This is a genomic window from Gandjariella thermophila (assembly GCF_005405885.1).
Lineage (GTDB): Bacteria > Actinomycetota > Actinomycetes > Mycobacteriales > Pseudonocardiaceae > Gandjariella > Gandjariella thermophila.
Map to the genome: position 1 here is coordinate 1 of NZ_BJFL01000034.1, position 52,194 is coordinate 52,194.

A 52,194-nucleotide genomic window follows, 5' to 3' on the forward strand; every position below is an offset into this window, starting at 1 on the left:
CAACCGCGTCGACAAGGTGGTCAAGGACAGGGCGAATCGGCGATGATGACGCGGCAGGCATGGTCCCTCGTGACGATCAAGGCGTAGGAAACCTTCATGATCATCACGAGGGCCGTGCCGCCCGAGCATCTCCACGGCGTGTCGCCACCAACATCACTGGTCACGAAGGTCTACAGACGACTTTGCCGGAGCCCTGTCCCCAGCGTGGGCAGCCTGATCAATGAGTGGAGCAGCGCGGCTTCGAGTTCGAGAAGAATGGCGGCTGGAGCGCGACGGCGGGCGCCGCGCGGATCGCGCTGCTGCCCTCGCCGTGAGACCAAAGGGAGAGCGCGATGACCACGCCCGGTGCCGAACCTGCCGGGGACCGGACACCCGACCCGCGGGCCGCGCGGGTGGCGAACCTCAGCCGGCAGCTCGGGGACCAACTTCTGGCTGGGCAGACACCGCAACAACAGGCGATCGCCCGCCGTATCTTCGACGACATGCGTGCCGGAGCCGAGGTCGACCAGGTCAAGGACCTCATCGCCGAGTTGAGCCGAACCGCGACCGAGGACCAGCGCCGCCGCGACGGGCAACCGGCAACCCAACCACCGCGCATGCCCGCACGGAGTCCCCAGGCAGCCGCGGAGAACGAGGAGGAATGGGTGTGGAAATGGGACGGAAACGGTAGGTAGTCTTCATGATCCAGTCACTGACCTCGTTCACCGTCACCGCCCACTACGGTCGCGATGACACCACCTTCGACGTCCGGAGCGGCGACGGGTCCGGACCGGTAGCACGGGCGCACAAGGCCAGCGCTTTCGACAGCCGTGCCCCTTACCAGGTGCTCGTCGGCCCCCAACTCGACCAGCCCGCCGGGTTCGTCAACGCCTTCGGTGCCTGGACCACGGAGCGGACAAAGATCGGTACGGTGACCTCTGAACGTCGGCTGCTGGGGCGCAAACGGTGGCAGGTCAACCAGCACGACCTGCCTTCCCTCACCGGTGAGCCGATCGGCGCCAGCGCCGTGCGTTACAGGTTCCCGTTCTCGCTGGTGCTCACCAACACCGCCGCCGACAACGTCCTGCCCTTCAAGCTCACCTTCATCGCCCCCGGCTCGGACGGGTTCGTCGTCGCCCGCTCGGCCGGCGTGCGCGCACGCTTCACCGTCACCGTGCGCGACCCACGCCTCGACCGCCGGGTCCTCCTTGCCTGCGTGATCGCCCTCAGCCTCTACGAGTCCGCCGACCTCCGCCAACAAGTCGCCGACTTCACCGCAAACCCCTTCAAGGAGTAGCCAGTCGTCGCCACGCTAACTACAGATGACTCCGGCCGGACCTGATGCCAGCGCTGTGGCTGGACCAGGACGTGCTGAGGTCGTTGCCGGTCGCGCCGAGCAGCGTCCCGTCCCGTTCACCGTTGTCCGGACCGAGGAACCGTGAGCCGTCGCTCGACGTCGGAGCGTGTGACGAACCAGTAGGTCCAACCGACCCTTGCGGAGTCGGCGAGATTGCTATCCTGAGCCCGCGGCAACACGGACAGCGACCGTATGGCGTCGAGCAGCACGGAGGGGGCCGGTCGTGACAGCAGCAGGTGGTGGCTACCGCTTCGACCCGGACAAGGTCCAGACAGCGATCAACGAACTGAGGGCCATCCAGCACGGCTTGGAACACGAAGACATCCCCAAGGCGCAGTATTTACTGCAGACCAAGCCGCCGGGGACCGATCCGGCCACGCTCGCCTTCCAGTCGAAGATGCAGGAGTCTCACCAGCACCACTTGGGTGAACTTCGCAGCCTTTCGCAAAAGGTGAAGGTGCAGATCGAAAACCTCGAAGCCGCCATGCGGCAATATCACGAGACGGAGACGAGTAACCGGCAGGCGTTCAGGCAGAGGGGCGCATAGGTGCGTGTGAAGACGATGACCGCAGCCGCTTTGGTGGGAGCCGCGCTCGTGGCGGCGGGCTGCTCTTCAACGACGACGCCAGGCAGTGCGCAGCCCACTACGTCGAGTGCGGCGCTTCCTGCTGGGACGCCAAATGTGGCGCATCCGTTGGATACCACCAGATTCCAGAAGGACCCCTGCAGCCTGCTTACTCCCACTCAGTTGCGGCAATTCAATATGGGCGGTGCCACCGGCGAGGTCACACCCAATGCCCCAACGGGGCCTGCCTGCAGCTGGGGTAACACTGACGGACCGTCGAAGATGTCGATCAGTGCCGCGATCCTCACCTCAGGTCATGGTCTGGTGGATGTCTACAGCCAGAAGGACACGTACCGGTTGTTTCGGCCGCTTCCTGACATCGAAGGTTACCCTGCGGCCATCGCCTCGAGTGCTGATCCAGGCAGCGGTTACTGTTCCATCGTAGTCGGGGTGACCAACGAATTGGCCGTGAGCACTATTGTTCAGATCGATAACAGTTCGCCGGACTTCTCGAACCCATGTCCTCGGAACCAGCAGGTTGCTACGGACGTGGTGCAGACGTTGAAGGGGGGATCGTAGGTGGGGTTCGAAGACGCGTACCGTTCGGTCGTCGGCACGATCGACCGCGGGCTGAACCGGGCGGGGCACTGGGCCGGATCCGCGATCGGTCACGGATACTCGTTCGTCACGGGGGACAGGGCGGGCGGGCAGGCGGTCGAGCGTGCGATCGATCGCGCGTCCGACGTCGTGTTCTTCGACGGGAAAGTCGCTGGACTCGACCCTTGGCAGATCTATGACTGGTACCACGGTAAGAACGCGCGGGGTACGGGCGATTACGGCCATGCCGAGGCCGACCTGCGTGCCCTTGCCGACAAGTACCGGCAGTACGAGGATCACGCGCGCAGGGCGCAGGCCGCGTTGCAGGAGGGTTGGACCGGTCCGGCCGCCGAATCGGCCAAGCAGAGCGTCGCGCCGCTCGCGGCCACCTTCGCCGGTTTGCAGCAGCACGCGGTGACGCGACAGTCCGCGTACGGAGCGCAGATGCCTCCGTGGGAGCACACGAAGAACAGCGTGGTGGAGGTGCCGAAGCAGCCGCCGCAGGCGAATCCGCTGCTGCTGAACCCGGCGGTGCCGGCGGGCGTGGTCAGCACGATCGACACCGACCGGCAGATCGTCACCTACCAGCAGAACGCGCAGCAGAACCAGCAGGCGTTCACCGCGTACCAGCCGCCGACGCAGCAGAACGCCGCGTCGATTCCGCAGCAGGCGAACCCGGTCGATCCGGGGCAGAGCAACACCGGCGTGACACCGCCGCCCACCGGTGGTGGGGTGCCGACCCCGAGGCCGGTGTCCTGGCAGCCGGGTGCCGGCGGGACGGGCCGGACGTCGAGCGGGCGCAACACCTACTCGGGTGGCGCGGGCGGCGGAGCACCGCTGCCCGGCACGGCGGGCTACGGCGGTCCCGGGGACAGCACCAGCGCGGCCGGTTACCTGCCGCCGACGCAGGCCCCGGCCGCCACAGGTTTCGGTCCCGGTGGCGGCGCACCCGCAGGCGGCGGGGACGTCGGGCCGGGAGCCGGCTTCGGACCCGGGTTCGGGCCGGTCGGCGGGTTCGGCGGTCCGGTCGGCGGTGACGCCGGTTCCGACGGATTCAGCGGGCGGGGCGGGCGGCTGCCCGGTGCCGGCGGTGGACGACTCGGCGGCGGCGCGGGGAGCGGTGCCGGCGGTACCCGTGGTCCGGGGAACGCGGCCGGGCTGGCGGCCGAGGAGGAGGGCGTGCTCGGCCGTGGCGGTGCGGCGGGAGCCGCCGGCCGAGCCGGGGCGGCCGGACCGGCCGGCATGGGGGCCGGTGGCCGAGGTGGTCGCGGCGAGGAGGACAAGGAGCACCGCGCGGCGTCGTATCTGTCCAGTGAGGACAACGGCAACGAGATCGTGGGTGACCTCCCACTGACCGCTCCGCCCGTCATCGGCGAGTAACGCACGACCGTTCGGGGGGACTGACATCGCATGGTGGTGCGCCACCGGGTGACCATCTCCGTGCGCAGCTATGCCGCGGTCTGGGCCGCCGAAGAGCTGGGACCGCAGCATCCGGCGCTGCTCGCGCCGCTGCACACGGACGAGGTTCCGCCGCCCGAGCGGGTCCTGCAGGCCGGGGCGGAGCTGTCCCGTGCCGGGCTGTTCGACGAGCGGGCCGGCGGGCTGCACCCGGACCTGCGGCACACGTTCCGGCTGCTGGCCCGGCCCAGCGTCGAGTTCTACGGTTGGATCGTCACCCAGCGGCCGGCGGCGAACCTCTCCGCGCTGGCCGCCTGGGACGGCGACGGCGCCGTCCTGGCCGTGCTCGACGGCGACACGCTGACCCTGAGCCCGGTGCGGCCGGCCATGCTGGCCGAGGCGCTGGTCGACCGGCTTCCGCAAACCCCGCCCGCGCACGGCCGGTCGGTCACCGCCCCGGCGAACGAGCTGGAGACACAGCACGAGCCGGGCGCCGCGTTCGCCGGCACGACCGGTTCGAAGACGAGCAGCCCCGCCGCCAGGGCACTGCAGCGGCTCGCCGCGGCGCCGCGCACCGCGGCGGCCCAGCTCTACGTGGCCGCGCGGGACGGCGCCAGCCGCCGCGCCCGCAACCCCTACCCGTTGAACGTGCTCGATCTGCCGGACGGGCGCTGGTTCATGCAGCACGCGAACACATCCGGCCAGGTGTGGGTCACCGCGGCGCCGGCCAGTACGCAGTCGCTGGTGGCCCGGCTCGGCGAGATGCGCCGCGCCCTCAACTGACTGCGGGCGGGCGGAACACCGGCTGGGTGGGGATGTCCGGTAGCGGGATCGCCACGCGGAACACCGCGCCGGACTCGCCCGGTGGTGGCGCTTCGCAGGTGAGGTCGCCACCGTGTGCGCGGACGAAGCCCAGCGCGATGGCCAGGCCCAGCCCGGAGCCGCCGGAGCGGCGGTCGCGGGCCTGGTCCAGCCGGACCAGCCGGTCGAAGATCCGTTCCCGGTCGGCCTCGGGCACGCCCGGCCCGTTGTCCGCGACCACCATCTCGGCGAACGACCCGGCGCGGCCCACGGTGACCCGGATGCGGCCATCCGGGCCGGTGGCCTGGCGCGCGTTGTCCATCAGGTTGGCCAGCACCTGCGTGAGCCGCTGCGGGTCGCCGACCACCTCGACAGGCTCGCCGGCCACCTCGATGGTCATGCCCGGAGCCAGCAGCTTGGTCCGCTCCGCCTCGTTGTTGGCCAGCGTGAACAGGTCCACCCGCTCGTGCTGCAACTCCAGGCCGGCGTCGATCTTGGCCAGGGCGAGCAGGTCGTCGACCAGCCGCCCGGCCCGCTGCGCCTCCCGCACCAGCAGCAGCACCATCCGATCCCGCTCGTCCGGGTCGGCGTCCGGTCCGGACTGCAGTACCGCGTCGGCCACCGCCTGCAGGCCGGCGATCGGGGTGCGCAGCTCGTGCGCCGCGTCGGCGACGAACTGCCGGGTACGGGCCTCGGAGCCGCGCGACTGGGCCTCCGCGGCGCGGGCCTGTGCCTCCGCCGACCGCGCCTGCGCCTCGGCGGCCCTGGCCTGCCGCTCGGTGCCCTCCAGCGCGTCGAGCATGTCGTCGAACGCGGCGGCGGTGCGGCCCAACTCGGTGTCGGTGCGGCTGGGCGACAGCCGGCGGCCGCGATGACCACCGGCGATCGACCGGGCCAGGCTGGTCATCGCGTCCAGCGGGGCCAGCGCCATCCGCACGGTGAAGACCAGCACCGCCGCGGTCACCACCAGCGCGCCGATTCCGGTGGCGATCAGCACCCGGCGCAGCCGGACCTGCGCGTCGGAGATCACCGTGGTGTCGGCGGCCAGGGTGACCGTGTCACCGACCAACTGCCGGCCGGTGGTCACCACGAACTGCCGGGTCAGCGGGGGTGTGCCGGCGTTCTTCTCGGGCAGCGAACCGAACACCTCGCCGGTGGGCGTCACCACCTGCACCTGCACGCCCCGGCCGCGCAGCCGCAGCACGAACTGCTCCGGCGTGATGTTCTGCCTGGCCACTTGCTGGGCGGTGCGCACCCGGTCGTTCAGCACGGCCTGCGCGTCTCGGCTGGACTGCGCCGCGAAAACCTCGTCGACCAGGAAGAGCAACGCGACCAGCACGACGCCGAGCACGGCGATCACCGACACGGTGACCCGGCGGCGCAGCGACACGGTGCGCAGCGCATCGGGCCGGGCCCCCTCACGGCGCCGGCGGCGGATCACGTCTCACCGGGCCGCAGCACGTAGCCCAGGCCGCGCACGGTGTGCAGCAGGCGCGGCCCGTGCGCCTCCAACTTGCGGCGCAGCGCGCTGACGTGCACCTCGACCAGGTTCGGGTCGTAGTCCTCGTAGCCCCACACCGCGGTGAGGATCTGCGCCTTGCTGACCACCCGCCCGCGCTGCGCGGCCAGGTAGTTCAGCAGCCGCAACTCGGTGGCGGTGAGGTCGACCTTCTGGTCCCGGTAGAGCACCACTCCGGAGTCGGCGTCCACCACCAGGTCGCCGATCTGCACGGTGCTGGACGCCCGGCCCAGCCGGCGGAGCACCGCCGCGACCCTGGCCACCAGTTCGGCCAGCACGAACGGCTTGACCACGTAGTCGTCCGCGCCGCCGGACAGCCCGCGCAGCCGGTCCGGCACGCCGTCCCGGGCGGTGAGCACCACCACGCCGGCCTGCGTGGTCCGGCGCACCACGTCGAGCAGAGTGAAGCCGTCCCGCCCCGGCAGCATGAGGTCCAGGATGACCAGGTCTGGCCGGAACCGGGCCAGGTCGCTCTCCAGTTGCTGGCCGTCCGGCCGGCCGAGCACCTCGTACCCGGCGTCGCGCAGCGCCGAGTGCACCGCCGCGCGGATCGCGTCGGCGTCCTCGACCACCAGCACCCGTGCCGCCGTGCTCACGCGCCCCATTCTGCGTCTCTCCTGCTGAGGGTTGCCTGAAGGTCTTCGAACGTCGTGCCCCCTCCGGGCACCCAGCCTGCCAGCACCCGCGGCCCCGAGCGGCGGCGGCGTCCCTTCGGCCGGGGAGTTCTGCGACTATCGGGGGGTGGCAGTTCGACATGGTCCGCGCCGCTGGCTGATCGCGCTGGCGGTCGCGCTGGTGGCGGTGGGCGTGGCCCTGGTCGTGTGGTGGCCGGGGTCGGGCGGCGCGACGCGAACCCGCACGGTCAGTGCCACCGTGGTGGCCGCCTCGTCCTGCCAGGGTCCGAACGCCTACGACACGGTCGAGCTGACCATCGACGGCCAGAAGAAGCGCGCCCGGCTGGACGGGTGCGGCCATCGCGAGGGCGATGTGCTCAACGTGGACGTGCCCCAGTCGTCCGGAGGTGACCTGCTGGTGCAGCCCAGCGGCGCCGCGCCGGTCGGCAGCGGGGTCTCCGGTCGGCTGAGCGCGCTGCTGGTCAGCGTCGCCGCGCTGGCCGGCGCCGGCTACGTGCACCTGCTGCGCCGCCGGACCGCCGCGTAGCTAGCTCACCCAGCCGTCCGGCGCCTTCCACGTGTTGCACTCCGCGGTCCGGTTCCGCCGCGCGCCCTGCAGGATCCAACTCTGCACGTGGGCGCCGCTGCCGTGGTCGGCGCTGGCGGCGATGCCGTTGTCGTCGCCGCGAGCGGCGCCGTCCCGCACGGCCTCGTCCAGCATGGTGCGGCTGACCGAGCCGCGGCCGGCCGCGGCGGCCCAGAACATGCCGGCGAAGCAGTCGGCCTGCAGCTCGATCCGCCGGGATATCCGCAGGCCCTCGACGGTGTCCGGACCGGCGTCGTCCCGCTGGTCGTGCGCCGCGCCGAGCACCCCGGCGAGTCGCTGCACGTGATGGCCGTACTCGTGGGCGAGCACCGAGAGGTAGATGCCGGGACGCGCGCCGTACTGCTCGGTCTGCAAACCGTCGAACGGCAGGTAGACGGTGTCGTCGGCGCCGCAGTAGAACGCCGCCCACTCCTCCGCGGTGCCTGATCCGCAGGCGCTGTGCCACTCCCGGCCGGTCGGGAAGGCCAGCTTCGGCTCGTTGAACGGCAGGTTCGCGGCGCGCAGTACCGGCTCCCAGGCCCGGTTCAGGCAGGGCAGCGCGGCCTCGAAGAACGCCCGCGCGGTGGCCGGGTCGCTCCGCCAGCGGGGTAACACGCAGGTCACCGCGGGGAGCTCGTGGTCGCCGACGAACAGCGGGTTGTCAGCGGTGGCGGGCACCGGGGTCGGCTCGGCCGGCGCGGGGTCGGTGGTCGCCGACGGCGTGCCGCGCGACGGCCGCGCGACCGCTCCCGGCGCGCCGGACGCGGAGCCCGACGGCGCCGAGGACGGCTCCTGCGGGACCGGGGAAGTCTCGGCGGTCGGCCGGAAGATCGGGCGGCCGGGGTCGGCGGCCTGGTGGTGCGCGGCCGTGGCCAGGCCGGCCAGCCCGGCGAGCGCGGCACCGATCAGCACGACCGCGCACAGCCCCACCGTGACCAGCGCGCCGGCGGTGCCTCGTCGCCGCGGTGACCGGGACCGCGCCGCCCGCCACTCCGGCCGCGGCGCGGGCGGTGGCGGTGTGGGTGTGGATAACGGCATCCGGCGGGTCGGCGGGTAACCGGGCGGCGGCTGCGGCGGAGGCGTGGCCACCGGGCCGGGCGGCGGAACCGGCGCGTGGTGCGGCCGCTGCCCCGGCGCCGGCCGGCGCGGCGGCTGGTTCACCCGCCGCCCCCGCACACCGCCGCGGTTCGCCTCATCGTCCGCGTACCCCCCGTCACGCCGATCCCCCGACCGCAACCGATCCGACCGCCGAGCATATGCCGGTTCCGTCGCCGACCGCCCGGCCTGTCCGGAAACCGCTGGCCGTTTGCCGTCTGGGCACGGCGGCGCCGCAGCCGTGCGGCATAACGGTGATCAGCTCACCGCGTCCGGTGCCGCGGCCCAGGTGTTGCAGTCCGCGGGGCGGCCGGAGACGAACCCGCGGTCCGCCCACTCGCCCTGGTGCTTCGGGGATCCGTGGGTGTTGTCGCCGGCCGGTTCGGCGACGGCGTCGTGGAAGTCCCGGTCGGCCTGCTGTGCCAGGGAGCGGCTGATCGACCCGTGCCCGCCGGCTGCGGACAGGAACACCCCGGCGAAGCAGTTGGCCTGCAGCTCGATCCGCCGGGTGAGTTCCAGCCCCGTGGCGGAGCGCTCGCCGGTGCCGACGATCCGCTGGCTCGCGGTGGTCAGCATGCCGCTGAGCAGTTGCACGTGGTGCCCGTACTCGTGGCTGAGCGTGGCGAGGTGGGTGGGTGCCTGGCCACCGCCGTTGGCCAGCCCCCGGCGCGTCGACATGTAGATCGTCTCGTCGCGGCCGCAGTAGTAGGCCACCGCCTCCGCGTCCGGGGCGCCGCCGCAGGCGCTGGCCGGCAGGTCGGCGGTGATCCGCAGGTTCGGCGCGCGGAACGGGATGTCCGCCGCCCGCAGCACCGGCGCCCACGCGTCGTTCAGGCAGCGCACCACGGCCTGGTAGTAGGCGGTCAGCCGGTCGTCGGAGCGGCCGAACGGCGGTAACGCGCAGGTCACCGGGCTGGCCGCCAGGCCGGCCGCGAGCAGCGGGTTGTCGCCGAGCGGCGCGGCGGTGCGGGGCGGCGCCGACCCGTGCGGACCGGCCGGCGCGGACGGGTTCACCCGCGCGGTGCCGGCGACCCGCGCCGGCTCGACGGTGCGGCCGACCAGCCCGACACCGAGCACCACGGCGAGCACCGCGAGCAGCGCCACCGTGATGCCGACCGGCGTGTTGCCCGTGCCCGCCGGATGCGCGGCGTCCTCCGGTGTGTCCAAGCGAATCCTCCCCCGGGGGTCCCCCGAGGGGACCGGTTTGCGCCTGTGGACGGTCTATAGGAGTACTCCGGGGAGCCGCCGGCCACCAAACGCATACGCAAGGACCCCGCGGGGCATTTTCGTCCGGAGTCCGTTCCGGCGTGGGCCGACGGATCGTCGCGGCGAGGCCGTAGGCTGCGGACATGGCCGCACCCGCACCGCAGAGGTTCACCCTCCCGAATGGACTGCGCGTGGTGCTTGCTCCGGACCGCAGCGCACCCGTGGTCGGCGTGAGCGTGCACTACGACGTGGGCTTCCGCTCCGAACCCGAGGGCCGCACCGGCTTCGCTCACCTGTTCGAGCACCTGATGTTCCAGGGCAGCGAGAGCCTGGAGAAGCTCGCGCACTTCCGGATCGTGCAGTCCTCGGGGGGCACCTTCAACGGCTCGACCCACCCGGACTACACCGACTACTTCCAGCTTCTGCCCGCCGCGGCGCTGGAGCGGGCGCTGTTCCTGGAAGCGGACCGCATGCGGGCCCCGAAGATCACCGAGGAGAACCTCCGCAACCAGATCGACGTGGTCAAGGAGGAGATCCGGCTCAACGTGATGAACCGGCCCTACGGCGGTCTGCCGTGGATCCTGCTGCCGCCGATCCTGTACCGGACGTTTCCCAACGCGCACAACGGCTACGGCGACTTCACCGACCTGGAACAGGCCACCGTGGACGACTGCGCGGCGTTCTTCGACGCCTACTACGCGCCGGGCAACGCGGTGCTCACCGTGACCGGCGACTTCGCCGTCGAGGAGGCCACCGCGCTGGTGGAGAAGCACTTCGGCGACGTCCCGGCCCGCGAGGTGCCGCGCCGGCCGTCGTTCGCCGAACCGGCGCCCACCAGCGAGCTACGCGGCGAGCACGCCGACCCGCACGCCCCGCTGCCCGCGCTCTCGGTCGGATACCGGCTGCCGGACCCGGTCACCGACCTGCCCGGCTACCTCGCCTACGTGGTGCTTGCCGGGGTGCTCACCGACGGCGACGCGTCCCGGCTGCAGCAGCGCATGGTGCACCGCGAACCGCTGGTCACCGACGTGAGCGCGGGCTGCGGGCTGTTCGGCACGCCGCTGGACGCCCGCGACCCGGACACCTTCACCTGCACCGCGATCCACCCGCGGGAGGTGCCGGTCGAGCGGGTGGTGGCGGCGCTGGACGAGGAACTGGATTCGCTGGCCGCGGAGGGCCCGACGGCGGAGGAGCTGGCCAGGGTCACCGCGCGGTGGGCGTCCAACCTGCACCGCGAGCATGACCGGATCATCTCCCGCACCCTGGCCCTGGGCTCGTTCGAGCTGCTGCACGGCCGGGCCGAGCTGGTCGGCGAGCTGCCCCGGCTGATCGCCGGGGTCACCGTGGACGCGGTGGCCGCCGCGGCCAAGAACATGCGTCCCGACACCCGTGCGGTGCTCACCGTTTCCCCCGCCGGAGGTGCCTAAGTGACGGACTCGACCGCCGACACCGCGACGCGGACCCACCGCGGCGCCGAGGAGATCGGGCGGACGCCGCTCGGTCCCCGCGAGCTGCCGCCGCTGGGCGCGCACGTCGCCGCCATCGAGCCGCCCACCGTGGACGTGGTGCTGCCGAACGGGCTGCGGCTGATCGCCGTGCAGCGCTCCGCGGTGCCCATGGTGGAGCTGCGGCTGCGCATCCCGTTCGCCGGCACCGACCCGCTGCACGCGGCCAGGGCGGAGCTGCTGGCCAGCACCATCCTCACCGGCACCGCCCGCCGCAGCCGGGTCCAGGTGGACACCGACCTGGCGCTGGTCGGCGGCGAGTTGGACGCCGCGGTCGACCCGGAGCGGCTGAGCGTCGGCGGGCACGCCCTGGTCAGCGGGTTGGACACGCTGCTGGACGTGCTGGCCGACACGCTCACCGGCGCCGCGTACGCGGACGAGGAGGTGGACCGGGAGCGCAGCCGGCTGCTGGAGCGGATCACCGTGGCCCGCTCGCAGCCCAGCGTGATCGCCCGCGAGGCGCTGCAGCGGCACCGCTACGGCGACCACCCGTTCGCCAAGGAGATGCCGCAGGCCGAGGAGGTCGCCCAGGCCACCGCCGAGGACGTGCGGGAACTGCACCGGGCGGCGGTGCTGCCGCGCGGCTCGGTGCTGGTCCTGGTCGGCGACATCGAGCCGCAGCGGGCGGTGGACGTGGTGGGCTCGGCGCTGGCCGGGTGGAGCGCCGACGCGTCGGCCAGCGTGCTGCCCCCGCTACCGCCGATCACCGGGGGTGACATGCTGCTGGTGCCTCGGCCGGGCGCGGTGCAGTCGCAGCTCCGGCTGACCGCGCAGGCGGTGCCGCGCACCGACCCGCGCTACCCCGCGGTCCAGCTGGCCAACCTGGTGTTCGGCGGGTTCTTCTCGTCCCGGCTGGTGGAGAACATCCGGGAGCAGAAGGGCTACACCTACAGCGCCCGGTCCTACCTGGAGTTCACCCCGGACGGCGCGACCGTGCTGATCGACGCGGACACCGCCAGCGAGGTGACCGCGGCCGCGCTGCTGGAGACGCGCTACGAGCTGGGGCGGCTTGGCCTGGTCCCGCCGACCGAGTCTGAGGTGGACTCCGCCCGCCGGTACGCGACCGGTTCGCTGCTCACCGCGACCGCCTCGCAGACCGGTCTGGCCGCGACCCTGGCCGGGCTGGCCCAGGTGGGGCTCGGTCCCGAGTGGCTGCGCGACCACCCGGACCGGCTGGCCAAGGTCACCGTCGAGCAGGTCGCCGAGGCCGCGCTGGAGTTCTTCCCGCCCAGCGCGGTGACCGGGGTCGTGGTCGGCGACGCCGAGCGCCTCGCCCCGCAACTGCGTGCCCTCGGCGGGGTGCGAATTCCGTGACCCGCTGCGTCGAGGCGACGCCGTTCGAGCTGGGTGCGCCGCCGGCGCTGTCCCGGTCCACGGTGGACCGCCAGGAGCCGCTCCGGGATGACACCGCGCACCTGGGCGAGCTGTGGCGCGAGGGGCGGCTGGTGGTGGTGGACCCGAAAGGCCGCGCGCCGGCGCGGGAGCGGCCCGGCGCCGTGGGGCTGGAGTTCCGCTCCGCCGCCGAGTTCGCCCCGGAGTTCGACCCCGCGACCGCGGTGTTCCTGGGCGAGCAGGACGGCGCCGGCTTCTGGGCGGTGCGCACCGACCAGGAGCACCCGGACTGGCCGGAGCTGCGGTTCGGCGGGCACCTGCTGGACGACACCGGCGCCGGCCTGCTCACCACGGCCGTGGGCCTGCTCAACTGGCACGAGCATTCGCGGTTCTGCGCCGTGTGCGGCGCCCGCACCGAGGCGGCCCGGGCCGGCTGGGCGAGGGTGTGCACCGGGTGCGGCCGGGAGGAGTACCCGCGCACCGATCCGGCGGTGATCTGCCTGGTGCACGACGACGACGGGGTCAACGGCTCCCGGGTGGTGCTGGCCAGGCAGCCGTCCTGGCCGCCGCGGCGGTACTCGGTGCTGGCCGGGTTCGTCGAGGTCGGCGAGTCGCTGGAGGCCACCGTGCGGCGGGAGGTCGCCGAGGAGGTGGGCATCTCGGTCCGCGCGGTGCGCTACCTGGGCAGCCAGCCGTGGCCGTTCCCCCGCTCGCTGATGGTCGGCTTCGCCGCCGTCACCGACCGGGACGCGCCGCTGCACCCGGCCGCGGGCGAGATCGAGGACGCCCGGTGGTTCACCCGCGACGAGGTGCGGGCCGCGATGCACCACCCGACCTCGTCCGACCTGCGGCTGCCGATGGGCTCCTCGATCGCGTGGCGGATGCTCGAGTCCTGGGTCGCCGCCTCCTGACACGCATTCAGCGGGCTCAACGGGCGTTCGGGTGTCTCCGAAATCCCCGTTGAGCCTGCTGAACGGCAGGGAAGGCTCACAGCACGAGGCCGAGCAGCAGCACGCAGACGAGGGAGACGACAGAGATCACCGTCTCCATGATCGACCAGCTCTTGATCGTCTGGCCGACACTCATCCCGAAGTACTCCTTGACCATCCAGAAGCCGGCGTCGTTGACATGCGAGAAGAACAGCGAGCCGGCGCCGACGGCCAGCACGAGCAGCGCCGCGTGGGTCGGGCTGAGCCCGGCGGCCAGCGGGGCCACGATGCCGGACGCGGACACCGTGGCCACCGTCGCCGAGCCGGTGGCCACCCGGATCGCCACCGCGACCAGCCAGCCCAGCAGCAGCGGCGAGAAGTGCGCGCCGTGGGCCAGGCCGACGATCACGTTGCCGATCCCGGCGTCCACCAGGACCTGCTTGAACCCGCCGCCGGCGGCGACGATGAGCAGGATGCCGGCGATCGGCGGCAGCGAGGCGGCGATCGACGAGGACAGCTTGCCCCGGTCGAAGCCGGCCGCCCGGCCCAGCGTGAACATCGCCACGATCACCGCGATGAGCAGCGCCATCAGCGGCGCGCCGACGAAGTCCAGCACCTGCCGGACCGCGCTGCTCTTGCCGAGTGCGATGTCGGCGATCGCCTTGCCGAGCATCAGCAGCACCGGCAGCAGCACGGTGATCACCGTGACCGCGAAGTTCGGCCGCCGCTCGGTGTTCTCCGTCCGCCACTCCGCCATCAGGTTCTCCGGCGGTTCGGCGTGCACCCAGCGCGCGGCCACGCGGCCGAACAGCGGGCCGGAGATGATCACGGTCGGGATCGCGACGACCAGGCCGAGGGCGAGCGTGATGCCGAGGTCGGCCTTGAGCGAGCTGATCGCGACCAGCGGTCCCGGGTGCGGCGGCACCAGGCCGTGCAGCACGGACAGGCCGGCCAGCGCCGGAATGCCGACCAGCATCAGCGGCTGCCGCGAGCGCCGCGCCACCAGCAGGATCACCGGGATCAGCAGCACCAGGCCGACCTCGAAGAACATCGGCAGGCCGATCAGCGCGGCGATCAGCGCCATCGCCCAGGGCAGCAGGCGGGTGCCGGATCGGCCCAGGATGGTGTCCACGATCTGGTCCGCGCCGCCGGAGTCGGCGAGCAGTTGGGCCAGCATCGAGCCGAGCGCGATCAGCGCTCCGACGCTCGCCGCGGTCGTGCCCAGACCGCTGGAGAAGCTGTCCACCAGCTTGGTCAGCGGCATCCCGCCGACCAGGCCGAGCACCAGGGAACCCAGCAGCAGCGCGAGGAACGCGTGCACCTTGAACTGGGTGATCAGCACGACGATCACGGCGATGCCGAGCAGGCCAGCCACGACCAGCCGGGTGTCGTGCCCGGTCCACGCTCCCGCGGTGCTGGCCGCGGCCAGCGTGCCGGCCGAAAGCAGAGTCACCGCAGCGCTCCTTCCCTCGGGCCGCACAGCGCGGCCCATGCCGTCTCGACGATGTCCATCGGGGCCAGCGCGGCGTCCACCACCAGACCGGGCTCGTCCGGTTGAAGCGGTTCCAGGGTGGCGAACTGGGAGTCGACCAGCGCGGCCGGCATGAAGTGGTCCTCGCGGGCGCCCACCCGCGAGGCGATCAGCGCACGGTCCCCGGCGAGATGCAGGAACCACGCGGGGGTCGCGGCGCGGAGCCGGTCCCGGTACCCGCGCCGCAGCGCCGAGCAGGTCACCACGCCGCCCACGCCGGCGTGCGCGGACATCCAGCCGGCGATGGCGGCCAACCAGGGCACCCGGTCCGCGTCGGACAGCGGCCGGCCGGCCGCCATCTTGGCGATGTTGGCCGCCGGGTGGAAGTCGTCGGCCTCGGCATAGGCGACGCCGAGCCGTTTGGCGAGTAACCGGCCGACCGTGGTCTTACCGGACCCCGCGACACCCATCACGACCGCGATCTGCGCTCCTGACACGCCCCACCTCCTCGTGGCGGCGGTCACTATAGGGTGAATAGGTACTACCTTTTCAAGGGGTCGTCCCTGAAAGGTACGAAGTACGCTCGCCGAGGGGGGAGTGACCATGACGGCTCAGGGCCTGTACGGCAGAGTGCTGGCCACGCTGGGACCCGAGATCGCCTCGGGCGAGCACGCCAGCGGCACGGTGCTGCGCATCGAGGCGCTGGAGGAGCGCTTCGGCGTGTCCCGCACCGTGATCCGCGAGGCGGTCCGGGTGCTGGAGTCGATGCGGCTGGTCGTCAGCCGTCGCCGGGTCGGCGTCACCGTGCGGCCGAAGACCGAGTGGAACCTCTACGACCCGCTGGTGATCCGGTGGCGGCTCGCCGGCCCGGACCGGCCCAACCAGCTCCGGTCACTCACCGAACTGCGGCTGGCGGTGGAGCCGGTGGCCGCCGCCTTCGCCGCGCAGCGGGCCACCCCGGACCAGTGCGGTGAGCTGACCGGGCTCGCCATCCAACTCGCGGCCACCGCGCGCGCCCGCGACCTGGAGGCGTTCCTCGGCCACGACATCGCCTTCCACCGGCTCGTGCTGGAGGCGTCCGGCAACGAGATGTATGCGCGGCTCGCCGATGTCGTGGCCGAGGTGCTCGCCGGCCGGACCCACCACCACCTCATGCCCGCCGAACCGGCCCCGACCGCCGTCCGGCTGCACGCCCAGGTGGCCGAGGCGGTGCAGTGCGGTGACGCGCGGCGCGCCGAGGAGTGCATGCGGGAGATCGTCACCGGGGCCGGCGCGGAGATGCGTGCGCTCCTGGAGTAGCTCAGCTCGTGCGGTAGGGGGCGGCTGCGTGCTGCGCGGCATAGCGCAACGCGGCGTTCATCTTCGGCCAGAAGAAGCTGGCCTGGCACGAGTACGGCGGCAGGAAGCCGTCGCAGCCACGGCCCTCGTTGTCGCCCACCTCGATGGTGAAGCTGGCCACGCCGAGCTTGTCGTAGGTCCAGTCGTCGGTGCCCCCGGAGGCGTTGTAGAGGATCTCGCCGGCCTGCCCGTACCGGTAGCCGGTGATCTGCCCCATCTGCTTCGCCAGGGCGCGCAGCGCGGCGTCGTTGCCGGTGTGCACCCTGGCGTTGTACTCCCACGGGAACAGCACCATGCTGGCGTCGCTGTGCAGGGTGATCATCATTCCCCTGGTGTCCGCGGGCGCGGCCGCGGCGTCACCGGAGCCGCGCACCGCGGGGTAGAGGTCGCGGAACAGTTGCTCCAGCGCGGTGTTCTCCACCTCGGAGTCGGCTTGCGGGCCGTCGTAGACCTCGTTGCACGGGTTGTGCGAGATGCCGGTGGTGTCCCAGTGCGTGCCGGCGTTGCGGTTGAGGTCCACGCCGATCTGGCCGGTGAGCGAGCAGTTCCTGCCGTTGCCGTCGTCGGCGTTCTTGCGTTGCAGGTTCGGCGAGTCGCCGCCCTGCTGCACGATGTCCACGCCGTCCGGGTTGGCGATCGGCACCACCCACAGTTCGGTGGAGTTCACCAGCGAGGTGATCGCGCTGTCGCTGCCGTACCTGCCGACCAACTCGTCGATCCACCGCCAGGCCACGTCGCCCGTGGTGATCTCGCGGGCGTGGATCTGCGCCATCAGGAAGAACCGCGGCCGGGTCGAGTTCGGGTTGCGCCGGCAGGCGCCGTCGCCCTGCTTGCTGATGCAGATGGCCCTGAGGTCGTAGCCGCCGGAGACGCCGTGCTGCTTGCGCCAGGACTGGCCGTAGGTGACCACCGTGGCGAGGTCCCTGTGCTGTGCCGCCACCTGGTCGAGGTGGGCGTACTGCGCGTTGACCGTGTGGTAGCCGCCGTAGTAGGTCTCGTTGACGTCGCCGGCGCGCTGGACGGTGTTGTCCGCCCGCCGCGCCGGGGGAGTCCACTTCGGACTCGGCAGCGCCCTGTCGACCGTGGCGGTGAAGCCGGCCTGGCGGAGCCGGTCGCCGGCCGCGGCGTCGCCGAGCACGAACAGGTCGTCGCCCTGCCGCTGCTCGAGCACGTCGAAGCCGTAGCCGACGAGGGTGTCCGCCTGCGGCGCGGCGTGCGCCACCCGGTAGACGAACAGCGGAGCGTTCAGCCGCGTGGACGCGGCGGTCACCGCCGGCCGCACGCCGGCCTGCGGCACCAACAGGAAGGCCGTCGCCGCCAGCGTGGCCGCGACGAGTGCGGTGATCGGTCCGGGTAAGCGCATCCTGGCCATGGCGTTCCTCCCGCAGGGTAAGAGGATCACCTCGAAGCTAGACCGATCGTCACCGTGCGGTAACCCGCCGTCAGTCGGGTTGTTCGGTGCGGTTGGTAGTGGCGAGCCGCCACCGCAACCGCTGGTCAGAGCGCGGCTTGGTGCCGGTTCGATCACCATCGTTCACGTGCTGGTCGCCTTGCCGTCAGGCGGTGCTGACAGTCTCGGCGCGCTGTCGCTTGCGCGGTTGGCCGGGCGGACGGAGAGAAGGAGCATCATCGTGCGGAGATGGCATCGCGCGGCACTGGCCGCGGCCGCGGTCGGCGTCCTGACCACCACCGTCGTGGCGTCGGGACAGGCATCGGCCTCGGCGCCCGCCACCGATGACGCCTACACCTTCGCGGTCATCGGCGACATCCCGTACGGCGACGCCGAGATCGCCAACTTCCCGAAGGTCGTCGCCCAGATCAACACCGATCCGGCGGTCCAGTGGGTCGACCACCTCGGCGACATCAAGAACGGCTCCTCGCTCTGCAGCGACGAGTACTTCCAGATGATCAGGGCGGACTTCGACGGGTTCACCGATCCGCTCGTCTACACCGTCGGCGACAACGAATGGACCGACTGCCACCGCCCCAACAACGGCGGCTACAACCCGCTGGAACGGCTGGCCAAGATCCGCCAGGTGTTCTTCCCCCAGCCCGGATACACACTCGGTCAGCACCCGGCCCGCGTGCTCTCCCAGGCCGACCAGGGCATCCCCGAGGACGTCCGCTGGGAGCGCGCCAACGTCGCGTTCGCCGCGCTGCACATCGTCGGCAGCAACGACAGCCTGGCCCCGTGGACCGGTCAAACCGCACCGACCCCGGAGCAGACCGCCGAGGTTCTCGCCCGCACCGCCGCCGTGCTCCAGGAGATCCACGACACCTTCGCCGACGCCCGCGCACACCACAACCGGGCCGTCACGCTGCTGACGCAGGCCGACATGTTCGACCCGACCGTCGCCAACCCGACGTTCACCGACTACTACGGCTTCCAGCCGATCGTGACCGCGATCGCCCGGGAGGCCAACGCCTTCAACGGCCCGGTGTACCTGTTCAACGGCGACAGCCACGTCTACAACAGCGACAACCCGCTGGCCGCAGGTTCGAAGTGGCTGCCCTTCTACGGCGTCGGCAACCCGGTACCCAACCTGTCGCGGATCACCGTCGACGGTTCCAGCAACGCGAACAACTACCTGAGGGTCACCGTGCACCAGCGCGGCCCGCAGGTGCTGACCTGGACCCGCGTCCCGTTCACCTCCTAAAGCCGCCCCCGGCCGAACGCCGGCGTGGTGCCGGCCGCGGACCCGGCGGCCGGCACCACACCGGTCACGGGTCGTCGCGGGCGAGGGCGGCGCCGTCCCAGGTGGTGTGGGTGCACGCGACACCGCGGCCGGACTTCGGGCGTAGCACGTCGTAGATGTGCATGCGGGGGATCTTCGACGACACGCCCCAGCCGCTGGGCCAGGTGATGATCCAGTCCATGTCCAGCTCGACCAGCAGGCCGAGCATGCGCGCCACGGTCGGATCGTCGAGCCGTTCGAACGCCTCGTCCAGCAGCACCAGCCGCAGCGGGTCGACGCCCTCCGAGCCGGTGCCGACCGCGTCGTAGAACGAGGCCGCCGCCGCGAACAGCGTCACGTAGGAGACCAGCCGCGTCTCCCCGGAGGAGAGCTGCCGCAGCCGGCGCACCCGCGGCTTGCCGTCCGGGCCGGTGTCCCGCACCCGCACGGTGAACGTGTGCCACGCGCGGTAGTCCAGCGCGCGGGCCAGGATCTCCGGATAGCTGGCCGAGTTGGCGTCCCGCTCGGCCTCGATCCGCTCGGTGAACGCGCGGCGCAGCGTGGCGTCCTGCTCCGCGGTCCGGTCCGCGAACGGCATCCGCACCAGGGTGAGCGCCTCGCGGGTCTGCTCGTCCAGCGCCGCCGACGGCTCCCACTCCAACTGCACGTGCACGCCCTGGCTGGACCGGGCGTGGTCGAGCACGCCGTTCATCCGCCGGCAAAGGTCCTCGGCGACGGCGATCTGCGCGCGCAGCCGCTCGGCGAGGTCGCGGATCAGGTAGTCGGCGAACACCCGCTGGTACTGCTCGTTGAGGTAGCCGCGCTGGGTGGCCAGCCGCTCGGACACCCTGCGGGCCGTCTCGGCCACCGGGCGCGGGCCCTCCTCCCCGGTCACCAGCACGGTCAGCAGCCCGGCGTGCCGCTCGGCGGAGATGTCGTGGCTGCCGGACAGCGAGGTCTGCAACGCCTGCAGCCTGCCCAGCACGGTGCTCTCCGAGGCGCCGTTCCTGCTCCCCGCGGCCCGCACCGCGGCCCGCGCCGCGGCCAGGTCGTCGGAGTCCACTTCGGACTCCGGCAGGGCGGCGGCCAGCACGCCCGGCGCCGCGACCGCGGCACGGAACGCCTCGGTCGCCTCGCGCGCCGCGGTCTCCCGCTCCGCGAGCTGAGCGTTCCTCGTCTCCAGCAGGGTTTCCAGCTTCACCGCCTGCTCGCGCCGTTCGGTCACCCGCTCCCGCGCGGCCCGCAACTCGTCGCGCAGCCGCCGGCGGTCCTGTTCCAACCCGGCCAGCTGCTCGGCGATCTGCTGCGCCTCCCCGCCCACCGCCGCGGTCAACTGCTCCAGCCGCGCGGCCCGATCCGCGTACTCGGCGCACCGCTCGCCAGCCGTCCGCTCCGCGTCCTCGCGGTCCGCCACCGCGGCGTGGTACCGGTGCACCGCGTCGACGAGGTCCTCGACGGTGCCCCGGCACCGCTGCCGCAGCGCCTCGCCCAGCGCGGCGGCGTCCCGCTCCACCTCGGCGGCGGCCTGCTCGGCCACCCGCAACGCGTCGACCTCGGCCGGCAGCCCGGCCGCGGCGGCGTCGCGCACCAGTTCGGCGTGCCGGGCCTGCCAGCGCCGCTCCGCCTCGTCGTGCCGCTCGCGCAGCTCGGCCACCCGCCGCCGGGCGCGCTCCGCGGCCTCCTCGGTGCCAGCCACCCTGGCGTGCGCGGCGATCGGCTCCTCGTCGTCCGGGTAGCACTCGACGTGCCGCTCCCAGGCCACCAGCAGTTCCCGGGTCGCCGCCAGCTCCTCCTCCGCGCCGGCGAGGTCGCCGCGCAGGTCCGCCAGGCCCTGCTCCAGCTCGGCGATCCGGCGCTGCCGGGCGGCTTCGCGCGCGCCGGCGCCGACGAACTCGGCGGACTCCTTGCGCCACGCGCCGGCGAGCGTGCCGGCCCGCCAGCGGCCCCGGACGGACACCGCCATGCCGCCGCCCGCCGCGTGCGGTTCGTCGGCCAGGGCCACGGACGCGAGCAGGTCGGCCACCACGGCCGCGGGCACCGGGCAACCCGGTTCCGGGGCCGGAACCAGCGCGTCGGCCAGTGACGAGTCGTGCCCGGACCCGGCGGCCGGAACGGCCAGCACGTCGGCCAGGTCCGGGTCGGCGACCCGACCCTCCCGGGTTACCCACGCGTCCAGCAGCCCGCTGGCCTGCAGCGCTGCCTCCAGCCCGGCGCGTTCCGCGTCGCCGAGCGCGGGCGCGAAGTCGACCAGCCGGTAGAACGGCGCACCATCCGCGTGGTCCCGCTCGGCCGACCCGTACGGGTGCCGCGACGGGACGCTCTGCGCGCCGGAGCGCAGCGCGGCCAGTTCGGCGTCTCGGTCGCCGATCAACCCGGCCAGCTCGGTGCGCCGACGCTGCGCGGCCTGCGCCACCTCCCGCACCGCCTGCACATGCGGCACCGCCCACTGCCGGGTCACCTGGGCCGCGGTGCGCGCGGCGGACCGGTCGGCGACCAGCTCCTCGACCGTCGGCGGCTCGGGTGGCTGCGGCGCCTCCGGCTGGGCCAGCGGGCCGGTGCCGTTCCACTCCTGCACCCGGTCGATCCACGTCTCGGCCACCGCGTGCAGGTCCTGCACCGCCTGGTTGCGAAGGCCCGCCGCCTCGGTCGCGTCGAACTGGGCCTGCCGCACGGCCCGCCGCAGCTCCTCGACGTCGTGCCGCTCGTGCTCGGCCTCCGTGGCGCGCTGGTGCAACGCCAGCAGGAGCGCCCGCCGCCGCCGCGCCTCGTGACCGGCCGCACCGGCGCGCTCGGCCGCCTCATCCAGGATGGCCAGCAGGGTGTCGGTGTCCACGGTGGGCGGCAGCCGGCGCTCGATGGTCAGCGGCTCGGCCTCCGGATCGGGCTTGGCGTGTACCCGGTCGACCACCGTGCTCGGCTCCCCGCCGGGTGCGTCCGGCAGGGCGGGAACCAGCCCCGTGTCCAACCCGGCGGCCCGCAGCGCCGCCCGCAGCGGTTCGGCGAGCCCGCGCGCCGCGCCGAGGTCGTCGTCCAGCCGGCGCAGCGGCCGCAGCACGCCGTCCACCGCGGCGTCCTCGGCGGCGCGCTGCTTGCTGGCCACCTCCAGCGCGGCGGTGGCCGCCGAGCGAGCCGCGGCCACCAGGCGTTCCCGGTCCTGCAGGTCCTGCAGCCCGCGGTAGGCCGGCAGCTCCTTGAGCGCCTCGATGCGCGCCTCGACGCGCTGCTCCTCGGCTTCTCGCTCGGCCACCGCGTGCTGGGCCTCGGCACGCTGGGCGGTGGCCGACTCCAGCCGGCCGGCCAGCTTCCTGGCCTCCTCCCGGCCCTTGCGCAGCGCGTCCTCGGCGGCCGCCGCCTTCTCGGCCGCGGTGCGCAGCCCGGCCAGGGCGTAGTCGGTGTAGCTGGCGAGGAAGGTGCCCAGCGCGCGGTCGGCGGTGCGCAGCCGGGAGATGTTCTCCCGGATCGACTCCAGGTCGTCGAAGGAGGTGGCGAGCTGCTCGACCAGCGAGGTGTCCAGCGGAGGCAGCGCGTCGGACAGGATCTGCTCGAGCTGGCCCTCCAGCACCTTCAGGCCGACGTCCGGGTTGCGCAGCGTGCGTTGCAGGTGCAGCAGGTCGGCGTAGCGGGCGGTGGGCATCCCGTAGACGATCTCGGCGATCCTGGCCCGGAACACCGGTTCCTCGAGCACGCAGTCCGCGCCGATCGCCTCGCGTAGCTGCACCGGCCCGAAGGGAACCCGGTCCGCACCGACCAGCTGCACGTCCACCCCGATCCGGGACTCGGTGATGAACCGCCACGAGTCGGTGATCTGCTGCGAGGTCTTGGAAGCCTTCACGCCGATGCCGCAGGTCAGGTACTCCTCGCCGGCCGGGCCGTCGCGGTGCAGCTCGATCCAGGCGTAGCCGATCCGGTTCGGGCCGCCGTCGTACTCGTCCAGCATCAGCCGCCGGATGCTGACCGTGTCGAAGCCCTTGGAACCGAGGTGCCGCAGGTCGCCGTCCAGGCACAGCGGCAGCAGCAGCTCCAGGGTGCGGGACTTGCCGGAGCCGTTGGTGCCCTGGAAGATCGCCCGCCCGCCAGAGAAGTCGAAGGTCTGCTCGGCGTACTGCCAGACGTTGACGATGCCGCCGCGGTGCAACCGCCAGCGCGCACCCGGCGTCCGGACGCCGGTGCTCACCCGCTGGTCGGTCACTCGTCCCCCTCCCTGTCGGTGCCTGTCCCGGGCGCCTCGGGACCGTTGCCGTCGAACAAGGACCAGCTCGGCTGCTCGGGGGGTGTGGTCGCCGGCTGCTCCCGCTCCGGCGCGCCGTCCGGCTCCGGCAGCCAGCGGTGCGCCGCCGGGCTGAGCAGCCACCGCCCGTCACCGTCCGGCCGGGCCAGGCGGATTCGCCGCAGCAGCCCGAGCACCTCGCCGACCAGCCGGTCGACGTCCTCGGTGACCTGCCGCGACCACGCCGCCGGGTAGGACTTCACCAGGTCGGCGCACACCCCGCGGACCTCGTTCACGGTCACCGGCACCCGGCCGTCGGCCCGCTCCGGCGCGGAATCCGCGCCGTCCGCGGCATCCTCGGCCCCCTCCAGCAGCCGGGGCAGGGCGAGCAGCGCGATCCTCGCCACCGTACTCGTCCCGGGAAACAGCACGTCGGTGAGGTAGTCCTCGGGGTCGCTGGCCAGTATCCCCTCCAACCGGGTCTCGGTGCGCAGGTTGAAGCAGCGTTCCAGCACCACGGACTCGCGGCGGTGGTTGCGCCGCAGCCAGTCGGCCTGCTCGGCGGGCAGCTCGGCGTGCAGCACCACCGGGTCCTCCACCAGCCGGCGGCGCACCGCATGTGCCACGTCCAGCGGGCCGGGCCGGGCGGCCAGCTCGACCAGCTCGTCCGGGCTGCCGGCCTCGCCCACCGGCCCGGCGAGCAACTGGCCGAGCAGGTCGGTGTCGACGGTGATCAGCGCCTCGGCGGCCGGGCTGGTCACCCCGTCCGCTGCGGTGGCCACGGTGCCCTCGGTCTCGGTGAGTACGCCGATGTGCACGAGGTGGCGCAGCGCGGCGGTGAGCGCGCGCCGGTCCGCGGCGTCGTCCGGAGCCGGCACGCCGGCCTCCACCGCGGCCGCGCGCACGTCGGCCACCAGCCGGGACAGCAGCATCTGCCGGCCGGCGCCGGTCAGCACCGCCATGGTCAGCGCCAGGTAGGCGTACGCGTGCGGGGTGAGGTGCGGCTCGCCACGGGTGTCGTCGGCGCCCGGTCCGGCCTTGTACAGCCGGGCGAACCGCCGCTCCACCACCAGCCGGTAGCCGAGCAGCCGGGCGAACAGCTCCTGCAACGTGACCCGGTGCCGGTACACCAGCGGCAGGAGGTCGCCGTCCGGCCCGCCGGCGCGCAGCAGCGGCCGGCGCAGCAGCACCCGGGCGCAGCGCGCGACGTTGGCCGCGTCGATGTCCGGCAGCTCGTCCAGCAGGTCCAGCACGGCGGTCATGACGCCGCCTCCGCGGGAGCGAGTACGTCGGCGGTCATGATGCCGCCTCCGCGGGAGCGAGTACGTCGGCGGTCATGATGCCGCCTCCGCGGGAGCGAGTACGTCGGCGGTCATGATGCCGCCTCCGCGGGAGCGAGTACGTCGGCGGTCATGACGCCGACACCGCCACGACCGTGTCGTTCAGGGTGAGCGTCCCACCGGTGGAGGCGATCCGCGTGGTGTGGCCGGCGCGGTGCTCGATCAGCACGCGCAGGCCACGCACCGGGTCGGCGGTCACCCCGCCGTCCTCCACCCGTTCCCGCTGCGCCATCGCCATGGTGAGCAGCTCGCATAGCACGCCGAGCGCGTCCGGGGACAGCACGGCCGACTCCAGCCGGCCCGCGGCCGAGGCAAGCTCGGCGACCGCCTCCGCCCGCCGCCGGTCCGCGTGCCGGGCCTCGGCGAGCAGCGACTGCTCGGTGATCGGGTCGTCCACGATCCGCGAGGTGCGGCCGCGGGCGCCCCGGTCACCCCGGCTGCGCACGCTCACCGTCACGTCCGTCACCGGGCCGTCCCGCCACGGGGTGTGCTCGTCGTCCGCGTCGTGCTCCGGAGCCGGCAGCAGGTGCCGCGCCGAGTACAGGCCGAACGCCGCCGCGTACAGCCGGTGCGCCCGCGCCGGGGTGGCCGCGTCGAACCAGCCGGCCAGCTTGAGCAGGTCGGCCCGCCGGCCGGGCAGCGGACCGCCGCCGGCCGTGGCCCGCTTAACACTGGCCAGCAGCGCGCCGATGGCCCGCGCCGTGGCCTCGCGCAGCGCCGTGACCTGGCTGGGCCGGCCCGGACGGTCCACGAACCAGTCCGTCAGCTCCTGCCAGTCCGCCGCCGACCGGCCCCGGGACCGCTCGACCCGCTCGTCCGCCGACTCGCCGGTGAACGCCGGCGCGCCGAGCAGCCGCAGCAGCTCGCTCCGGCTGCGGGCCAGCGTGGCCAGCGTCTCGCCGATCGCCGGGGTGTACCGCAGCACATCCTCCACGACCATCTGGATGTACTCGACCAGCAGGTTGCGGAACCCGGCGATCTCGTCCGGGTCGAGGTGGTGCCGGGTGACCACGTGACCGAGGTAGGCGTAGAAGTCGCGGACGGTGGCGGCCAGCTCGGCGTGCTGCAGGAACAGCGTGGTGACCTGCTCGGCCAGCGCCTCGGTGGCCCGCCGCGCGGAGGCCGGCCCGTGCCGCTCGGCCATCACCGCCTCGGACAGCGTGACGCCGAGCTGGCGCAGCCCCCGCTCGATCGCGGGCAGCAGCTCCCGGGACACCTCCCGGGCGCCCTCCGGCACCCGCAGCAGCTCGTCCACGTCCCGCTGCACTCGCACGGCAAGCTTGCTGACCTGGTACCGCACGCTGCCGTGCTGGAACTCGGTGATGCTCGAGGCCACCACCTCGCGCCGGCCGTGCACCAGGTTGCCCCACTCGACAAGCTGCTTGAGCCGGGCGATGACGTTCTCCACCCGCGACTCGCCCTCGTCGATCCGCCCGTCCCGCTCCGCGGCCGCCAGCGCGCTGGCCACCTCACCGGCGGACAGGTCGGCCAGCAGCGTCGCTGTGAACAGCCGCATGATCTCCAGGTAGGTGCGGTGATGCTCACGCGGCTGGAGGTAGGCGTACAGGTGCAGCCGCCGCTCCGCCGCCCCCTCACGGCCCCTGGCTTGCTGCTCGGACTCCACGAGTCGCCACGATAGCCACGGCCACCGACACTATGGCCGCGCGCTCGGCGCGGGGCCGCCCACGATCGGGTGACACCCAGCCGATAGGGTCCTCGATCCAGCGGGCGATAGCGAAGGGGGATCTCGCGGGTGGGCGTGGCGCGCGCGATCGGTCTGCTGCTCGGCATGGCCGCCGACGGTGCCCTGGGGGACCCCCGGCGCGGGCACCCGGTCGCCGCGTTCGGCCGGCTGGCCGGCCGGGTGGAGCGGGCCCTGTACCGGGATGACCGGCTGGCCGGCGCGGCGCACACCGCGCTGCTCACCGGTGCCGCGGTGCTGCTCGGAGCGGCCGGGCAGCGGTTCGGCCGGCGCGGCCCGGCGCTGGAGGCGGCGACCACCGCGCTGGCCACCTGGGCGGTGCTGGGCGGCACCTCGCTGGCCGGCGAGGGCGTCGCCGTGGGCCGCGCGCTGGACGCCGGCGATCTGGCCGCCGCGCGGGAGCGGCTGCCCGGCCTGTGCGGTCGCGACCCGGACTCCCTGGACACGAACGGCCTGGCCAGGGCGGCGGTGGAGTCCGTGGCGGAGAACACCTCGGACGCGGTGGTGGCGCCGCTGCTGTGGGGTGCGGTGGCCGGGATTCCCGGCTTACTCGGCTACCGCGCGGTCAACACGCTGGACGCGATGATCGGCCACCGGTCCGCCCGCTACCGCCGGTTCGGCTGGGCCGCCGCGCGCCTGGACGACCTGGCCAACCTGGTGCCGTCCCGGGTCGCCGCGCTGATCACCGCCGGGTGCGCCCCGGTGGTCGGCGGGTCGGCGGCGGAGGCGTGGCGGGCGTTCCGGCGGGACGCCGCCGCGCACCCCAGCCCGAACGCGGGCCAGGTGGAGGCGGCGTTCGCCGGCGCGCTGGAGGTGCGGCTCGGCGGCCGGACCGTCTACCCGTACGGCGTGGAGGACCGGCCAGTGCTCGGCGTCGGCCGGATGCCGGATGCCGGCCACGTGACCCGCGCGGTGGAGCTGTCCCGGGTGGTCGGCACGGTGGCCGCGGCCATCGCCGCGCTGCTCGCGCTGGTCTTCGGCCGGCGGCGGGCCCGCCGCTGAGCGGTCAGCCCGTGCGCTGGTGGGCCCGGTCCCGGTCGCGCGCGTCCTCGTCCGCCGCCTGCCGCTCGGCGCGCTCGGCCGCCTCCTCCTCGGCGATCATCTCGGCCACCGACCTGCGCCGGCTCGGCGCCGGATGCTCGGTGAGCACGCCGCCGGGCTGCAGCTCGCGCCAGGTGAAGTAGATCCACGCCAGGATCGCCATGGTGCCGAAGGCGATCCACTGCAGGGCGTAGGAGAAGAACGGGCCGGAGTCGAGCTGCGGCAGCGGCAGCGGGTTGAGCACCCCGGGCTGGTCGGCGAGCAACTCGAAATATCCCGGCCGGATGGCCAGCCCGGCGGCCTGGCCGACGATCGCCGAGTTCACCGCGTACACCTGCCGGTGGCCGTCCCGGTCGAACGCCGGCCGGTTGTCCGGTTCGTCCTGGCGCACCCGGGCGCTCACGGTCACCTCGCCGCCGGGCGGGGCGGCGAACGCCGGGATGCTCACGTCGCCGACCGGGCGCACGTAGCCGCGGTCGAGCAGCACCACCCCGCCGCGCTGGAGCTGGAACGGGGTGAGCACCTCGTACGCCGGCTCGCCCTGCACCGTGCGCAGCCGGGCCAGCGCCTCGCCGGACGGCAGGTAGTGGCCGGTCATGGTCACCGGCCGCCACTCCACCGCCGCCGGCTCGCCCGACCCGCTGACCAGCCGGTCCAGCGGTACCGGCGCGGTCCGCAACGACGAGGACACCGCCGCGTTCTGCGCCACCCGCTCGGCGTTCCTGCGGAACTGCCACGGCGCGAGGATCGTGTAGCAGGCGGCGGCGAACAGCAGCACCGCCAACGTCAGCGCCAGCCACCCGGGCCGCAGCAAGAACCGGAACCGCACGCCACCACGGTAATGCGTGACCGGCGAGACAGGGCGGTCAGCCCAAAGCCGAGCCCCGGCCCCGGCCGCCTGCGCCCAGCGCTGCGCCGGGCCGCCGCGGCCGTCCTGAGTCAGCCCGCGGCAAGGGCTGTGCCGATGCGCCGCGGCCGTCTTGATTCAGCCCGCGGCAAGGGTTTCCCGCGCGGCGGCCACCGCCTGGGCGCCGTACCCGCCGCCGAACAGCACGGTGTGTACCAGCAGCGGGAAGAGTTGGTGCAGCGGAACGCGGGCGTGCCAGCCGTCGGCCAGCGGTGCGGCCTCCTGGTAAGCCGCGAGCACCCGATCCAGATGTGGGCAACCGAACAGCCGCAGCATGGCCAGATCGGTCTCCCGGTGCCCGCCATGGGCGGCCGGGTCCATCAGCCACGCCCGGCCGTCCGCCGCCCAGTGCACATTGCCGTTCCACAGGTCGCCGTGCAGCCGGGCGGGCGGCTCGGCCGGACCGGCCAGCTCTCCGATCCGCGCGCACACCCGCTCGATCACCTCGGCGTCGCCCCGGTGCAGGGTTCCCTCGTCCACCGCGCGGCGCAGGTAGGGCCGGACCCGGTACTCGGCGTACCACTCCGGCCACGCCGGCCCCGGCTCGTTGCGCATCGGCGCCAGGCCGATCCACGCGTCGGCCGGGCCGCCCGGGGGAGCGGCGCCGAACGCGTCCGCGCCGGCGGCGTGCAGCGCGGCCAGTTCTCGGCCCAGCCGCTCCGCCGCCGTGGGACCGGGTCGTCCGCCGGCCACGTACGCGGTGACCAGCCAGGGCCCGTCGTGCCCGAACACGGCGGGCACCGGCACCGCGTCCGCATCGGCGAGCCAGGACAGCGAGGCGGTCTCGGCGGCCGCGGCGCTGGGCTCGGGATGCCGCTTGGCCACCACCCGATCGCCGCCGTCCAGGTCCACCGCGTAGACCACCCCGCCGAGCGGGCGGGCGTTGGTGGCGGGCGCGCCGGTCAGCCGGGCGGCGACGGCAACCGCCTGCTCGTGCGCCGCGGTCACAGCCGTTCCCGCACCCAGTCCAGCAGGCCGGGAACCGCCGCCTCGATCATCTCCAGCACGTCGGTGAACCCGTGGTCGCCGCCGTAGTAGGGGTCGGGCACATCGAGGTCCCCGGTGGCGTCCGGGTCGAACGAGCGGAGCAGCCGCACCCGGTCCGGGTCGCCCACCACCCGCCGCAGCGAGCGCAGGTGTCCCGAGTCCAGCGCGACCAGCAGGTCGGCGTCCAGGTGGTCCGGGCTCACCTGGGCGGCCGTGTGGTCCACCGGGTAGCCGTGGTCGGCGAGCACCTTCGCCGCCCGGTCGTCCGCCGGCTCTCCGACGTGCCACGACCCGACGCCGGCGCTGCTCACCCGCACGCGGTCGCCGAGTCCGGAACGGCGCAGGTTTTCCTCGAACACCGAGGCGGCCATCGGCGAGCGGCAGATGTTTCCGGTGCAGACGAAGCAGACGTGCACGGCGGGCCAGGGTAGGTCGTCCGCCGGCACCCCTGCCACCGCACGCGCCCAAGGTCACCGTGGGCCGCGACGCTGCCTAGACTCGCCTGCGATGGCCGGCCGGGACGGGAACGACGAGCGCGCGCTGCTGCGCCACCACGGAGACGTGGACGCCGCGCCGGGGCTGCTGGACTTCGCGGTGAACGTGCGCCTGACCCGGCCGCCGTCCTGGCTGCGCGACCGGCTGGCCGCCGCGCTGGACCGGCTGGGCGGTTACCCGTCGGCCGCCGAGGACGCCGCGGCCCGCCACGCCGTCGCCGAGCGGCACGGTCGCCGGCCCGAGGACGTGCTGGTGCTGGGGGGCGCCGCGGAGGGGTTCGCGCTGCTGCCGGTGCTCCGCCCCACGCTGGCCGCCGTCGTGCACCCCTCGTTCACCGAGCCGGACGTGGCGCTGGCCGACGCCGGCGTGCCGATACACCGTGTCCAACTCACCGCCGAGGACGGCTACGCGCTCCGGCCCGAACTGGTCCCGGAGGCCGCCGACCTGGTCGTCCTGGGCAACCCGACCAACCCGACCTCGGTGCTGCATCCCGCCGACGCGATCCGCCGGCTGGCCCGGCCCGGCCGGGTGCTCGTGGTGGACGAGGCGTTCGCCGACGCCGTGCCCGGCGAGCCGGAGTCGCTGGCCGGGGCGGCGGACGTGCCCGGGCTGATCGTGCTGCGCAGCCTGACCAAGACCTGGGGGCTGTCGGGGCTGCGCGCCGGCTACGCGCTGGGCGCGCCCGAACTCCTCGCCGCGCTGGCCCGCCACCGTCCACAGTGGCCGGTGAGCACGCTCACCCTGGAGGCGGTGCGCGCGTGCAGCGAACCGGCCGCGGTCGCCGAGGCCGAGCGGGCCGCCACCGAGGCCGCCGAGCACCGGCAGGCGATGACCGCCGCGCTGCTCGGCGTTCCCGGGGTGACCGTGCACCGGCCGGCCGCCGCGCCGTTCCTGCTGCTCCGGGTGCCCGGCGGCGCGCGGCTGCGGGCCGCACTCCGGGAGCGTGGCATCGCGGTGCGCCGAGGCGACACGTTTCCCGGGCTGACCGCGGACCACCTGCGTGTCGCCGTCCGTCCACCCGAGACGTCCGCCATGCTGATCGCGGCGATGCGCGCGGTACTGGCCGGAACCAGCAGCGAGGAGGTCGCTTGACTGTCACCGTCGGTGACGTGGTCGGCGCGCTGGAGCGGGCCTACCCGCCGGAGCTTGCCGAGTCCTGGGACGCGGTCGGCCTGGTCTGCGGCGACCCGGTCGAGCCGGTGCGGCGGGTGCTGGTCTGCGTCGACCCGGTCGACGCCACCGTCACCGAGGCGCTGGACCTCGGCGCGCAGTTGATCGTCGCGCACCACCCGCTGCTTCTGCGCGGCGTGCACGGGGTGCCCGCGGACACCGCCAAGGGGCGGCTGGTGCACCGCCTGGTCCGCGCCGGAGCCGCGCTGTTCTGCGCGCACACCAACGCCGACTCGGCCAACCCCGGGGTGTCCGACGCGCTGGCCGCGGTCCTGGGGCTGGACGTGCTCGGCCCGCTGGTGGCGCGCACCGAGGAGCCCGGCCAGGGGCTCGGCCGGATCGGCCGGCTGCCCGCGTCCGAGCCGTTCGCCGACTTCGTCCGGCGGGTGGCGGCCGCGCTGCCGGCCACCGAGTGGGGCGTGCGCGCGGCCGGCGACGCCGACCGGGCGATCCGGACCGTCGCGGTGTGCGGCGGCGCCGGCGACTCGGCGCTGGACGCCGCCGTGCGGGCCGGCGTGGACGCCTACCTCACCGCCGACCTCCGGCACCACCCGGCCAGCGAGCACTTGGCGCGCGCCGACGTGCCGGGCAACCAGGTGCCGGCCCTGGTGGACGTGGCGCACTGGGCCAGTGAGTGGCCGTGGTGCGAGCAGGCGGCCGGCGTGGTCCGCGCCGCGTTCGGGGGTACGGTCGAGGTCTCCGTCTCCACCCTTCGTACCGACCCGTGGACCCTGCGGGCGTCCGCGACGACCACCGCCTCCGGGAGGGCCACCGAGTGAAAGCCGACCCCACCGTGCAGCGCCGGTTGCTCGACCTTGCCCAGGTCGACGCCGAGTTGGCGCGCGTCGGGCACCGTCGCAGGACGCTGCCCGAGCTGACCGAGGTCACCGAGGCCGAGCGCACCCTGCAGGCCAGACGGGACGCGCTGGTCGCGGTGGAAACCACGCTCGGCGACCTGGACCGGGACATCAGCCGGCAGGAAACGGAGATCGAGCAGGTGCGGGCCAGGGAGGACCGGGACCGCAAGATGCTCGACTCCGGGTCGGTGGCCGCCAAGCAACTCTCCGACCTGCAGCACGAGCTGGGCACTCTGCAGCGCCGGCAGAGCGCGCTGGAGGACGACCTGCTGGAGTTGATGGAGCGGCGCGAGGCACTCGACATGGACCGCCAGCACGCCCGCGCCCAGGCCAGCAAGGCGGAGGAGGCGCTGGCGGACGCGTCCCGGCGGCGTGACGAGGCCCTGGCCGACCTGGAGGCCACCGAGTCGAAGCGCACCGCGGAGCGCGAGGCGATGGTCAAGCAGTTCCCGGCCGACCTGCTCGCCCTCTACGAGCGGGTGCGCGCGCAGCGGGGCATCGGCGCCGCCCTGCTGCGGTCCCGGCGCTGCGAGGCGTGCCGGCTGGAACTGGACCGCCACGCGCTGGTCAAGGTGAAGAACGCGCCGGCGGACGAGGTGGTGCGGTGTGACGAGTGCGGCGCCATCCTCGTTCGGACCGGGGAGTCGGGCCTGTGACCCTCCGGGTGGTCGTCGAGGCGGACGGCGGCTCACGGGGCAATCCCGGACCGGCCGGGTTCGGGGCCGTGGTCGTGGACGCCGGCACCGGCGAGGTGCTCGCCGAACGGATCGGCGGCCTCGGCCGGACCACCAACAACGTGGCCGAGTACCAGGGGCTGATCGCGGGCCTGCGCGCCGCTGCCGAACTGGGCGCCGAGTCCGTCGACGTGCGGATGGACTCCAAGCTCGTGGTCGAGCAGATGTCCGGCCGGTGGAAGGTCAAGCAGCCGCACCTGCAGCCGCTGGCCCGCCAGGCCCGCGAACTGGCGGCCTCGTTCGCCAGGGTGACCTACCGGTGGGTGCCCCGCGAGCGGAACCGCCGGGCGGACCAGTTGGCCAACGACGCCATGGACGCCCAGGCCAGGGGCGCCCCGCCCACGCTGGAGGAGCACACCGCGCCGCCGCCAGAGAAAGACCCGGAACGTGACGCCGGCGGGCCGAGCCAGGCCGCGCTGATCGGGATCCCCGAGGACAACGCCGCCGAGGCCGCGCAGACCGCGCCGCCCGCCGCGTGGTCCGGCGCCACCGGCACCCCCACCCGGCTGCTCCTGCTGCGGCACGCGCAGACCGAGCACTCCGCCCAGCGCCGGTATTCCGGCCGCGGCGACGTGCCGCTCACCGACCTGGGCATGCGCCAGGCCGGGGCGGCCGCACGGCGGCTCGCCGCGATGGACGACATCGTCACCATCGTGTCCTCGCCGCTGCGGCGGGCCAGGCAGACCGCCGACGAGGTGGCCGCGGCCACCGGCGCCGAGATCGTGCTCGAGGACGGGTTCACCGAGGTCGACTTCGGCGCCTGGGAGGGGCTGACCTTCGCCGAGGCCGCGGCCCGCGACCCGGACCTGCACCGGCGGTGGCTGGCCGACCCCGCGGTACCGCCGCCGGGCGGGGAGAGCTTCGCGGAGGTGCACCGGCGGGTGCGGCGGGCCAGGGACACGCTGATCGCCAAGCACGGCGGCGCCACCCTGGTCGTGGTCAGCCACGTCACCCCGATCAAGACGCTGCTGTGGATGGCGCTGGACGCCGGGCCGTCCGTGCTCTACCGGATGCACCTGGACCTGATCTCGCTGTCCGTCGTGGAGTTCTACCCGGACGGCCACGCCTCGGTCCGGCTCGTCAACGACACCTGCCACCTGGAATAGCCGGCCATGATCCTCCGTACACTAGGGGTGGCGGACGAGTCGACGGGCGGCCGCGTCAGCGGGACCCCCGCTGTCGAGGAAAGTCCGGACTCCACAGGGCAGGGTGGTTGCTAACGGCAACCCGGGGCGACCCGCGGGACAGTGCCACAGAAAACAGACCGCCTGGGCGCGCGAGCGCACCAGGTAAGGGTGAAACGGTGGTGTAAGAGACCACCAGCACCCCGGGTGACCGGGGTGGCTCGGTAAACCCCACCCGGAGCAAGGCCAAGAGGGCGCTGCGGCGCCTGCGCAGGCGTTCGAGGACGGCCCGTCCGATGCCTGCGGGTAGGCCGCTTGAGCCTGCCGGCAACGGTAGGCCGAGATGGATGGTCGCCGCCCGGGCCGCCGCAAGGCACCCGGGCACAGAATCCGGCTTACATGTCGACTCGTCCGCCGCTCCTTTTCCCACCTGCGGCGCTGGCCGCGCCCTGGGGCATCTACCAGCGAAAACACGTCTCGACAGTTCTCCGCTGTTCTCGCCGCCGCCCGCCGTTCCACGGCCTGCTGACGGCCTGATCTTGGTCTGCCTGCTTCCGGGCCATCGCCCCGACACGATACCGATCACACGGGCGGTGGTGCCGCTTGGTCGCCGGGAGCTGGAGTTGGTCAGCCTGGTGCCGCGTGATCTGGCGGATGGCACAGTTGGTGAAGACCTATGCTGACTTGCCGCTGGGCGCGGTTGACGCTTCGGTGATCACGGTCGCCGAACGGCTGGGCATCTCCCGCGTGGCGACCCTCGATCGTCGGCACTTCACGGTGGTACGCCCCAAGCACGTGCCGGCGCTGGAACTGTTGCCATAACCGCGTCGGCCGGCGGCGCGAAGGGTGGCCGGGCGTCGATCGTCGCCGAAAATCCTGTGCGGCCGCGGAGCGTGCGCAGGTGCACGCCCCGCGGTCCGCTTCGCCACGGCACGGACCTTCGTCCCCGGGTGGTGGGCGCGGACGACCCTTCAGGACGCCGGACGGCCGGATGCGATGGTCGGTTGTGGACCCGTCGAGTCACCGACGCACAGGGGGAGCCGATCATGTGCTCGACGTTCGACCGCCGACCCCGCCCACCGAGAACCATGCTGGCAGGGTTGGTGATCGCGCTGGCCGCCGCGGCGTGCGCGTCCCAACCGCCCGCCCCGCCGGCCGCCAGCTACCAGCTCGAACCGGCGGCGACCAGCGGTGTCCCGCCGTTCACCCCGCCGGTCGGCACCGACCAACCCGTCCTCACCAGGCCGCCACAGGCCCGCGGAAGGCTGACCGGCAACACACCAGGCCTGTACGGCGGCAGCCGCAACAACGCCCGCTGTGACCCGCACGCCCTGGTGGCGTTCCTGCGGGCCAACCCGGAGAAGGCGGCCGCGTGGGCGGGGGTGCTCGGCATCTCTCCGGCGCAGATCCCCGGTTACGTGGACGGTCTCACGCCGGTGCTGCTGCGCACCGACACCGCGGTGACCAACCACGGCTTCGACAACGGCCGGGTCACCACGGAGGCGGCGGTGGTGCAGGCCGGCACCGCCGTGCTGGTGGACGGCCGCGGCGTGCCGGTGACCAAGTGCAACTGCGGCAACCCGCTCACCCCACCGCCCACCTCCGGGCAGGGCAGCTACCGCGGTGCGGCGTGGCCGGGCTTCTCCGCACAATCAGTCACGGTGATCCAGCAGAGCACCACCGTGGTGAACGACTTCGTGCTGGTCGAGCCCGGTGCCGCCGCGGCATTCATCCGTCCGATCGGGACGGTCGGCGCCGAGGACGCGCCCACCACGATGCCGCCGTCACCGGGCACACCGGCGCCGAGTGGTCCCGCGGCGAGCCGGGGCCGCGCCTCCTGGCAGATCACCGACTGCCTGGTGGACCGCGCCAACAACGAGTTCGCCCTGCGCGCCAGGATCTTCGTGCGCAACGAGGATTCGAACGTCACGCACAACTACCGCTTCAGGCTCCTCTTCGGCACGACTGGCGACCGGTACGCGGAACCCACGGAGACCGTCTACGGCGTGCCACCTGGGCAGAACCGCGCCCAGAACGTCAGCCTCGGGCCGTCGTACGTCTCCGAGTCCGCCAAGGCGTTGCCGGCGGGACCGGTGCGATGCGAGATCACCCAGGTGCTGGACGAGAACAACGCGGAGCCGATGCCGGGGTCGCTGCCGGCGCAGCCGCCGGCATCGTCACCGACCGGAAGCCCGGGCCCGGCCACGACCAGCCCGGGGCCGACCGTGCAGACACCGACCACCGCCGAGACACCGACGCCCGCCACCACGTCGACCCAGAGCTCCGGCGGCACGCCGGCACGCTAGGACCGGTCCGGACGCGCGTCGCAGCCGGCTGACGTTACGGCGTGCCGCCACGGCGCCGCGGCCGGTCCGCGGGTGGCGGAGCGGGCTCGAAGTGGCGCCATACCACGGAATCGGTGGTTCTGCCGATCGAGTGACATGGGCGGCCCAGCGGAACCGGCGCGGCGGGCGAATACTCCCTCTTGTCTGCTTTCGTCCCGGGGAATTCCGGGGAAGGGGGCTGGACGGGATATGGATTGGCGGAACGTGTGGTGGGTGCGGCCCGCGCACACCACCGAGCAGCACGCCGTGGACGGCGAGCCGGAGGTCGGTGTCGAGCTGCGCACCACGGCGCTGTGCGGCCAGGCCGTGGTGATCCCCGTGCGGCCCCGGTTCGTCTGCGTGGACGTGCGGGTGCCGCCGCGGCGCTGCCCGCGCTGCGCGGAACTCGTGCGGGTGGCCGAGGGCCGGCCGCGTCAGGGCGCGCCCAGGGAGTGGGTCTCACGCATGCGCTGCCACCGACGGTAGCGCGACCAGCGCGGCGAGCAGGGTGTCCGCGAGCCGGTCCACGTAGCCGGGCGGCATCCGTTCCCTGCTGACCATCAGCCGCCAGTAGAGCGGGCCGAACAGCAGGTCGAGCGCCAGGTCGGTGTCCATGTCCGGCGGCAACTCGCCGCGTTCCACCGCGCGCTGCAGCAGTTCGGTGGCCCTTTCCCGGCGGGGCCGCTCCACCACGTCCGCGAATACCTGGGCCAGCACCGGTTCCCGGGCGCCCTCGGCCAGCAGGTCCGGCACGATCTGCGAAGCCAGCGGGTGCCGCAGCAGCTTCGACGTGGCACGCAGGTAGGCGAGCAGGTCACCGCGCAGCGACCCGGTGTCGGCGATCTCCGCCAGCGGCACGCCGACCTGTGCGCTCAGCGCCACCACCATGTCCTGCTTGGATGTCCAGCGGCGGTAGATCGCGGCCTTGCCCACCCTGGCGCGCTTGGCCACCGCGTCCATCGACATCCGCGCATACCCGGTCTCGGCCAGTTCGGCGAACGCCGCGCGGAGGATCGCCGAGGTCACACTCTCCTGGAGCACCGCGGCCCCGGCCGGCTTGCGCTTCCCCTTGCCGTTCTCGTCGGGCACTTCGGTCACGGCCCGCGACCCTAGCACGCAACGGAACGGTTGCGTTCCGACGCCGATCCGGTATACGGGGCCTGACGGGTGGGTGCGCGGTGTGCATTCGGCGGCCGGCGCGCCGCCGTCCGGCGCCGGAGCATGCCCGCGGCGCCTCGGCCGGTGTGGTGGCGGGGCATGTGAACCGCACAGGGTCGCTGAATGACGCGAACGGCCGAGTGAGGCACTGTGATCAATGCCGCCCATGTGCCGCAACCCACTACCTCGGCGCGTGACGCGGCCGGTAACCTGATCTCGCCCGGTTGCGCGCGGCGGATCGCCCAGCGGGTGCGCAGGGTGTCAGTCCAGTCGGCTGGAGTGAGGCCGAGCGGGTCACGATGGGTGCGGTGTCGATCTGGAGGACGATCAGCGCTCGTACTGAGCGTGACCGGCGGGCTCGCGGGCGGGTGAAACACTCGGGCGATCGGGAGAATTCCGCGTCTCCGGTTCACGGATGCACGCGGCGCCGCGATGATGGCCGTGACCGGGTTCGGTGCAGTCGCGGTCGAGGGGATCGTCGATGACCGTGTCAGGCCGCGGCGGCTCCACGACGTACTGGGCGCGCAGACTCGCGGAGAAGACGACAGCCGATGGTACGTACGGCGCTTCGACCACTACACCTCGTGATGAAGGCATGTTCTACTCGATAGCGCCAACCGGAGCGGGCCTCCCCGCCCCGCGCCGGCCCGGAACGCTCCTCGCACTCAGGAGTACGAGATGATCGCGATGGCCCTGAACACACTCGCGGCGAACGGCCTGGGCACCAACGGGATCCGGGGCTGGATCCTGGACAACCTGGTGCCGCTGCTGCTGCTGACCGTGGCCCTGCTGCTGCTGTGGCTCGGCGGTGGGAAGGGCGACAACGCCGGGGTCATGCGGCGGGTGATCGGCGTGTTCGTCGCGCTCGGGCTCATCGGTCTTGCCGTCACCGGTGCCGGCGTGAACATCGGCACCTGGCTCGCCGGCCTGTTCAGCGGGTGATCGCGTGCGCATCCGCACCGACGACGAGGTCTACCGAGTCGACGCCGTCTGGCTCGGGCCGCCCAAGGCGACCTTCCCGTGGCGGGCCCGGTACGTCGCCTGGGGCGTTGGCATCGCGATCTTCCTGCTGACCATGACCGTGGAGCGGCGGATCGGGTTCGGGTTCAACTTCTTCAACACCGCGTGGGCCGTCGTCATCACGATCGTGCTCACCCGGCTGATCTGCTCGCGGATCAGCCACGAGCGACCGCTCGGGTCGGTCGCGGTGATGTGGCTGCGGGAGCTGACGGCGCCCCGGGAGAAGACCTCCGGCCGGGGTGGTGCGGTCACCGCGGCCCGGTTGCGGGTGTCCCGCAACCGTCCGCGCCCCAGGAACGCGCCACCGGCCCGCACGCCGCGGCGTCGCCGCTCGAGCCAGGCTCGTACCCGTGTTTGAGTCCAAGGAGGTTGGCCGTGTTCGGACGCCGGCGAAGCCGTGAGCGGCAGCCGTACCACGTGGCACAGCACGCCGCTCCCGACGCCTCGGCCGGACAGGCCCACCGCCGTCGCGGCCGGCGGCTGCCCGGCGAACAGGCCATCCCCAGCTACACGCCGTCCATCGCGGCCCGCAGCATCGACGGCCACCTGCTGCGCACCGGCCAGGACGTGTACGCCTGGTACCGGCTGGCCCCGCAGCGCTGGTCGTTCCGCTCCGACTCGCAGCGCCAGGACCTGATCGCCGCGATCGCCGGCCAGTACGCCGAACTGCAGGGACGCTGGCTGCACCTGCGGGTGACCGCGCGGCCGTACCCGATCCGGATGTGGGCCGAGGCGCATGTGCACAACGCGATCAACCGGCTGCCGGACACGCCGGGCACGCTGTCCTTCGACGACTACATGGTCGGCGAGCAGCACCAGTTGATGGGCCGGTCGATGGCCGAGAAGGAGGTCTACCTCGGCGTCCAGGTGCAGACCCGGAACATGGTCGACCTCGCCGTGGAGCGGGCCGCTCCGGTGCTGCGCAGGATCCTGCCCGAGGCGGTGGACGCCGAGCTGGTCGCGCTGGACAGCGAGGTGGAGCACCTGGACCAGGTGATCGGCTCGGCCGGGCTGGAGGGTCGGCCGGCCACCGCCGAGGAGATGTCCTGGCTGATGCACCGGTCCTGCTCGCTGGGCCTGCCCGCGCCGCGCAACCTGCCCGCGGTGCCCGGCGCCGCGTGGGAGCCGGAGGACCTGGCCAGCTTCACCGACGCCGCCGACTTCCACCAGGAGCCGTACGCGCCCACCGTCACCGTGCGCGGCCGCACCGGGTCCAACGCCGGGATCAAGCGGCACGTCTGCGTGCTCACCGTCGGGCTCATGCACGGGCTGCAGATTCCCGAGGTGGACGACCCGTGGGTGCAGCGCTCGGACCGGCTGCCCGCCTCGGTGGAGTGGTCCGCGCGGATCTACGTGCGCCGGCCCGAGGAGGTCTCCGGCGAACTGCAGCGGCAGATGAACAAGGTTCGCTCCCAGGTGCGCCATTACACCGAGGAGCACGAGCTGGAGCCGCCGCAGTCGCTGGCCCGGCAGGCCGCCCGGGTGCTGGAGATCGACGACGAGATGACCTCCGGTTTCACCGCGCTGGCCACCCGGGTGCGGTCCTGGTGGCGGCTGGCGGTGTCCGGGCCGAGCGAGCGGGACGCGTTGCGGCTCTCTCAGCAACTGCTGGACCTCTACAAACCCAAGGTGGCCATCGAGCATCCGGAGGCGCAGTACGCGCTGGCCCGGGAGTTCATCCCGGGCGAGCCGCTGGCCTCCAGCGCCTACATGCGCCGAGGGTCGGTGGTGTGGGCGGCGTCCGCGGTGCCCACGGCCACCGCCGAGGTGGGCGACCGGCGCGGCATCCTGCTCGGCGAGACCTGCACCGCGACCCGCCGCCCGGTGGCCTGGGACCCGTGGATGGCCCAGGAGGTGCGGGACGCCTCCGGCCTCACCGCGATGGTCGCCGGCCTCGGCGGCGGCAAGTCGTTCCTCGGCGGCGGCGTGGTCTACAAGACGCTGCGCGCTGGCGCGTACTGGACGCTGCTCGACCCGTCCGGCCCGCTGGCCAAGCTGTGCGACCTGCCCGAGCTGCGGCCGTACGCGCGGCCGATCAACCTGCTCAACGCCCAGCCCGGCATCCTCAACCCGTACCGGGTGGTGGCCGAGCCGCGGCTCGAACACTTCATGGACGAGGAGGACCCGGAACGCGCCTGGCGCCGGGAGCGGGCGCTCGCCGCGGCCACCCGCCGCCGGCTGGTGCTGGACGTGCTGACCGGGCTGCTGCCCTACGAGGTGTCCCGGATGCCGCAGACCCGGATCGTGCTGCTGCGCGCGGTGCGCGCGGTCGGCGGCCGGCCGGACGCCAGCCCCGCCCAGGTGTTCGACGCGCTGCGCCGGGACGCCAGCGAGCATCACGAGCACGCCGTCGTGGTCGCCGACTTCCTGGACGAGATGCGCGAGCGGATGAGCCTGCTCATCCCGGAACGCGACGCCGACCCGTACTCCGAGCAGCGCGATGACCGGCTCACCGTGCTCACCATGGCTGGGCTGACCCTGCCCAAGGACAACGTGGGCCGCGAGCACTGGACCGATGCCGAGGCGCTCGGCGTGGAGATGCTCAACCTGGCGGCGTGGCTCACCCAGCGGTCGATCTACGAGAAGCCCAGGGACCTGCGCAAGGGCGTGTGGATCGACGAGGCGTTCTTCCTCTCCGAGGTGCCCACCGGCCGGGTACTGATGAACCGGTTCGCCCGCGACTCCCGGAAATGGAACGTGCGGGTGCTGCTGTCCTCGCAGATCCCCGCCGACTTCCTGAAGATCCAGGGGTTCGTCGCGCTGCTCGACTCGGTGTTCGTCGGCCGGCTGGACGACGAGCAGGCCCAGGAGGACGCGCTGCGGCTGCTCAAGGTCCCGATCGGCGCCGGGTACGAGCAGGTGATCGCCAGCCTCGGCCGGCGGCCGGGCGGCGACCGCGGCACCACCGAGCGGGACCGGGCACCCCGCCAGTTCATCTTCGGCGACGGCAACGGCGGCGTGGAACGCATCCGGATCGACTTCAGTGGGCCGCACCTGGAGCACCTGCGGGCCGCCCTGGACACCACCCCGGACGCGCTGCGCGACGGCGCCGGTCAGCCCCGGGGCGAGCTGGCCGCTCCGGACAAGCCGCAGTTGCCCAGCGCCGCCCCCGCCGAGCGGGGCTCCGGCAACCACGCGGCCGACTACGACGCACTGCCGGAGGAGGAGGTTGACGACGAGCTGCGGGAGGACTTCGCCGAGCTGGAGGCCGGGCTGACCGACGAGCTGGTCGGCGCACACGGCCCCCGCCGGCCAGACCCGGACGGCACGGGCGGCGGTGGTCGCCCGAGCGGGGAAGAGCGCTGATGGGCGGCCCCGCATCAGGTGGCCGCGCCCGCGCCGTGCTGCTGAGCACCTGGCGGCTGCTGCGCGGCCCGTTAGGAGGTCCCTCGCTGCCGGCGCTGCTGCGCTGGTGGCGCACCCGTGACCGCCCCGCGCGGCCGAGCTCCCCGGCGCCTTCGCGAGAACGATCACGCCGGCTGGGTTTTCTGGCGCCTCCGCGGGAACGATCACGTCGGCGCGGGACGGTGCTGCTCATCGTCGCCGGGCTGCTGGGCGCGCAGGCGCTGGTCGGCATCCCGGCGATGGCGTTCGACTGCGCCGACGCGCCCAACCCTGAGCGGCCGGGCGCCGGCATGGTCGGCGCGATCGACCCGCCGGCGATGGACCACGGCGAGCCGGGCAGCGTGTACGACGAGGTCGGCTACGCCGGCCTGGTCTGGCACGTCTACGACGACAGCTGCGTGCTGTCCAAGGGCGTCACCGACCCGAACGCCACGATCGACACCTGGGCCGGCAACGAGCTGTTCAACGTCGGCAAGAACATCGTCGGCGCGACCAGCTCGCTGCACTACGCGCTGCTGTCCGGGGACCTGGTCAAACCGCTGGACGACCTGGTGATGACCGGCACGGTGGCGCTCTACAACAGCGTCTACGCGCCGTGGTTCGGGCTGTTCGCGCTGCTGCTCGCGGTGATCGTGTTCCGGCACATCTGGAAGGGCGACCTGGCCACGATCAGCAGGCGGGGCATGTGGGCGCTGGCCGGCATGTGGCTAGCCGCGGCCACCTACCTCACCCCGCTGCTCTACACCCACGTGCTGGACGAGATCCTGATCACCGGCACCTCCCAGGTGCAGGCCGGGTTCCTCAAGCAGGTCGGGGTGGACGAGCGGAACGCGCTGCCCACCGTGCTGCACGACAACGTGGTGTACCGGAACTGGCTGCGCGGCGAGTTCGGCTCGCCGGACGCGCCGCAGGCCCAGCAGTACGGCCGCGACCTGGTGCGCGCGCAGGCGTGGACCAAGCAGGAGGTGGCCTCCGGGGCGGACGCCGGCTCGCCGGACGCGAAGAAGCAGCAGTACAAGGACATCGCCACCAAGCTGGGCAGCGCCAGCGGCTACTTCAAGGGCACCGAGGGCAGCCGCACCGGGGACGGTTTCCTGGCCCTGTTCCAGGGGCTCGCCTACGGCCTGTTCCAGTTGCTGGCCAAGGCCGGCATCCTGCTCGCCCAGGTGCTGCTGCGGGTGCTCATCCTGGCCGGCCCGATCATCGGCCTGGTCGCGCTGATCTACCACGACGTGCTGCGCAACGTGGGCCGGGCGGCCGGCGCCGCGCTGCTCAACGTGGTGGTGATCGCCGCGCTCGCCGGCCTGCACACGCTGATGCTGACCTGGCTGTTCAACCCGGCCCGCGGCCTGCCGCTGCTCACCCAGATGCTGCTGGCCACCTTGGTCACCGTGGTGTTCTTCCTGGTCGGCAAGCCGGTGCGGCGGATGTGGCAGATGGTCGAGCTGTCCGTGGGCACGGTTGGCGGCGCGCTGCCCTCCTCGCCGGGCCTGTTCGCCCGGTTCCGCCGCCGGCCGACCGGACCCACGCCGCAGGACGAGTTCTGGGAGCAGGTGCGCGCCGGCGACCCGGACTACGACGAGGTGGTGGTGCCGCAGCGCGGCCGTCGCCGGGTCCGGCCCGAGGCGGGCAACCCGGCCACCGGCGCCGCGTACCGGTTGGACCGCGCCCCGGTGGCCGGCGAGCTACCGGCCGCGGCGGGGGACCGGCCGGACGGCGCTCCCGCGCTGCCCCCGGTGACACCCCGGCGCGGCTACGGCGGCCCGGTGGCCGCACTGCCCCCGGCCGGGTCCAGCCGGCTGGTGGACACCTCGCCGGTGGCCGACCGGTCCTGGGAACGGCACGCCGAGGACGCCGTGGTGGTGCCGTCGGAGATCGCCTCCGCTCCGCAGCCCGAGTCGCGCGCGGTGCCCGGCCCGCGGCGGGCGGACCTCGAGGTCGTCGCCGGGCGGCCGGTGTTCGTGCTGTACCGACCGTCCCGCGGCCTCGAGGTCGCCGACGGCGGCGAATCGGGCTGATCCGGAAGGGGGGACCAGGTGCCGATCCGCACCAACCGCGGCCGCGCCGCGGTGTACCGGCGGCTGTGGGGCTGGCCGCTGCGCTCGCCGAAGCACCTCGTCACCGCGCTGGTCGCGGTGGCTGTGCTGGCGGTCGTGGTGAGCGTGGCACTGAACAAGGCGGGGGTGCACCGCGTCCCCCCGCCCGGCCCCGCCGGGGCGCAGCGGTTCGCCGGCGCGCCGTCCTCGGCCACCACCACCTCGCCGCTGCCGACCCGGCTGGAGAGCCCGCTGGCCGCCCCGACGTCGGCGCCGCCCGACCCGGCCGCGCTGGCCGTCGCCGAGGCGTGGGGGAAGGCGTGGGCGAACCACCCGGCCGGGATGACCACCCAGCAGTGGTTGGCCCAGCTCGCCCCGTACACCACCGACGAGTACCTGCCCGTGATGGCCTCGGTCGACCCGGCGAACATCCCGGCGCACCGGGTCACCGGCCGGGCCACCGCGGTCAACTCCTTCACCAGCTCCGTGCAGGCCAACCTGCCCACCGACGGCGGCACGCTGAGCATCACCGTGATCATGACCCCGCAGGGCTGGCGGGTGAGCGGTTACACGAAGGCGGGTTGACGGGCTGTTCCGGAGCTGGAGGGGACTGCGATGAGGAGTTCGGGAACGCGCCGGGGCGAAGCCCCCGCTGTCGCGGCGGCGGGGCGCCGCATTCCGTGCAGGGCCCAGGCACCTGCGACGCGATCGCGGCGCGCGTTCAGGAACGGACACTGACATGCGGATCGCGTTGGTGGTCGGCGTGGTGGTCGCCGCCCTGTTCGCCCTGGTGCTCGGCACCGGCGCGGTGAGCACCGTGATCGGGGGCACCGAGCAGCAGCAACTCGCCACCCGCAACCTGTCCTGCGACGCCGCCCTCGGACCCTGGGAAGGCGCCAGCGCGGCGGCGGGCAGGTCCGCCGGCGGCCGGCTGGACGGCCAGCAGCGCGCCATGGCCGGGTTGATCATCGGCATCGGTAAGCAGCGCAACCTTCCGCCGCTGGCCTGGCAGGTCGCGCTGCAGGCGGCGATGACCGAGTCCGGGCTGCGCAACGTGCCCTACGGCGACCGGGACTCGCTCGGCCTGTTCCAGATGCGACCCAGCCAGAACTGGGGCAGCGCGGCCCAGATCCTCGACCCGCGGTACGAGGTGAACAAGTTCTACGACGTGCTGACCTCGGTGCCGGACTGGCAGCAGCAGCGGCCCGGGGACACCGCGCAGGACGTGGAGCGTTCCGCGTTCCCGGACCGCTACCACCAGTGGGAGGCGCTGGCCGCCTACCTGGTCTCCGACGTCGGCGGGGTGGCCGACCCGACCGGGTGCGGCGAGGGCTTCGGCAACCTGCTGCCGAACAGCGAGGTCGCCGCGCACGCGATCAGGTACGCGCTGGGCGAGCTGGGCAAGCCGTACGTGTGGGGCGCCACCGGTCCGGACAGCTACGACTGCTCCGGGCTGATGCAGAGCGCGTTCAAGACCGCCGGGATCAGGTTGCCGCGGGTGGCGGCCGACCAGTTCCACGCCGGCGCGTGGCTGCCCGTCCGCCAGGCCCAGCCCGGTGACCTGCTGTTCTGGGCCAGCGACCCGAGCAACCCGGCGACCATCCACCACGTGGCCATGTACCTGGGCAACGACCAGTACGTGGAGGCGCCGGACGTCGGCGAGGTCGTGCGGGTCAGCAAGATCAACTGGAACGGCCACGAGCTGGTCGCCGAGGCCGTTCGGCCAGGAGTCTGACGGAGGAACATCATGTTCACCCCCGAGCCCATCCCGCGCCCGCCCGGCCCTCCGGCATCCAGCACCCCGCTGCGGGACTACCTCACCGGCGCGCAGCCCGGTGTGGACCAGGGTTACGTGGTGCTGCCCCGGTCTCTGGCCGAGTCCATGCCGCTGCCCTGGCAGCGCCAGATGACCACCCTGCTGGCCGAGTTCCACCAGGCTTTCGGCCACCTCAACTGGCCGATCTACAAGGTGGTGCCGTCCCGCCGGGAGCGGCTGGCCGACCTGGACGAGGACCAGCTCGCCGAGGTCGGCCTGATCGTGGAGATCGACTCGGACGGTGAGGTGGTCTACCGGGACCGGGCCGGCCGGCTGGTGAACGACCCGGAGGGCACTGAGGTGCTGGTGTCCTGCCTGGACCCGATCCCCGGCCAGCAGGGCGGGCACGTGCCGCCGGCCGCGCCGGCGGCACCGTGGTGACCGCTGGGCGAACCCGCCGACCGGCCTGACAGGCGGACGAACGCGTTCGTGCCCGCGCCGGGACGTGACCCGGCGTGAGGTCATAGGGTGCCCAGGTGGCGTCGATGCCGTTTCCCGCCGGCGAGGAGGCGCTGGACTTCACCGAGGTCCGCGCCGAGTTCGGGCTGCGGGTGGAGTTCCCCGCCGGGGCGATGGCCGAGGCCGAGCGGGGCGCCCTGGACGGCCGGGCCCGCCTGCGCAACCGGGTGGACGCCACCGACCTGCCGCTGGTCACCGTGGACCCGCTCGGCTCAGCCGACCTCGACCAGGCGCTGCTGGTGCGGCGCCGCGGACCGGGCTTCCGGCTGTACCACGCGATCGCGGACGCCGCCGCCTTCGTCCGCCCGGGCGGGCCGCTGGACGCCGAGGCGCGGCGGCGCGGCCAGACGCTGTACCTGCCGGACGGCCCGGTGCCGCTGCACCCGACCGTGCTCTCCGAGGGCGCGGCCAGCCTGCTGCCCGGCCAGGTGCGCCCGGCCGCGCTGTGGATCATCGACTGTGACCGGGACGGCGAACCGGAACGCTGCCGGGTGCACCGTGCCCTGGTCCGGTCCGTCGCCCGGCTGGACTACGACACCGTGCAGGCCCGCTTCGACGCGGGCGCACCGCACCCCTCGCTGGCCGCGCTGCCGGAACTGGGCCGGCTGCGCCGCGAGCTGGCCCTGCGCCGCGGCGCGGTGGAACTGCAACTGCCCGAGCAGAAGATCGAGCCGGACGGGGACGGCGGCTGGCGGCTGGCGGTGCGGTTGCGCCGCGAGGCCGAGGAGTGGACCGCGGAGATGTCCATCCTCACCGGCATCTGCGCCGCCCGGCTGATGCTGGACGGCGGCGTCGGCATCCTGCGCACCGTGCCGACGCCGGAACCCGAGGCGGTGACCGCGCTGCGCCGGATGGCCCAGGCCCTGGACATCCCGTGGCAGGACGGGCACGACCCGGCCAGCGTGCTCGCCGGCCTGGACCCGGATCACCCGGCCTCCCTGGCGCTGCACCTGGACGCCACCCGGCTGCTGCGCGGCGCCGGCTACACCGCCTTCGACGGGTCCGAGCCCCCGGTGGCCGGCCACGCCGGCATCGGGGCCCCGTACGCGCACGTCACCGCGCCGCTGCGGCGGCTGGTCGACCGCTTCGCCGCCGAGGTATGCCTGGCCGTCTCCGCCGACGCGGCGGTACCGGAATGGGCGCGCGCGGCGCTGCCCGGGTTGCCCGCGCTGATGGCCACCTCGGACGCGCTCGCCGCCCGGGTCGAGCGCACCTGCCTGGACCAGGTGCAGGCGTGGGTGCTGGCCGACCGGGTCGGCGAGGTTTTCAACGCCGTGGTGCTGCGCGCCGAGGCCACCGGCGCGGAGGTGTTCGTCAACCCGCCCCCGGTGATGGCGCGCTGCGACGGCGAGGGCCTGCCCGACGGCGAACGGATCCGGGTGCGCCTCGCCGAGGCCGACCCGCTCCGCCGCCGTGTCCGTTTCGAACTGCCGTGAGTCCGTGAGGTGAACCGCAGTTGGCGCGCGGGCGCCGCCCGGCATACCACGATGGGTGGCTGACGCACAGTGAGAAGGGAACGACGTGACGGACATCCGTGAGTTGACGATCGGCGTGCTCGGCGGGACCGGCCCCCAGGGCAGGGGTTTGGCGTTGCGCTGGGCCATGGCCGGGCTGAACGTGGTCATCGGGTCGCGGGACGTCGCGCGTGCCGAGACCACCGCCGCCGAGCTGCGTGAGGCCGCCGGGGTGGCGCACGTCACCGGCCGGGCGAACGAGGACTGCGCGCGGGCGGCCGATGTGGTGCTCGTCGCGGTGCCCTGGGAGGGGCACGCCAAGACCATCGAGCCGCTGCGCGAGGCGCTCGCCGGAAAGATCGTCATCGACTGCGTGAACCCGCTCGGCTTCGACCAGCGCGGCCCGTACGCGCTGCCCATCGAGGAGGGCAGCGCGGCGCAGCAGGCCGAGGCGCTGCTGCCGGACTCCCGGGTCACCGCGGCGTTCCACCACGTCTCCGCGGTGCTGCTGGGTGATCCCTCGGTGACCGAGGTGGACACCGACGTGCTGGTGCTCGGCGACGACCGGGAGGCCACCGACCTGGTGCGGGCCCTCGCCGATGCCATTCCCGGGGTGCGCGGCATCTACGGCGGCCGGCTGCGCAACGCCGCCCAGGTGGAGGCGCTGACGGCCAACCTCATCGCGGTCAACCGGCGCTACAAGGCGCATGCTGGTCTCAGGATTACGGACGTGTGAGGGCGGCCAAGGGGGTGTGATGGGCTGGCGTGTGGTCGGCGACGACGATCTGGGTGAGCCGGTGTGGCTTCGGCACACCCCCACCCGGGTGGTCTCGCTGGTGCCCTCGCTCACCGAGTCCATCGAGCGCACCCGGCCCGGGGTGCTGGTCGGCGCCACCGACTACTGCACCCATCCCCCCGACCTCGAGGTGGTCCGGGTCGGCGGCTCCAAGTACCCGCGGGTGGACGACGTGCTCGCGTTGCGGCCGGACCTCGTGGTGGCCAACGCCGAGGAGAACCGGCCGGAGGACGTGCAGCGGCTGCGGGCCAACGGCGTGCCGGTGTGGGTGACCGCCGCACCGCGCAGCGTGTTCGCCGCCCTCGGCTCGCTGCGCCGGCTGCTCACCCAGTGCCTGGAAGTCGTCGACCCGGACTGGCTGCTCGCCGCCGAGGAGGCGTGGTGGCACGGCCGGGAGGTGGTGGCCACCGCGGTGGTGCCGGTGTGGCGCAAGCCGTGGGTGGTGCTCGGCCGGGACACCTTCGCCGGCGACCTGCTGCGCCGGCTCGGCATCGGCAACGCCTACGCCGCGCACCCGCAGCGCTACCCCCGGCCGTCCCTGGAAGAGCTGCGCACCGTGCTGGAGAGCGGCGCGGCCGACCTGGTCGTGCTGCCGGACGAGCCGTACGCCTTCTGCGCGGACGACGGTCCCGAGGAATTCCCCGACGTGCGCTGCGCCCTGGTCTCCGGGCGCCACCTCACCTGGTACGGCCCGTCCCTGGTGGAGGCCCGTGACGTGCTCACCCCACCGCTCGACGCGGCGCTCGCCTGAGCCGCATGGTCCGGGACCGGCGACGCTCCGTGACACCGTCCGGGCCGCGGTTCACTTTGGTGTGAAGCCAGATCACCGCCCTGGTCCGGTTGTCCGCCCCGTCCTTAGACTTTTCGGATTAGCGGACCCAGACCCTGCCCGCGTGGACGACGCAGCGGGAGAAAGCCATGCCTGACGGGGTCCGGCTCGAACTGGTTCTGGAACTCACGCGACTGCTCAAGACGGCGGGTACCGACGAGCGTGCGGCCACGGCGGGCTTCCACGAACTCGTCGCCACCCACGGCCGAGACGATGTCCGCGCGGCTCTGGTGGTCGTGGCCGCCGAGTACTTCGCCACCGAGGCGGCCTGCGCGCGCGGGGACATGGCCACCTGACCGGCACCGCGAGGCGGCACCTCGATTTGTGACGCGGCGGGGACGAGCGGCCCGCGCGCAGGTCAGCGGCTCCTTCCCGGACTGTCCCGGATCGCCCCCGGGAGGCTGAGCCGCGACCCCGCGCGAGGTACGGTTACGCCACAGTGTGGTCGGATGCACGGGCCGCGGCACCGTTCTTGTACCCCGGCCGTCACCGAGCCGGGCCGCTGGCCGAGGTGGCGGACACCCTGGTGGTTGCCGACGCCGTGACGCTGGCGCTGCTCCAGACGCGGGCCGGCGACAGCAGGCGCGGTGAAGCCGCCCTGGCCGACTTCGCGGTGGCCAGCCGGGTCCACCAGGCCACCGGGATGATCTCCGCACAGCTCGAGATCAGCACGGGGGAGGCGTTCGCCCGGCTACGCGCCTACGCGTACCGGCACGGCCGATCCCTCGACGAGATCAGCGCCGGTTCCCCGACGAGGACCGGCGGCCACCAGAATCCCGCCATACCGAGGAGCACACGTGATGAGCACGGGACCGACGATGCGCGAGCGGGCAGTGGTTTCGGCATTCGTGGACATGGCCGACACCATGGTCGCCGACTACGACGTCGTGGACCTCTCGCACCGGTTGGCCCGCTACTGCGTCGGCCTGCTTCCGGTGGCGGCGGCCGGTGTGCTGCTCACCGACGAGCACGGTGACCTGCGGCTGCTGGCCTCCTCGAACGAGGGCGCCCGCCTCACCGAGCTGGTCCAGTTGGAGAACGACCAGCCGGGACCCTGCATCGAGGTGGTCTGCACCGGCCGGGCCGTCGTCGTGGACGACCTCACCGGGTATGCCGAGCGCTGGCCGCGCTTCGTCGACGAGGCTCGCCGGCAGGGCTTCCGGTCCGTGCATGCGCTGCCGATGCGGCTGCGGGCGGAGATCGTCGGCGCGCTGAACCTGTTCGGCGCCGCGGCGACCCGGCTGTCCGAGGACGACCAGCGGCTGGCGCAGGCGCTGGCCGACGTCGCCACCATCGGCATCCTCCAGCAGCGTGCGCTGAGCCGCCGGGAGACCATCGTCGAGCAACTTCAGGGCGCGCTGAACAGCCGGATCATCATCGAGCAGGCCAAGGGCGTGCTGTCCGAACGTGGCCACGTCGACGTTGACACCGCGTTCGACCTGCTGCGCGACCACGCTCGCGGCCACCAGCAGCGGCTCAGCGACCTCGCCCGCACCGTGGTGAACGACCGCACCGAAGCCCTCCGCGTCCTCGAGGCCCGCCGCCGCTGAGCCGGGCCCTACCGCGCCGCGAGTGGTGCGTCTCAGCCGGACGGCGGGAGAAGCGAATCCGCGTGCCGGCGCAGCGGCTCGCCCAAGTCCGGATGGTCACCCTGCTCGACGCGACGCAGCAGCCGCGCGATGACGCAGAGCTGCGCGACCCGCCCGGCCGCGGTGTCCAGCACGTCGGCGAACGTGTCGTGGACCCGCCGCGCCATACTCGGCGTGCGCAGGCTGTAGCAGTACAGGGTGGCCGCGTCGGTGCCGGCGGGACCCCGACCCCATAGGTCCCAGTCGAGGATGCCGAAGTCTGGCCGGAGCAGGTTGTTCCAGTGCATATCCCCGTGCACCGTCTCCCAGCGCAGTGCCCCGAGGTCCACTCGGTCGCCGAAGAACTGGCCGAGCCGCTCCCGCACCTTCACCCCGTCTGAGTTCACTCGCCTTGTGGGCGTCGCCGCAAGGACGTCCACGCAGCGGCGCAGCTCCGCCCACCAGGCGTTGGACAGCTCGATCTCCTGCCGCAGCACGTCCGTCGGCGAGCAGACCTCCCCGGGCATGAATGTCATGAGTTCCGCGCGTTGCCGGCGCGGGCCTTCCTCCCATTCGGTCACGGTAAGAACGCGGGGTTTCGGCAGACCTGTGAGGTCGTTGGCGTCGGCGTTTCCGGTCCATACGTCGCCGTGGGCCCACTGGCGCTGCTCGGCGAGGACCCGAAGCCAGTACCGTCCAGCGGACCCTTGAACGACGGCGCTGATGGAACGGAGCCGCCAGCCGTCGTGTGCAGGGCCATCGATCGTCACACCGAAGTGTTCGGCCGCACGCGCGAGATTCTCCCGCATCCACGCGCGGTACTGAGCGTCGGCGTCGTCAAGTCGTGTCATGACGCTCAGGAGTCGGCGATGTGTCGGAGGTAGCTTGCGGGGTTGTCCAGGTAGCGACGCCAGTGGTCGACGAGTTCGAGTTCTTCCCATTTTGTGCGCCGATAGCCGTGCTCGCCTACCTCAATGATGTCGGCGTCCGGGGTGGCCGCCAGGATTGGCGAGTGGGTGGCACATACTACCTGCGCCCCAGTCTGACTGAGTTGGTGCATCAGTGCCACAAGACGCAGGCAGGATGTGAAAGAGAGTGCGGCTTCGGGCTCGTCCATCACGTACAGCCCACGCTCGCGGAACATCGTGTCGAAGACGGTGAAGAAGCCCTCTCCGTGGCTCATTCGGGTGGTGTCTTCGTCCCAGTAGCCTCGCATGCCACTCACCGCCTCCATGAGCCCGAACGCCGTCTCGGCGCGGAGGAAGAAGCCCTTCTTCTTGGTGCGTGGCCCTGCCAGCATTCGTGCTCCTGCCGTCGTGGTCTCCAGTCGGAGCACCTCGCCGAGCGGAGTCTTGGGACGGGCGTTGCCGTACTTGCGCCCTGCCCGTCCGCCGCGCGCATCCAGACCGAAACCCTCCGCGATTGCCTCCACGAGAGTGGACTTACCCGAACCGTTCTCGCCGACCAGAAAGGTCAGCGGCCGGTCGAAGGTCAGGCCCTTCGCGGCCAGCTCCGCGACGCATGGGACGGTGAACGGCCACGCGTCGCGTTCGTCCGGCGTCCGAGGGCGGAGAGCGTCAGGGATGTACGCACGGCGGACGAGCATGAGACGCGGCTTCCTATGAGGAGTAGCGGGGAGCGCAGTTACCCGAGGGAACACAGTTGCCCGCCGGTCGGCATGATGGGCTACAGGATGGCGAGTGTCGGCGGCGGGTGAAAACTGACCCCTGCGTGGCATCCGAATTTTGACCCCTTTGTCCGGTGATCCTGGCTCCTATCTGGGGAGTCAGGAGGGACGGAGAGGGTGTTGTCCGTGGAGGATTGGGCTGAGATCCGCCGGTTGCACCGGTCGGAGCGA

Annotated in this window: 50 protein-coding genes and 1 other RNA gene; 34 read left to right on the forward strand and 17 right to left on the reverse strand. The window is 73.2% G+C overall.

The genetic code is table 11. The annotated features are described in order from the left end of the window. Window positions 1-332: 332 nt before the first annotated feature. The 6 genes from FFT21_RS23300 to FFT21_RS23325 all read left to right on the forward strand — a co-directional run bounded on the left by FFT21_RS23300 (window position 333) and on the right by FFT21_RS23325 (window position 4,679). A complete protein-coding gene (locus FFT21_RS23300) occupies window positions 333-674 on the forward strand; it encodes a hypothetical protein (RefSeq protein WP_137816072.1) in 342 nt (113 codons plus the stop codon). Between the two features lie 5 nt (window positions 675-679). Then, window positions 680-1,276 (forward strand): hypothetical protein, encoded by a 597-nt coding sequence (locus FFT21_RS23305; RefSeq protein ID WP_137816073.1) that lies wholly within the window; start codon window positions 680-682, stop codon window positions 1,274-1,276. Window positions 1,277-1,559: 283 nt separating this feature from the next. Beyond that, entirely contained in the window at window positions 1,560-1,883 is a 324-nt protein-coding gene (locus tag FFT21_RS23310; RefSeq protein ID WP_137816074.1) for a hypothetical protein, read from the forward strand. After that, window positions 1,884-2,480, forward strand: coding sequence for a DUF3558 domain-containing protein (locus tag FFT21_RS23315; RefSeq protein ID WP_192909706.1), 597 nt, complete (start codon window positions 1,884-1,886; stop codon window positions 2,478-2,480). Further along, window positions 2,481-3,878, forward strand: a complete 1,398-nt coding sequence (locus FFT21_RS28935; RefSeq protein WP_153816574.1) for a hypothetical protein — start codon at window positions 2,481-2,483, stop codon at window positions 3,876-3,878. 30 nt (window positions 3,879-3,908) lie between these two features. Then, window positions 3,909-4,679, forward strand: coding sequence for an ESX secretion-associated protein EspG (locus FFT21_RS23325; RefSeq protein ID WP_137816076.1), 771 nt, complete (start codon window positions 3,909-3,911; stop codon window positions 4,677-4,679). On the opposite strand, the gene FFT21_RS23330 is transcribed toward FFT21_RS23325, so the two are convergent. Both FFT21_RS23330 and FFT21_RS23335 read right to left on the reverse strand, forming a co-directional pair. After that, entirely contained in the window at window positions 4,672-6,138 is a 1,467-nt protein-coding gene (locus FFT21_RS23330; protein ID WP_225978675.1) for a sensor histidine kinase, read from the reverse strand. The two genes, FFT21_RS23325 and FFT21_RS23330, sit on opposite strands and share 8 nt — an antisense overlap. Next, on the reverse strand, window positions 6,135-6,821 hold the full coding sequence (locus tag FFT21_RS23335; RefSeq protein WP_137816077.1) for a response regulator transcription factor: 687 nt from the start codon (window positions 6,819-6,821) through the stop codon (window positions 6,135-6,137). Before FFT21_RS23335 ends, FFT21_RS23330 begins: the two co-directional genes overlap by 4 nt. A 136-nt stretch (window positions 6,822-6,957) precedes the next feature. On the opposite strand from FFT21_RS23335, the gene FFT21_RS23340 reads away from it, so the two are divergent. After that, window positions 6,958-7,377: a hypothetical protein gene (locus tag FFT21_RS23340; protein WP_137816078.1), complete on the forward strand. Its 420-nt coding sequence runs from the start codon at window positions 6,958-6,960 to the stop codon at window positions 7,375-7,377. Here the strand turns inward: FFT21_RS23340 and FFT21_RS28940 are convergent, their stop codons facing one another. Both FFT21_RS28940 and FFT21_RS23355 read right to left on the reverse strand, forming a co-directional pair. Further along, window positions 7,378-8,577, reverse strand: coding sequence for a neutral zinc metallopeptidase (locus FFT21_RS28940; RefSeq protein WP_153816575.1), 1,200 nt, complete (start codon window positions 8,575-8,577; stop codon window positions 7,378-7,380). A gap of 192 nt (window positions 8,578-8,769) precedes the next feature. Further along, window positions 8,770-9,678: a neutral zinc metallopeptidase gene (locus FFT21_RS23355; protein WP_137816081.1), complete on the reverse strand. Its 909-nt coding sequence runs from the start codon at window positions 9,676-9,678 to the stop codon at window positions 8,770-8,772. A 182-nt stretch (window positions 9,679-9,860) separates the two neighbouring features. Between FFT21_RS23355 and FFT21_RS23360 the strand changes: the two genes are divergently transcribed. Genes FFT21_RS23360 through nudC form a run of 3 tightly spaced genes read left to right on the forward strand, consistent with a single transcriptional unit; the run spans window position 9,861 to window position 13,465 of the window. Then, window positions 9,861-11,144, forward strand: a complete 1,284-nt coding sequence (locus FFT21_RS23360; RefSeq protein WP_137816082.1) for a M16 family metallopeptidase — start codon at window positions 9,861-9,863, stop codon at window positions 11,142-11,144. Then, entirely contained in the window at window positions 11,145-12,536 is a 1,392-nt protein-coding gene (locus FFT21_RS23365) for a M16 family metallopeptidase (protein ID WP_137816083.1), read from the forward strand. Beyond that, window positions 12,533-13,465: an NAD(+) diphosphatase gene (gene nudC / locus FFT21_RS23370; protein WP_137816084.1), complete on the forward strand. Its 933-nt coding sequence runs from the start codon at window positions 12,533-12,535 to the stop codon at window positions 13,463-13,465. The genes FFT21_RS23365 and nudC overlap by 4 nt, the downstream gene beginning before the upstream one ends. A 76-nt stretch (window positions 13,466-13,541) precedes the next feature. On the opposite strand, the gene FFT21_RS23375 is transcribed toward nudC, so the two are convergent. Together FFT21_RS23375 and FFT21_RS23380 are read right to left on the reverse strand one after the other, a co-directional pair. Further along, window positions 13,542-14,936: a GntT/GntP/DsdX family permease gene (locus tag FFT21_RS23375; RefSeq protein WP_225978676.1), complete on the reverse strand. Its 1,395-nt coding sequence runs from the start codon at window positions 14,934-14,936 to the stop codon at window positions 13,542-13,544. Beyond that, window positions 14,933-15,424, reverse strand: a complete 492-nt coding sequence (locus tag FFT21_RS23380; RefSeq protein ID WP_225978684.1) for a gluconokinase — start codon at window positions 15,422-15,424, stop codon at window positions 14,933-14,935. Before FFT21_RS23380 ends, FFT21_RS23375 begins: the two co-directional genes overlap by 4 nt. A gap of 133 nt (window positions 15,425-15,557) precedes the next feature. Here FFT21_RS23380 and FFT21_RS23385 point away from each other — a divergent pair, with 133 nt between their 5' ends. Continuing rightward, window positions 15,558-16,253: a FadR/GntR family transcriptional regulator gene (locus FFT21_RS23385; protein WP_137816087.1), complete on the forward strand. Its 696-nt coding sequence runs from the start codon at window positions 15,558-15,560 to the stop codon at window positions 16,251-16,253. Window position 16,254: 1 nt separating this feature from the next. Here the strand turns inward: FFT21_RS23385 and FFT21_RS23390 are convergent, their stop codons facing one another. Beyond that, complete coding sequence (locus tag FFT21_RS23390) at window positions 16,255-17,664, reverse strand: M14 family zinc carboxypeptidase (protein ID WP_225978677.1); 1,410 nt, start codon at window positions 17,662-17,664, stop codon at window positions 16,255-16,257. Window positions 17,665-17,923: 259 nt separating this feature from the next. Between FFT21_RS23390 and FFT21_RS23395 the strand changes: the two genes are divergently transcribed. Next, a complete protein-coding gene (locus tag FFT21_RS23395) occupies window positions 17,924-18,949 on the forward strand; it encodes a hypothetical protein (protein ID WP_225978678.1) in 1,026 nt (341 codons plus the stop codon). Between the two features lie 64 nt (window positions 18,950-19,013). Here FFT21_RS23395 and FFT21_RS23400 read toward each other — a convergent pair whose 3' ends face one another. From FFT21_RS23400 to FFT21_RS23410, 3 genes are all read right to left on the reverse strand, one after another. After that, the gene (locus FFT21_RS23400) at window positions 19,014-23,156 is read right to left on the reverse strand and encodes a TIGR02680 family protein (protein ID WP_225978679.1); all 4,143 of its coding nucleotides are present in this window, start codon (window positions 23,154-23,156) and stop codon (window positions 19,014-19,016) included. Next, complete coding sequence (locus tag FFT21_RS23405) at window positions 23,153-24,436, reverse strand: TIGR02678 family protein (protein WP_137816088.1); 1,284 nt, start codon at window positions 24,434-24,436, stop codon at window positions 23,153-23,155. The genes FFT21_RS23400 and FFT21_RS23405 overlap by 4 nt, the downstream gene beginning before the upstream one ends. A 148-nt stretch (window positions 24,437-24,584) precedes the next feature. Beyond that, the gene (locus tag FFT21_RS23410; RefSeq protein WP_137816089.1) at window positions 24,585-26,138 is read right to left on the reverse strand and encodes a DUF2397 domain-containing protein; all 1,554 of its coding nucleotides are present in this window, start codon (window positions 26,136-26,138) and stop codon (window positions 24,585-24,587) included. 129 nt (window positions 26,139-26,267) lie between these two features. Here FFT21_RS23410 and FFT21_RS23415 point away from each other — a divergent pair, with 129 nt between their 5' ends. Then, window positions 26,268-27,218 carry a cobalamin biosynthesis protein gene (locus tag FFT21_RS23415; RefSeq protein ID WP_137816090.1) on the forward strand — a complete coding sequence of 317 codons (951 nt, stop codon included), beginning with the start codon at window positions 26,268-26,270 and terminating at the stop codon, window positions 27,216-27,218. A 4-nt stretch (window positions 27,219-27,222) separates the two neighbouring features. Here the strand turns inward: FFT21_RS23415 and FFT21_RS23420 are convergent, their stop codons facing one another. The 3 genes from FFT21_RS23420 to FFT21_RS23430 all read right to left on the reverse strand — a co-directional run bounded on the left by FFT21_RS23420 (window position 27,223) and on the right by FFT21_RS23430 (window position 29,567). Beyond that, on the reverse strand, window positions 27,223-28,086 hold the full coding sequence (locus FFT21_RS23420) for an SURF1 family cytochrome oxidase biogenesis protein (RefSeq protein WP_137816091.1): 864 nt from the start codon (window positions 28,084-28,086) through the stop codon (window positions 27,223-27,225). Window positions 28,087-28,242: 156 nt separating this feature from the next. Then, on the reverse strand, window positions 28,243-29,112 hold the full coding sequence (locus FFT21_RS23425) for a fructosamine kinase family protein (RefSeq protein ID WP_137816092.1): 870 nt from the start codon (window positions 29,110-29,112) through the stop codon (window positions 28,243-28,245). Next, entirely contained in the window at window positions 29,109-29,567 is a 459-nt protein-coding gene (locus tag FFT21_RS23430) for a low molecular weight protein-tyrosine-phosphatase (protein WP_137816093.1), read from the reverse strand. Before FFT21_RS23430 ends, FFT21_RS23425 begins: the two co-directional genes overlap by 4 nt. A 91-nt stretch (window positions 29,568-29,658) precedes the next feature. On the opposite strand from FFT21_RS23430, the gene cobC reads away from it, so the two are divergent. The 8 genes from cobC to FFT21_RS23470 all read left to right on the forward strand — a co-directional run bounded on the left by cobC (window position 29,659) and on the right by FFT21_RS23470 (window position 36,341). Continuing rightward, a complete protein-coding gene (gene cobC / locus FFT21_RS23435; RefSeq protein WP_137816094.1) occupies window positions 29,659-30,738 on the forward strand; it encodes an Rv2231c family histidinol phosphate aminotransferase CobC in 1,080 nt (359 codons plus the stop codon). Further along, window positions 30,735-31,595: a Nif3-like dinuclear metal center hexameric protein gene (locus FFT21_RS23440; RefSeq protein ID WP_137816095.1), complete on the forward strand. Its 861-nt coding sequence runs from the start codon at window positions 30,735-30,737 to the stop codon at window positions 31,593-31,595. Before cobC ends, FFT21_RS23440 begins: the two co-directional genes overlap by 4 nt. Continuing rightward, complete coding sequence (locus FFT21_RS23445; RefSeq protein ID WP_137816096.1) at window positions 31,592-32,329, forward strand: zinc ribbon domain-containing protein; 738 nt, start codon at window positions 31,592-31,594, stop codon at window positions 32,327-32,329. Before FFT21_RS23440 ends, FFT21_RS23445 begins: the two co-directional genes overlap by 4 nt. 8 nt (window positions 32,330-32,337) lie before the next feature. Beyond that, window positions 32,338-33,513: a bifunctional RNase H/acid phosphatase gene (locus FFT21_RS23450; protein ID WP_137816115.1), complete on the forward strand. Its 1,176-nt coding sequence runs from the start codon at window positions 32,338-32,340 to the stop codon at window positions 33,511-33,513. 35 nt (window positions 33,514-33,548) lie between these two features. Beyond that, window positions 33,549-33,945, forward strand: an RNA gene (rnpB, locus tag FFT21_RS23455) — RNase P RNA component class A. A gap of 228 nt (window positions 33,946-34,173) precedes the next feature. Continuing rightward, window positions 34,174-34,353, forward strand: a complete 180-nt coding sequence (locus tag FFT21_RS23460) for a PIN domain-containing protein (RefSeq protein ID WP_225978680.1) — start codon at window positions 34,174-34,176, stop codon at window positions 34,351-34,353. Between the two features lie 266 nt (window positions 34,354-34,619). Continuing rightward, window positions 34,620-35,837 (forward strand): DUF6777 domain-containing protein, encoded by a 1,218-nt coding sequence (locus FFT21_RS23465; RefSeq protein WP_137816097.1) that lies wholly within the window; start codon window positions 34,620-34,622, stop codon window positions 35,835-35,837. Window positions 35,838-36,089: 252 nt separating this feature from the next. Continuing rightward, on the forward strand, window positions 36,090-36,341 hold the full coding sequence (locus tag FFT21_RS23470) for a hypothetical protein (RefSeq protein ID WP_137816098.1): 252 nt from the start codon (window positions 36,090-36,092) through the stop codon (window positions 36,339-36,341). Here the strand turns inward: FFT21_RS23470 and FFT21_RS23475 are convergent. Next, complete coding sequence (locus tag FFT21_RS23475; protein WP_225978681.1) at window positions 36,315-36,953, reverse strand: TetR/AcrR family transcriptional regulator; 639 nt, start codon at window positions 36,951-36,953, stop codon at window positions 36,315-36,317. The genes FFT21_RS23470 and FFT21_RS23475 overlap by 27 nt on opposite strands. Window positions 36,954-37,691: 738 nt before the next feature. On the opposite strand from FFT21_RS23475, the gene FFT21_RS23480 reads away from it, so the two are divergent. The 11 genes from FFT21_RS23480 to FFT21_RS23530 all read left to right on the forward strand — a co-directional run bounded on the left by FFT21_RS23480 (window position 37,692) and on the right by FFT21_RS23530 (window position 49,064). Next, window positions 37,692-37,955, forward strand: a complete 264-nt coding sequence (locus FFT21_RS23480) for a hypothetical protein (RefSeq protein WP_137816100.1) — start codon at window positions 37,692-37,694, stop codon at window positions 37,953-37,955. Between the two features lie 4 nt (window positions 37,956-37,959). After that, the gene (locus FFT21_RS23485; RefSeq protein ID WP_192909709.1) at window positions 37,960-38,391 is read left to right on the forward strand and encodes a hypothetical protein; all 432 of its coding nucleotides are present in this window, start codon (window positions 37,960-37,962) and stop codon (window positions 38,389-38,391) included. A 17-nt stretch (window positions 38,392-38,408) separates the two neighbouring features. Continuing rightward, window positions 38,409-41,339, forward strand: coding sequence for an ATP-binding protein (locus FFT21_RS23490; protein ID WP_137816101.1), 2,931 nt, complete (start codon window positions 38,409-38,411; stop codon window positions 41,337-41,339). Next, a complete protein-coding gene (locus FFT21_RS23495) occupies window positions 41,339-43,396 on the forward strand; it encodes a hypothetical protein (RefSeq protein WP_225978682.1) in 2,058 nt (685 codons plus the stop codon). The genes FFT21_RS23490 and FFT21_RS23495 overlap by 1 nt, the downstream gene beginning before the upstream one ends. Before the next feature lie 18 nt (window positions 43,397-43,414). Further along, window positions 43,415-43,999 (forward strand): hypothetical protein, encoded by a 585-nt coding sequence (locus FFT21_RS23500; RefSeq protein WP_137816102.1) that lies wholly within the window; start codon window positions 43,415-43,417, stop codon window positions 43,997-43,999. 154 nt (window positions 44,000-44,153) lie between these two features. Further along, entirely contained in the window at window positions 44,154-45,149 is a 996-nt protein-coding gene (locus FFT21_RS23505; RefSeq protein WP_137816103.1) for a C40 family peptidase, read from the forward strand. Between the two features lie 12 nt (window positions 45,150-45,161). Then, complete coding sequence (locus tag FFT21_RS23510) at window positions 45,162-45,611, forward strand: hypothetical protein (protein ID WP_137816104.1); 450 nt, start codon at window positions 45,162-45,164, stop codon at window positions 45,609-45,611. A gap of 104 nt (window positions 45,612-45,715) precedes the next feature. Beyond that, a complete protein-coding gene (locus FFT21_RS23515; protein WP_137816117.1) occupies window positions 45,716-47,125 on the forward strand; it encodes an RNB domain-containing ribonuclease in 1,410 nt (469 codons plus the stop codon). A gap of 85 nt (window positions 47,126-47,210) precedes the next feature. Further along, on the forward strand, window positions 47,211-47,879 hold the full coding sequence (gene npdG / locus FFT21_RS23520) for an NADPH-dependent F420 reductase (protein WP_137816105.1): 669 nt from the start codon (window positions 47,211-47,213) through the stop codon (window positions 47,877-47,879). Between the two features lie 19 nt (window positions 47,880-47,898). Next, on the forward strand, window positions 47,899-48,690 hold the full coding sequence (locus tag FFT21_RS23525; RefSeq protein WP_137816106.1) for a helical backbone metal receptor: 792 nt from the start codon (window positions 47,899-47,901) through the stop codon (window positions 48,688-48,690). Window positions 48,691-48,857: 167 nt separating this feature from the next. Continuing rightward, window positions 48,858-49,064, forward strand: coding sequence for a hypothetical protein (locus FFT21_RS23530; RefSeq protein WP_137816107.1), 207 nt, complete (start codon window positions 48,858-48,860; stop codon window positions 49,062-49,064). 190 nt (window positions 49,065-49,254) lie between these two features. Here the strand turns inward: FFT21_RS23530 and FFT21_RS29295 are convergent, their stop codons facing one another. Next, window positions 49,255-49,440 (reverse strand): hypothetical protein, encoded by a 186-nt coding sequence (locus FFT21_RS29295; protein WP_192909710.1) that lies wholly within the window; start codon window positions 49,438-49,440, stop codon window positions 49,255-49,257. On the opposite strand from FFT21_RS29295, the gene FFT21_RS30765 reads away from it, so the two are divergent. Together FFT21_RS30765 and FFT21_RS23540 are read left to right on the forward strand one after the other, a co-directional pair. Further along, complete coding sequence (locus FFT21_RS30765) at window positions 49,412-49,744, forward strand: hypothetical protein (RefSeq protein ID WP_371856853.1); 333 nt, start codon at window positions 49,412-49,414, stop codon at window positions 49,742-49,744. The two genes, FFT21_RS29295 and FFT21_RS30765, sit on opposite strands and share 29 nt — an antisense overlap. Further along, the gene (locus FFT21_RS23540; protein ID WP_225978688.1) at window positions 49,635-50,318 is read left to right on the forward strand and encodes a GAF and ANTAR domain-containing protein; all 684 of its coding nucleotides are present in this window, start codon (window positions 49,635-49,637) and stop codon (window positions 50,316-50,318) included. The genes FFT21_RS30765 and FFT21_RS23540 overlap by 110 nt, the downstream gene beginning before the upstream one ends. Before the next feature lie 32 nt (window positions 50,319-50,350). Here FFT21_RS23540 and FFT21_RS23545 read toward each other — a convergent pair whose 3' ends face one another. Together FFT21_RS23545 and FFT21_RS23550 are read right to left on the reverse strand one after the other, a co-directional pair. Then, a complete protein-coding gene (locus tag FFT21_RS23545; RefSeq protein ID WP_225978683.1) occupies window positions 50,351-50,917 on the reverse strand; it encodes a hypothetical protein in 567 nt (188 codons plus the stop codon). A 275-nt stretch (window positions 50,918-51,192) separates the two neighbouring features. Further along, a complete protein-coding gene (locus tag FFT21_RS23550) occupies window positions 51,193-51,942 on the reverse strand; it encodes an AAA family ATPase (protein WP_137816110.1) in 750 nt (249 codons plus the stop codon). Between the last annotated feature and the right edge of the window lie 252 nt (window positions 51,943-52,194).

Excerpts from the sequence above, each read along its gene's own strand:
- FFT21_RS23530 (WP_137816107.1), top strand. The coding sequence starts at position 48,858 with ATGCCTGACGGGGTCCGGCTCGAACTGGTTCTGGAACTCACGCGACTG.
- FFT21_RS23495 (WP_225978682.1), top strand. The coding sequence starts at position 41,339 with ATGGGCGGCCCCGCATCAGGTGGCCGCGCCCGCGCCGTGCTGCTGAGC.
- FFT21_RS23380 (WP_225978684.1), bottom strand. The coding sequence starts at position 15,424 with ATGGGTGTCGCGGGGTCCGGTAAGACCACGGTCGGCCGGTTACTCGCC.
- FFT21_RS23505 (WP_137816103.1), top strand. The coding sequence starts at position 44,154 with ATGCGGATCGCGTTGGTGGTCGGCGTGGTGGTCGCCGCCCTGTTCGCC.
- FFT21_RS23360 (WP_137816082.1), top strand. The coding sequence starts at position 9,861 with ATGGCCGCACCCGCACCGCAGAGGTTCACCCTCCCGAATGGACTGCGC.
- cobC (WP_137816094.1), top strand. The coding sequence starts at position 29,659 with ATGGCCGGCCGGGACGGGAACGACGAGCGCGCGCTGCTGCGCCACCAC.
- FFT21_RS23390 (WP_225978677.1), bottom strand. The coding sequence starts at position 17,664 with ATGGCCAGGATGCGCTTACCCGGACCGATCACCGCACTCGTCGCGGCC.
- FFT21_RS23540 (WP_225978688.1), top strand. The coding sequence starts at position 49,635 with ATGGTCGCCGACTACGACGTCGTGGACCTCTCGCACCGGTTGGCCCGC.
- FFT21_RS30765 (WP_371856853.1), top strand. The coding sequence starts at position 49,412 with ATGATCTCCGCACAGCTCGAGATCAGCACGGGGGAGGCGTTCGCCCGG.
- FFT21_RS23465 (WP_137816097.1), top strand. The coding sequence starts at position 34,620 with ATGCTGGCAGGGTTGGTGATCGCGCTGGCCGCCGCGGCGTGCGCGTCC.
- FFT21_RS23525 (WP_137816106.1), top strand. The coding sequence starts at position 47,899 with ATGGGCTGGCGTGTGGTCGGCGACGACGATCTGGGTGAGCCGGTGTGG.
- FFT21_RS23515 (WP_137816117.1), top strand. The coding sequence starts at position 45,716 with ATGCCGTTTCCCGCCGGCGAGGAGGCGCTGGACTTCACCGAGGTCCGC.
- FFT21_RS23325 (WP_137816076.1), top strand. The coding sequence starts at position 3,909 with ATGGTGGTGCGCCACCGGGTGACCATCTCCGTGCGCAGCTATGCCGCG.
- FFT21_RS23305 (WP_137816073.1), top strand. The coding sequence starts at position 680 with ATGATCCAGTCACTGACCTCGTTCACCGTCACCGCCCACTACGGTCGC.
- FFT21_RS23335 (WP_137816077.1), bottom strand. The coding sequence starts at position 6,821 with ATGGGGCGCGTGAGCACGGCGGCACGGGTGCTGGTGGTCGAGGACGCC.
- FFT21_RS23510 (WP_137816104.1), top strand. The coding sequence starts at position 45,162 with ATGTTCACCCCCGAGCCCATCCCGCGCCCGCCCGGCCCTCCGGCATCC.
- FFT21_RS23385 (WP_137816087.1), top strand. The coding sequence starts at position 15,558 with ATGACGGCTCAGGGCCTGTACGGCAGAGTGCTGGCCACGCTGGGACCC.
- FFT21_RS23480 (WP_137816100.1), top strand. The coding sequence starts at position 37,692 with ATGATCGCGATGGCCCTGAACACACTCGCGGCGAACGGCCTGGGCACC.
- FFT21_RS23300 (WP_137816072.1), top strand. The coding sequence starts at position 333 with ATGACCACGCCCGGTGCCGAACCTGCCGGGGACCGGACACCCGACCCG.
- FFT21_RS23550 (WP_137816110.1), bottom strand. The coding sequence starts at position 51,942 with ATGCTCGTCCGCCGTGCGTACATCCCTGACGCTCTCCGCCCTCGGACG.
- FFT21_RS23405 (WP_137816088.1), bottom strand. The coding sequence starts at position 24,436 with ATGACCGCCGTGCTGGACCTGCTGGACGAGCTGCCGGACATCGACGCG.